This window comes from Micromonospora sp. U21, assembly GCF_018070045.1.
Classification (GTDB): domain Bacteria; phylum Actinomycetota; class Actinomycetes; order Mycobacteriales; family Micromonosporaceae; genus Micromonospora.
This window is the reverse complement of record NZ_JAGPYK010000035.1, coordinates 1-55,366: the sequence shown is the minus strand read 5'-3', so window position 1 is coordinate 55,366 and position 55,366 is coordinate 1. Positions and strand designations below refer to the sequence as shown.

Genomic DNA, 55,366 nt, shown 5'->3' with positions numbered 1-55,366 from the left:
GGCCGGGGGTGGGTTGACAGGGGGCGGGGTGCAACACGTACCGTCTTTGAGTCCTACCACGGGAAGCGGCTGTTGTTCGCTTCGTCCCTTCGTCCGCTGGCCGAGCGACAGTTTCAGCGTCATCGTCGCGGCGGCCAGGTCCAGCGGGCGGGGGTCGGCGGGGCGGCGCGAACCGGTCGCGGTTACCGGTGTACGGGCAGGGTGAGGTGCACGGCCAGTAGACAACGGCCCGGCGGGGGCAGCCAGTCCGCGTCCGGTCGGTCCGAAGGTCGGCGTGCCTCGTCCTCGCCGCACCGGCCGGGGAGGGCCTGGGAGCATCGGGGCGCGGCGCGAGCCGCGCCCCGATTTCATGCCCGCCGGGTGGTCCGTCCCCGGCGGGCCGATGCGGCCGACACGCCCGCCGGCCAGGTAGCCTTCGCCCCGTGATCGAGGAACTGCGGTGACGACACTGGACCGGGACGAGACGCGTGCCCCGGCGGTGCCGCCCCGGCCGGTCGTCGCCGGCCGCCCGCTGCCGCTCAGGGCCGCCGTGCCGATGGCGGTGGCCGCCGGGCTGGCCCTGCTGGTCGCGTTCCCGCCGTACGGGCTGTGGCCGCTCGCGCCCGTCGGGGTGGCGTTGCTGGCCGCCGCGGCGCACCGGCGCCGGTTGCGCGCCGGAGCGGGCCTGGGCTTCCTCACCGGGGTGGCCCTGTTCGCGCCGCTGCTGGCCTGGACGAACCTGCACACCGGCTACCTGCCGTGGGTGCTGCTGTCGCTGTTGCAGGCCGGGTACCTGGCGCTGCTCGGCGCCGCCACCGCCTGGGTGTCGCCGCTGGCCGACCGGAGCCGGTGGGCGTGGCCGGCGCTGACCGGGCTGCTCTGGGTCGGGCAGGAGGCGTTGCGCGACCGGACCCCGTTCGGCGGGTTCCCGTGGGGGCGGCTGGCGTTCAGCCAGGACTCCTCGCCGCTGCTGCGCCTTGCCGCGCTGGGCGGTGCGCCGCTGGTCACCTTCGCGGCGGCCCTCATCGGTGGGCTGCTGGTCACCGCCGCCTGGCGGGGCGTCACCGCCGCCCGGGAGACACCGCCGGGTGGCGCGCCCGCGCGGCGCTGGTTGCCGATGGCCGTACCGGCCGCCGCCGCCGTGGCGCTGGGCGCGGCGGGCCTGCTGGTGCCGGTCGCGTCCGCCGGGTCGGGCGCCCCGGTGACCGTGGCGATCGTGCAGGGCAACGTGCCGCGCCTGGGGCTGGACTTCAACGCCCAGCGGCAGGCCGTGCTGAACAACCACGTCGACGCGACCCTGGAGCTGGCGGCGCGGGTCGCGGCCGGCGCGCAACGCCAACCCGACCTGGTGGTGTGGCCGGAGAACTCCAGCGACATCGACCCGCTGCGCAACCCCACCGCCGGGGCCCGCATCGCCCAGGCCGCCGACACGGTCCGCGCGCCGATCCTGGTCGGCGCGGTGCTGCTCGGCCCCGGCCCCGGCGAGGTCCGCAACGCGGGCATCCTGTGGCGCCCCGGCACCGGCGCGGACCTGAGCCAGCTGTACACCAAGCGGCACCCGGTGCCGTTCGCCGAGTACGTGCCGCTGCGCGAGGTCGCCCGGAAGGTCAGCAAGCAGGTCGACCTGATCCGCAACGACTTCGTTCCCGGCAGCACCCCGGGCGTGGTACGCGTCGGCCCGGCGGTGCTCGGCGACGTGATCTGCTTCGAGGTCGCCTACGACGAGGTGGTCCGCGACACCGTCACCGGCGGCGCGCAGCTGCTGGTGGTGCAGACCAACAACGCCACCTTCGACGTGGCGGAGGCCCGCCAGCAGCTGGCCATGGTGCGCCTGCGGGCGGTCGAGCACGGCCGTCCGGCGCTGATGGCCTCCACGGTCGGGGTGTCCGGGTTCGTCGCCCCCGACGGGCGGGTAAGCGACGCCACCGGGTTCAACACCCGGGAGGTCGTGGTGCGGGAGATGCGGCTCGACGACGGACGCACCCTCGCCACCCGGCTCGGCTGGTGGCCGGAGCTGGCGCTCGCCGGGCTGGCCACGGCCGCCCTGGTCGGCGCGGCGGTGCTGCGCCGGCGGCAACGGATCCTGCCCGGATAGCAGCAGCCGGTACGCCGGCGGGAGCGGAGGAACCGTGATCCAGGCGACCGATACCGTCCGACGTCCCGACGAGGTACCCGGCGTGGGCCGGGTGCTGGTGGTGATCCCCACCTACAACGAGGCCGACAACATCGCCGCGATCGTGGCCCGGGTCCGCCGGGCCGCCCCGGCGGTGCAGATCCTCATCGCCGACGACAACAGCCCCGACGGCACCGGCGCCATCGCCGACCGCCTCGCGGACGCCGACGCGCACGTGCAGGTCATGCACCGGGAGGGCAAGCAGGGTCTCGGGGCGGCGTACCTGGCCGGGTTCGACTGGGCGCGCGAGCGCGGCTACCAGGCGGTGGTGGAGATGGACGCCGACGGCTCACACGCCCCGGAGGACCTGCCGGCGCTGCTGCGGGCCGCCCGCGACGCGGACGTGGTGATCGGGTCGCGGTGGACCACCGGCGCGCGGGTGGTGAACTGGCCGCTGCGGCGGCTGCTGCTGTCGCGCTTCGGGAACCTGTACGCGCGCCTCGCGCTGGGTATGCCGGTCTCGGACGCCACCGGCGGCTACCGGGTGTACCGGCTCAGCGCGCTGGACGCCATCGACCTGGCGTCGGTGTGCTCACAGGGCTACTCGTTCCAGGTGGAGCTGTCCCGGCTCGCGCACCAGGCCGGGGTGCGGATCGTGGAGGTGCCGATCACCTTCGCCGAACGGGAGCGCGGGGACAGCAAGATGAGCCCGCGGATCGTCGCCGAGGCGCTGTGGCGGATCACCACCTGGGGGGTGCAGGACCGCCGGCAGGCGGTGCGCCGGGGCCTGCACGGCACCCCCACCGGTCAGGTGCGGTGGCCGTGAGCGCGGACGTGTCATGCTGGATGGGCGGGACACGTTTCTGTGTCGCGGGATGGCGATGAGGTGAGATGCGCCGAGGACTGAGGTTCGTACCGTTGGCCCTGCTGCTGGCGGTGGTGCTGGAGCTTGCGGTGTTCGTCCTGGTGGGGCGGGCGCTCGGATTCGGTGCGGCGGTGCTGCTGGTGTTCGCGGCCTCGCTGCTCGGGCTGGTGCTGCTGCGCCGGGAGGGGATGCGCGCCTGGCGTGGTTTCCGCTCCGCCGCCGCGGCCGGGCAGCCACCGGGGCGGCAGGTGATTGACGGGCTCGTGGGGTTGGGCGGCGCGCTGCTGCTGGCGGTGCCCGGTCTGGTCAGCGGGCTGGTGGGGCTGCTGCTGATGGTGCCGCCGGTGCGGCGCCTGGCCCGCGCCGGCGTGCAACGCACCACCGAGCGGCGGGTGTCGTCGATGGTCGCCGGTGACCTGTTCGGGCCGCGTACGGTGCGGGTGCGCCAGGGTGCGCCGCAACCGACACCGCGTCCGGAGCCGGAGCAGCCGGTGGTGGTCGACGGCGGCCGGGCCATCGAGGGCGAGATCATCGAGCCTGGCCGCAACTGACGTCGGACACGACGGCGCCCCCGGGGGAAGATCCCCGGGGGCGCCGTCGTCGTGCGGATTGCGGCTCAGGCGCGGCCGCGGCGGGTACGAACCTCCTGGAGCCTCTCGGCGAGGATGTCCTCAAGCTCGGCGATCGAGCGCCGCTCCAGCAGCATGTCCCAGTGGGTACGCGGCGGCTTGGCCTTCTTCTGCTCCGGCTCAGTGCCGTCGACGAGTCGAGCGACGCTGCCGTCGAACTTGCACTCCCAGGTCGTCGGGACCTCGGCGTCGACGGCGAACGGCACCTCGAACTGGTGGCCCTTGGCGCAGAGGTACTCGCGGGTCTGGCGCGGCGCGAGCTCCGTGTTGCGGTCGGATTCATAGCTGACCGCGCCCAGGCGGCTTCCGCGCAGCATACGCTCGCCCATGATCGACTTCCCCTCGTTCGTGGTGCTGGTCTTCTGGGTGTAACGGTGCGTTCCCGTCGAGCCATTCCCGCCCGAGGGCGTGAGGCGCCCACGGGTGGGCCGGGACCAAGGGTAGCCGGCCAGGACGGTCACCCGGCCAGGTGATCCCCGGCCGGGTCGGAACGGTGGAGTGTTTCGGCCGCCACCGGGGATGTTAACCGCCCGAGTGCAGCGGAGGTTGCGATGGCCCATGACGTCCCGGTCGAGCGTCCGGCCCCCACCGGGCGGACGTTCTTCGGTCATCCCCGGGCACTGGCCACCCTCTTCCTCACCGAGATGTGGGAGCGGTTCAGCTTCTACGGCATGCGGGCGATCCTCGTGCTGTACCTCACCGCCGAGGCCGCCGACGACGGGCTGGGCCTGAGCGAGTCCAGCGCCAACGCGGTCTACGGCACGTACAACGCGATGGTGTACCTGATGGCGCTGCCCGGCGGCTGGGTCGCCGACCGGCTGATCGGGGCCCGGCGCAGCGTGCTGTGGGGCGGGGTGGTGATCGCCGCCGGGCACTACGTGATGGCGGTGCCCACCCGGTGGAGCGTCTTCGCCGGGATGACCCTCATCGTCCTCGGCACCGGCCTGCTGAAACCCAACATCTCCACCATGGTCGGCGCGCTGTACGACCGGGACTCGCCGCGCCGCGACGCCGGCTTCTCGATCTTCTACATGGGCATCAACCTGGGCGCGTTCATCGCCCCGCTGATCACCGGCTTCCTCGGCGAGAAGATCAACTGGCATCTCGGGTTCGCCGTCGCCGCGGTCGGGATGACCTTCGGCGTCATCCAGTACGTGCTGGGCCGGCGCAACCTGGGCGACGCCGGGGACCGCCCGGCCGATCCGCTGCTCGGCGCCGACCGCCGACGGGCGCTCACCCGCGCCGGGGTGGTGGTCGCGGTGCTCGTCGTGCTCGTCGCCGCCCTCGCGCTGGCCGGGCTGTTCACCATCAACACGGTGGTGAACACACTCACCGCGGTCACCGTGCTGGTGACCATCGGCTACTTTGCCCGGATCATGACCGACCGGGAGCTCAGCGCGACCGAACGCAGCCGGATGAAGGCGTACCTGTGGCTGTTCGTGTTCGCCGCCGCGTTCTGGCTGATCTACGACCAGGCCGGGTCGGTGCTGAACATCTTCGCCGCCGAGCACACCGACCGGGACGTCGCCGGCTTCACCTTCCCGGCGTCCTGGCTCCAGTCCGTCAACCCGATCCTGGTCATCATCGGGGCGCCGCTGTTCGCGCTGCTCTGGCTGCGGGTGGGCAACCGGGTGTCCACGCCGGTGAAGTTCGCCGTCGGCCTGGTGCTCAACGGCCTGTCGTTCGTGCTGATGGCCGCCGCCGCGCAGGCCGCCGTCGGCGGTGACCTGGTGTCCCCGTGGTGGCTGGTGGCGGTCTTCGCCATCCAGGTCGCCGGTGAGCTGTCGCTGAGCCCGGTCGGCCTGTCCGCCACCACCAAGCTGGCGCCGGTGAAGTACGCCAGTCAGATGCTGGGGCTGTGGTTCCTCGCCACCGCCGTCGGCGACGCGATCGGCGGGCAGGTCGCGCGGCTCGCCGACGCATGGTCCGAGTCGACCTACTTCCTCACCTTCGGCCTGGCGTCGGTGGCGTTCGGGCTGGGCGCGGTGATGTTCGCCCGGCACATCCGCGCCCTGATGGCCGGCATCCACTGACCGCCCGGGACGCCGCCCGTCAACGGGTGGCGTCGTCTCCAGTGGCGGCGCCGAGCCGGGCCAGCGCCAGGGCCAGGTCGCTGACCTGGTCGCCGAGCTGCGCCACCCGCCGCTGGGCCAGGTCACGGTCGGTCTCGGCGGCCTCGAGCCGTACCGTCAGGGCGGTGAGCCGGCCCTCGGAGGTGGCCGCGGCCTGCCGGGCGGCGGCCAGTTCGGCGGCGAGGGTGTCGCGGTGGGCGGCGGTGGCGGTCAGCTCCGCGCGGAGCTGCGCGGCCAGCTCGGCGGCCTCCTGCCGGGCGTTGTCGGCCTCCCTCGCGGCGACCTGCGCGCGGTCGCGGGCCCGGTCGGCCTGTTCCCGGGCCCGGGCCGCGTCGGCGGCCTCCGTGCGGGTCCGGGCGGCGTCGGCGCGGGCCTGGTCGATCTGGCGCCGGACGTCCTGGACCTCGGTCTGCCATCGCCCGGCCCGCTCGGTCGCCTCGGCGGCGGCCCGGGTGGCCCGTTCGGTGTCGGCGCGTACCGCGTCGCGTTCGACGGTCAGGTCGGCCACCCGCTGCCGCTCGGTGTCGCGTTCCGCGCGCAGGTCGCGCAGCTCGTGGCGCGCCTGGTCACGGTCCCGCTCGGCCTGGGCCCGCAGGGCCTCGGCCGCGCTGGCGTCGTGCCGGGCATGGTCGCGGGCGGCCTCGGCGCGCTGGGCGCGCTCGTCGGCCGTCGCGGCCCGTTGCCCGGCCCGCTCGGCGTGCTGCCGGGCCTGCTCGGCGGCGGCCGTCGCCTCGCGGGCCTGCTCGCGGGCGCGGGCCGCGTCGGCCGCCGCGTCCTCGGCGTCACCACGGGCCTCGTCGCGTTCGGTCTGCGCCGCCACGATCTCGGTGGCGGCCTCGGCGCGGGCCTGGGCGAGCTGCCGCTGCACACCCACCGGGGACAGCTCGGCGTGCAGCGCCTCGGTCAACGTCTCGATGATCTGGTCGAGCCGGTCCACCGCCTCCCAGGTGCGGGCCACCTGCCCGGGCAGGCCGGGGGCGTTGCGGTGGCGCATCCGGCTGTTGCGGGAGGCGCGTTGGCAGGCGCCGTCGTTGTCCCGGCAGTAGCGGAACGGCCGACCCGCGCCGACACGCTGCGGCACCGGCCGTCCACAGTGGGCACACGGACGGGTTTCGGTGGGGGTGGGCTGGGCGTCCATCGAGGGCGAAGTCTAGTGCCGGGCGGTCGACGGCGTCGCCGCGCCGTCAGCTGCCCGCCCGGGCGGTCGCGTCCAGGGTGTAGCGGCGTTGCAGCAGCAGAGCGGCGAGCATCGCTGCGGCGGGCAGCAGCCCGAACCCGTAGCGGACCGCCGCGAGCGCCGCGTCCGGCTGGACCGGCGTGTGACCGGCCGTCGAGGCCACGAACCCACCGACGGTCAGGCACAGGGCGTACGCGTACGGGCCGAGGGCCGCGCCGGTGGCCTCGGTGGCCGTCCACACCCCGGTGTAGGTGCCGGCGCCGGCCGCGCCCGCCGCGCCGATCACGTCGGGCAGCATCGAGAACGGCAGCAGCTGCATGCCGGCGAACGCCACCCCGAGCACCGCCACCGCGCCGATCAGCACCGGCAGGCCGGCCGGGCGGCCCACCGCCAGCACCAGTGAGCCGGCCGCGAACGCGCCCTGCGCGCCGAGCAGCGCCCGCTGCTTGCCGATGCGGCGGGCCAGCACCAGCCAGAGCGGGGTGACCAGCAGCGCCGGCGCGACGAACGCCGCCACCAGCACCGTGGTCAGGCCGGGTGCGCGCAGCTCGTACTCGGCGTAGTAGGGCACCCCGGCCAGCACCAGGTGAGTGGTGGTGGACATGGCCAGGTAGGCGGCGACCAGCCAGCGGAACTGCCGGTCGCGCAGCGCGGTGCGCAACGCCCGCCACCCGCCGTGCCCCGCGCAAGCGGTCGCCGCCGCGGAGCCGCGCAGCCGTGCGATGCCGGCGACGCCGACCAGCATGGCGGCCAGCATCCCCACCGCCAGGACCACGCCCATCCGCTGGTAGCCGGCGCGGGTCGCGGCGTCGCCGCCGGTGAGCAGCGGGGCCAGCAGCCCGGAGACGAGGATGCCCAGGGTCAGCACGACCATCCGGAACGCCATCAGCCGGGTGCGTTCGTGGTAGCCGATCCGCAGGTCGGCCGGGGTGGCCAGGTAGGGGACCTGGTAGGCGGCGAAGAGCAGGTTGCCGGCGACGAAGAACACCGCCACCCACGCGGCGGCCGGTGCGCCCGTCAGCCCGCCGGGCACCGCGAAGAGCGCGGCGAACGCGACCGGCAGGGCGCAGCCGAGCAGCAGCAGCCGCCGCCGGTCGCCCCGTCGGGTCTGCTCGACGTCGGCGCGGTGCCCGACCCACGGGTGCAGCAGCACGTCGGCGACCTTCGGCAGCAGCAGCGCGAGGCCGGCCAGCCACGGCCCGACGGCCAGCACGTCGGTGAGGAAGTAGAGCAGCAGCAGGCCGGGCACGGTCACCCAGACACCCATGCCGAGCGAGCCGGCGGCGAAGCCGGCCAGCGGGCCGCGGGGCAGCGTCGCTTCGGTGGCGGCAGCGGGCCGCCGGTCGAGCCCGGTCATCGCCGCATCCTCTCCGCAATCCAACGGTTGCTGGATTCTAGGGGCAGAATGGCGGCCATGACCATGCCCCGACGCCGTCCGGGTCGGCCCCGTCGCGACGAGAGCCGGCCGACCCGCGAGGTGGTGCTCACCGCGGCCACCGCGCTCTTCGCCGAGCGCGGCTTCGACGCCGTCGGGCTGCGGGAGGTCGCCGCCGCCGCCGGCGTCGACGTGGCCACGGTCGCCCACCACACGGGTACGAAGGCCGCGCTCTACGACGCCTGCTTCGCGCGGGTCTTCGCCGCCGAGCGGGAGGTCCTGACCGAGGCCGCCGCGCAGGCCCGCTCGGTTCTCGACGCGGGGCCGGACGCGGCACGGCGCGCTCTGCACGACCTGGTCGACGTCTTCGTCGACTTCCTCGAAGACCGCCCGGAGACCACCGCGCTGTGGCTGCGTCGCTGGCTGGAACCGCAGCGGCACGCCGAGCTCGACCAACGCTACGCCGAGCCGCTGTACCGGCTGGTGACGGAGCTGCTCACGGCTGCCGCGGCGGCCGGCGCGCTGGTCGAACCGACTCCGCACATCACCGTGCGGAGCCTGGTGTGGGCCGCACACGGGCACGTGGTGGCGCTGGCCGCGGGTGCGCCGGGCGCCCGGGAGCGGCGCGAGTTCCGGTTGTTCGTGCACCGCTTCCTGGACGGGCTGTACGGACCGCCGGGCCCTTGACGGGCCCACCTGCTCACGACGATTATCCATCGGACGTTGGATTAAGTGGGGGCAGCGATGGGCGTACGACCCAGGGCGGCGGTGATCGGCGCCGGCGCGGCCGGGCTCGCCGCGGTCAAGGCACTGCTCGACGCCGGCGTGCCGACGGTCTGCTTCGAGGCCACCGACCAGGTCGGCGGCCTCTGGGTGTACGGGGCACCCGACTCGCCCGCGTACCGCACGCTGCACCTGAACACCAGCCGCCGTCGCACCCAGTTCGCCGACCACCCGATGCCCACCGACTGGCCCGACTACCCCGACCACCGGCGGATCGCCGGCTACCTCGCCGACTACGCCGACCGGTTCGGGCTGCGGGACACCATCCGCCTGCGGCACACCGTCGAGCAGGTCACCCAGGATCGCGCCGGCACCTGGACGGTGCGGGCGAGCGGACCGGACGGGCCGGTCGAGGTCACCGTCGAGGCCGTGGTCGTCGCCAACGGCCACAACCGGGCGCCCCGGCTGCCCGACCCGCCGTACCCCGGCACCTGCACCGCCGAACAGCTGCACAGCCACGACTACCGGGGCCCGGAACAACTGGCGGGCAGGCGGGTCCTGGTCGTCGGAGGCGGCAACTCCGCGATGGACATCGCGGTGGACGCCTCGTACGCGGCAAGCCGCACCCTGCTGTCGCTGCGCCGAGGTGTCTGGGTGGTGCCGAAGTACCTGCTGGGCCGCCCCTCGGACACCCTCAACGGGGCGCTGGCCCGCCGGCTGCCGTGGCGACTGCGCCAACGCATCAGCCAGGCCATGCTCACCACCACCGTCGGCAGTCCCGCCCGCTACGGCCTGCCCGCGCCCACCCACGGCTTCCTGCAGGACCACCCGACGCTCTCCGACGGGTTGCTGTCCCGGCTGACCCACGGCGACATCGAGGCCCGCCCCGGCGTGGCCGCCCTCGACGGCGACCGGGTCGCGTTCACCGACGGCCGCAGCGACAGCGTCGATCTGATCATCTGGTGCACCGGCTACCGGGTGGAGATCCCGTTCCTCGACCCGGCGTTGCTCAGCGGTGGCGCCGACACCCTGGCGCTGTACCGGCACGTGTTCCACCCCGACGCCCCCGGCCTGAGCTTCGTCGGACTGATGCAGTCCACCGGGTCGGCGTTCCCGCTGGTGGAGGCGCAGGCCAAGCTGATCGCGGCGCAGCTCGCCGGCCGGTACGCCCTACCTGAGCCGGACCGGCAGCGGGCCGCCTGCCGGGCCGAGCTGCGGGCCGCGACCGCCCGCTGGGGCCAGCGCCGCCCGGCGATGCGGGTGGACTTCGACACCTACCTGGCCGACCTGACCCGGGAGCTGACCGCCGGCGCCCGCCGCGCCCGCGCGGCCACGCCGGTCGGAGCCCGGCGGTGAGGGGCCGGGCGGTGAACGGCCTGACCGGCCGCCGGGTGCTGGTGACCGGGGCGAGCGGCACCTTCGGCCGTCACCTCGGCGCCGCGCTGACCGCCGCCGGCGCCCGGGTGGTGGGGCTCGACCTGCACCCACGGCCCGACGAGGACCTGCCGGTGCTCGGCTGCGACCTGACCGACCCGGCCGCCGTGCCGCCGGCGGTGCGGGCCGCCGTCGATCGACTCGACGGCCTCGACCTGCTGATCAACAACGCCGGCGTCGGTGGCCCCGCCCCGGCCGAGCTGCCGCCGGACGAGGTGGTCCGCCGGCAGCTCGAGGTCAACCTGCTGGCCGCCTGGCGGACCACCGCCGCGGCGCTGCCCGCACTGCTGCCCGCACGGGGACGGGTGATCTTCGTGGCCAGCCGGATGGCGGTGCTGCCGCTGCCGCTCGCCGCCGCGTACGGGGTCAGCAAAAGGGCCCTGGTCGCGTACGCCGACGCGCTGCGCCACGAGGTCGGCACCCACGTCGGGGTGAGCGTCGTCTACCCGAGCATGGTGGCCTCACCGATCCACGACAGCACCGCCGAGGCCGGCCTGTCCCTGCGAGGGGTATCCCGGCCGGAGCCCGTCGAGGGTGTCGTCGCGGCGATCCTGCGCGCCGCCACCGCCCGACGGGCACCCCGGGACGTGGCGACCACCACGCGCGGGCGCCTGGAGATGGCCGTCGGCCGGCACGCGCCCGCGCTGGCCGACCGGCTGGTACGTCGTACCCTGGCCGCCCGGCTCGCGGCCGGCGACCTGGACGCCGCGCCGCTCGCCACCGGAATGGTCCGCCGGCACCGCGACCTGGGCCGCTGAGCGCGACTCAGGTGGTGGCGATCGCGGCGCGGGAGCGGTCGGCGGCGATCCGGACAGCCAGCGCCGCCAGCGCCGTACCGGTCACCCACTGCTGCACCCGCAGCCAGACCGGCCGCCGGGCGAAGAAACCGGCCAGCGCGCCGGCGCTGAGCACGATCAGCGCGTTCACGCTCAGCGCGACGGCGATCTGGGTCAGGCCGAGCAGCAGGCTCTGCGCCGCCAGGTGCCCCCGCCCAGGATCGACGAACTGCGGCAGCAGCGAGACGTAGAGGATGGCGATCTTCGGGTTGAGCAGGTTGGTGACCAGGCCCATGGTGAACAGCCGTCGCGGCCGGTCCGGCGGCAGCGGCGCGGGCGTGAACGGGCTGCGCCCAACCGGGCGCAGCGTCCGCCAGGCCAGCCAGAGCAGGTAGCCGGCCCCGGCCAGCTTCACCACCGCGTACAGCGCCGGCACCAGGACGAAGACGGCCGCCAGTCCGGCGACCGCCGCGGCCAGGTAGACGCCGAACCCGGCGGCCACCCCGAGCAGCGAGACCATCCCGGCGCGGCGGCCCTGCGCCACCGAACGGGAGACCAGGTAGACCATGTTCGGGCCGGGCGTGAGCACCAGCCCCAACCCCACCAGCGCGATACCCAGCAGCGCACCCGCACTCGCTATGACGACCCCCCCCCGTTGCACCGACACCCGCACCGACCGTAGGCCGGGCGGCCACCCCGGCACAGGTCCACCTGCCGGGCCGTGGCCTGCCTGGTGGAACCGGTCGTTCGGGCGGAAACCACACCCGGCGCGTGGCGACGGGAATGGCAGCCGGCCCGGGCGCGCTGACCCGTTGCGGTGCGCACTGCCGGCCGGAGGCGGCGCGTTACGGTGGCCAGGGAGGTGCCGCAGGGTGACCGAAGCGTGGGAAGCGGCCGTGGAGGCGCAGATCCAGGGGGCCGTGCAACGCGGCGAGTTCGACGACCTGCCCGGCATGGGCAAGCCGATCCCCGGCCGCGGAACGCCGTACGACGAGTCGTGGTGGATCAAGAGTTTCCTGGAGCGCGAGGCGCTCCCCAGCGACCTGCTGCTGCCCACGCCGCTGCAACTGCGCCGGCGCATCGAGCAGGTCCCCGCCGAGGTCCGCGACCTGCCCACCGAGCAGTCCGTCCGGGACTTCGTGGGTCAGCTGAACGCCCAGATCGTGGCCTGGCTGCGTAACCCCGAAGGCCCCAGGGTGGCGGTGCGGCCAGTGAACGTCGACGAGGTGGTCCGCCACTGGCGCGCCGAACGCTCGGCGCGTGAGCGCTCCGCGCCCGCCGCCCGGCCGCACACCACCGCGCCCGCCGTCGCACCGGCACGCCGGTCGCGGTGGGGGTGGCTGCCGTGGCGCCGCCGCCGGGCGCACTGATCCGCCCGGCGCGGCTGCCCCGCCTCGTCACTCGTTGTGCAGCACCTCCGCGATCGTCAGCCGCGCCGCGGAGCGGGCCGGGAGGAGCGCGCCGAGGACGGTGATGGCGAGGCCCGCGCCGGCCAGCAGCGCGAGGCCGCCGGGCTGCCACACCTGAAGCAGTGCCTTCGCGAGGCTCAGGTTCGCCGCGTCCGCCGTGATCGGCACCACGACGCGGTGGGCGAGCATCCCCAGCGGTACGCCGAGCAGCCCGCCGACCACCCCCAACGCCGCCATCGACGTCACCATCATCACGACCACCTGCCGGGGCGTCATCCCGATCGACTTGAGCATGCCCAGGTCCCGGCGGCGGTCACGGGTGTTGAGCACCACCGTGTTGAAGACGCCGAGCGCCGCGACGAGCCCGAGCAGCAGCGTGAGCACCGTGGACAGCGCCACGACCGCCGTCGTGTACGAGTTCGAGCCGCCGTTGTCCCACACGTCGAGTCCCGGGTCGGCGGTGCGGATCGCGGCGAGGTACCGCCCGGTGTCGGTGCCCGGCGCCACGGCGAGCGCGTAGTACATCTCGTGCGGGAGGATCCGGTAGTTCGGCGCGAGGCGTTCGAACGTGTCCCACCCGGCGACCATCCTCGGCCACCCGGGCGCGGTGGACATGATCTCACCGACGACGGTCACCGACCGTTCCCGCGCACCGAACCGCACGGTGGCCCGGTCACCGACGGCCAGCCCGTGGTCGTGCAGGACCGTCGACGGCGCGACGACCTCGTCCGGAGCGCGCAGCCAGCGCCCGGTGACGATCTGGTCCGCAAAGCCCATGGCCGGCACGTCGCCCCGGACGAAGTACACGGTCGCCGGCTCCCGGTCACCGACGATCGACACCTCCAGGTCCAGTCCACCGGCCACCCGCGTCGTGCCCGGCACCGAGCGCAGCAACTGCTCCACCTCCGGCACCGACCGCTGCGTCACCGGCTGACCCCCGTCCGGGCGCAACGGCCGTACCGCGATCGGGGTGTCCTTCAGGTCGGTGAGATCGGAGTAGCGGCGCACCGTCTCCGACATGCCCGTCGCGAACGTCACGGTGACCACGCCGAGCACGACCGCCGCCATCGTCAGCGCCGTCCGGGCCGGACGCGCGAACGGCAGGCCGAGGCCGAGGCTGACGGCGCGGGGCAGCCGGATGCCACCGAGCGCCCGCTGCACCCGCAGCGCGCGGCCGGGCCGCGGCGCGCTGCCGGCGCTGATCGCCTCCGCTGCCGACAGCCGGTACGCGCGCAGCGCCGGCACGAGTGCGGCCAGCAGGACGACCGCCGGCGCCCCCACCAGCGCGGCGACGTCGATCCACGGCGCGACGCCGACCTCGGCGCCGAAACCCAGCCCCAGGAACGCGGACCGCAGCAGCGGGCGGGCACCCAGATCGCCCAGCACCGTGCCGAGGACGCAGCCGACGACGGCCGGCACCGACACCATCGCGAGGTACACCGCCACGACCTGCCGTGGCGTGAACCCCATCGCCTTGAGAACGCCGATGTGCCGGTAGCCGGAGACGACCGCACCGCTGACGACGTTGCCGACGATGAGGACCGCCACGATCAGCCCCAGGACGCCGAAGACGACGAGGAACGGCACGTACGCGCCGGGCCCGGCGGCGATGGTCTCCTTGACCACGAGGTGCGACTGGGTGGCGACCAGCGCGTCCGGAGGCAGCCCGGTCCGCAGCGCGGCGACGTGGCCGTCGACCTCGCTCGTGGTGCCGGCGTCGGCGAAGCGGTACAACATCTGGACCGTCGTCGGGCGCAGCGCGGCGATCCGGTCCGGCGCCACCCAGGCGTCGGCGGTCCGGCTGATGCTGTAGCCACGGCCGACCACGGTGAACGTCGTGCCGTCGGCGAGGGTGACCCGGTCGTCCTCGGGCCGGAACCGTGCCTGGTAGCCGGCGGCCGGCGGCGCCTCGTTCAGCACGACCTCACCCGGCCCGGTAACCCAGCGTCCGTGCCAGATGTCCACGGTGTCGACCGGACCGCCCGGGTCGGCGCGCCCGACGACGGTGAGGGGGCGGCCCTGCAGGCGAGGTACGTTCCCGTCGCGGGACGTGTCGACGGTGGCCTGCCGGAACGGGCCGGCGATCGCCGTGACGTCCGGCCGGTGCCCGGCGAGCTGCGCGTCGGTGACAGCCGCCGCGTCGTACGTCGCGACGACGTGCGCGCCCCGGCGTTCCGCGAACGCCCGGTCGAATGGCGCCGACGAGGCGTCCAGCAGCGCGAGGGCGACCACGATGGACGCGGTGGAGAGCAGCACGACAAGACCGATCACGAACGTCTGCAGCCGGCGGCGGCGTACCGCCGCGCGGGACGCCCGCCACACCGCGCTCACGCCTTCTCCAGGGTGCGCTCACGGGCGATCCGGCCGTCGGCGAGCTCCACCACGCGGCTCGCGCACCGGGTGGCGAGCCGTTCGTCGTGCGTGACGATCAGCAGTGTCTGCCCGATCTGGTTGAGGTCGAGCAGCAGGTCCATCACCTGCTCGCCGGCCCGGCTGTCCAGGGCGCCGGTCGGCTCGTCGGCCAGCAGCAGCGCCGGGCGGTTCATCAGGGCCCGGGCGACCGCGACCCGCTGCCGCTCGCCGCCGCTGAGCGCGGCCGGGTACGCGTTGCGCCGGTCGGCGATGCCCAACTCGTCGAGCAGTTCCAGGGCCCGTTGGCGTGCCGGTCCCGCCTTGCTGCCGGTCAGCTGGGCGGCGAGGGCGACGTTGTCCAGCGCGGGCAGGTCGTCGAGGAGGTTGAAGAACTGGAAGATCATGCCGATCCGGTGCCGGCGGAACAGCGCGAGCCCCGTCTCGTTCTTGCGGCCCAGGTCCTCGCCCTGCACGACGACCGTGCCGGCGGTGGGCCGGTCCAGCCCGGCGATCATGTTGAGCAGCGTGGACTTCCCGCAGCCGGACGGGCCCATCACCGCGACCGCCTCACCGGCCCGGATCGACAGTGACACCCCGTCGAGGGCGGTGGTGTCGCCGTACTCCTTGCGGACTCCGTCGAGCAGTACGACGGTCGCGTCTGTGGTCATGGCAGCAAGCTACGGTCGACGGCACCGGTCGGGCATCCCTCCGGGGATGCAACTCGCCCAGGTCGTCATCCCGGGGATGTACGGCCGTGGACACGGAGGCTGATGCGGCGCCGCGCGGCGGTCTGCGAGGGTATCCGGGTGGGAGCATCCTCGACGGCGTGGCTGGTCGTCGCCCTCGTGGTCGCCACCGCGGGCGCGGGATGGCTGTGGCTCGCGCTGGCTCGGGCGCGGCGGCTGCACCGCCGTGCCGTCGAGCGCCAGGGCTGGCTCCTGGAGCGGGAACGGGAGGCCGCCGCCCGCGCCGCCGTCGACACCGAGCGCGCCCGGATCGCCCGCGAACTGCACGACATCGTCAGCCACAACGTCAGCATCATGGTGGTGCAGGCGGCTGCGGCGCGGGAGATCCTCACGACGATGCCGGGGGAGGCCGCTGCGGCCCTCGAAGCGGTCGAGGGGGCCGGTCGGGGCGCGATGACCGAGTTACGACACCTGCTCGGCCTGCTCGCGCCGCCGACCGACGGACGGGAAGGCCCAACGGCGGCCGACGGTCACAACGGCGACGGCATGCGGCTGGAGCCTCAACCGAGCCTCAGCCGGCTCGGCGTGCTCGTCGACCGGATCGCGTTCGCCGGGCTGCCGGTGGAGGTGCGGATCTCCGGTGAGCCGCGCCCGCTGCTCCCCGGCATCGACGTGACCGCGTACCGGATCGTGCAGGAGGCGCTCACCAACGCGCTCAAGCACGGTGACGGCGGCAGGGCCGAGGTGACGATCCGATACGCCGAACGGTCCCTGCGGGTCGAGGTGCTCAACGCCGGTCCGAGTGTCCTGTCCGGCAGCGCCATGGTGCCACGGGCGCGGCGCGACGGTGACGGCGCGGGCCGCGGCCTGCTCGGGCTCCGGGAGCGGGTAGCCGTCTACGGTGGCGACCTTGACGCGCGCCGACGCCTCGGCGGCGGCTACCGGGTCCGGGCCCGCATCCCGCTGGACCGGCCGTGACACCGCCGGGTTCGACAGCCGCGCCGCGGGTCGTCATCGCCGACGACCAGGAGTTGATCCGTACCGGCTTCCGCCTGATCCTGACCGCGCGCGGGATCGACGTGGTCGGCGAGGCGTGCGATGGCGCCGAGGCGGTGGCCGTCGCACGCCGACTGCGCCCCGATGTCGTGCTCATGGACATCCGGATGCCGGTCATGGACGGGTTGGAGGCCGCCCGCCGCATCCTGGCGCAGAGCCCGCACTGCCGGGTGCTCATGCTGACCACGTTCGACCTCGACCGGTACGTGTACGCGGCCCTGTCCCTCGGCGCGAGCGGCTTCCTGCTCAAGGACGTCACCGCCGAGCACCTCGCCAACGCCGTCCGGCTCGTCGACACCGGCGACGCGCTGCTCGCCCCGTCGATCACGCGGCGGCTCGTGGAGCGCTTCGCCGTCGCCGACCAGCGCCCGGCCGAACAGCCGGGGCGCCGCCGCGACCTCGAAGGGCTGACGCCTCGTGAGCGTGAGGTGCTGACGCTGCTCGGCCGTGGCCTGTCCAACACCGAGCTGGCGCGGGTCCTGACCCTGAGCGAGGCGACGGTCAAGACCCACGTCGCCCGCATCTTCGCCAAGCTGTCGCTGCGCGACCGGGCACAGGCGGTGGTCGTGGCCTACGAGGCGGGTCTGGTCACCCCCGGGGAGCTGTAGGCGCGCAGACTGTGCGGATGCGGACCGAGCTGCGAGCAGTGGACACCTCGTCGGCGCCGGACCTCGTCCTGCGGCCCTGGCGCGCGGACGACCTGGACGCGCTGATCGAGGTGTATCGGGATCCGGTGCTGCAACGGTGGACCCGGCACCCGGTGACCACCGCCGACCAGGGACGGCAGTGGCTGAAGCAGACCCAGCAGGACTGGGACGACGGCCGGCGGTTCAGTTTCGCCGTGCTGGAGGACGTCGCGGACGGTCCACGACTGGTGGCGAACGTGGTGCTCAAGGGGGTCACGCCCGGCGGGCCGGCGGCCGAGGTCGGCTACTGGACGGCGGCGTGGGCGCGCGGCCGGGGCGTCGCCCCGCGCGCGGTCACCGCGCTCAGCCGGTGGGCGTTCGCGCAGTTCACCGGGCTCGAGCGCCTCGACCTGCTGCACCAGGTGGACAACCCGGCCTCCTGTCGGGTGGCGGAGAAGAGCGGCTACCTCTTCCAGGAGGTGCTGCCGGCCTATCCACCCTTCCCGCGCGACGGCCACCGGCACGCGTTGACCGCTTCCGGGCCTGTCGCCGCCACGGTGTCCGGCGACGCCCGGTAGGGCGGGTCAGTCCAGCGCGGCGCGCCAACTCCACGAGGTGCGCCGCGCCCGACCGGGCAGCTCACCACGGCCGGTCATCCACAGCAGCACCTCGGGTGCGGCGCCGGCCGGCGCGTCCGGGAAGAGCCGCCGCAGCACCAGGGCGCTCAGCCGTCGCGGCGGCTGCCACGACACACCGAGGCCCAGGGTGATGTCGTGCGTGTGCAGCAGGGTCTCGGCCACTCCCATCGCGGCGAAACCGGCCGGGTCGCACGGGCCGAAGTGCCAGGCCCGTGCGTCGGGTGGGGCGGCGTCGACCGCGACGGCGAGCAGCCCGGCGCAGGCGCGCACCACGGTCAGCACCTGCGCCGGCGTCGCGTCGGGGGAGACCCGCAGGTCGTACGGCAGGTAGCCGTCATCCGGTCGGCCGGTGACCTGGCCGGCGTAGCCGAGCAGGTCGTGCGCCACGTGGGCCGCGGTGGTCCAGCAGCTCCAGGTCAGCGTGCCGGCCGGCACCGACCAGTCCCGCTCCCGGTGCGGGTCGAGCACCCGGGTCATCTCCTCGGTCGCGTCCCGCACGGCGGCGCCGTCCATTCCTGTCACCCGTCGACCCTCGCAGCGCCCGCCGGTCGCCGCAACGGGAATCGGCTCAGCTGCGCGCGGGCGACCACCCGTCGGCGACGAGCCGGGAGGCGTCGCCGCCTTCGCCGTGGAAGAGGACGCCGGTCCGGTCCGCCGCGACGACCCGGTCGACGTAGACCCCACGCCCCTGCCCGGAGCCGTCCGTGCTGCTGCTCCACCGCAGGTGGGTGGCATGGTCGGGCAACGTCACGGAGACCTGCCACCAGACCCGGCCGCCGTAGCCGGTCACCGTGCCGTCGGCGCTCCACCGTCGCCCGGCGTCGCGCAGCCGCATGGTTGCCGGCACCCAGGTCTGCCCCCCGTCGGTGGAGATCTCGAACCGCGCGCTGTCGTAGCGGGGCTCGGTGTCGTACCAGAGCAGGAAACTCGCCGTCCCACCCCGCGCCGGCCGGCGCAGTGGGGCGGTGAGAGTGCTCGTCGCGGAGTCGCGTGGTTCGGCCCGCCAGGCGCTGGCCGAGCGCGGGCGCACCGGCATCGCCTCCGCGAGGTCCCGCGCGACCGCGCGGCGGGCCACGTTGTTGCTGCCCCAGCCACGATCGGGGTGCACCCGGTTGCTGAGCAGGATGACGAACGAGTGGGAGAGCGGGTCGATGACGATGGACGTCCCGGTGAAACCGGTGTGCCCGAAGCCCACCGGCGAGGACAGGCCCATCATGTACCAGTGCTTGTTCAGTTCGAAGCCGAGCCCGCGGTCGCTCTCCGGGTAGGCCGACTCCAGCGGCGCGTTGTAGTTGACCAGCATCGCGCGCACCGTGTCCGACCGTAGGATCCGGCGGCCACGGTACTCACCGCCGTTGAGCAGTGACTGGCAGAGGACGGCCAGGTCCGCCGCGGTGGAGAAGACCCCGGCGTGCCCGGCCACCCCGCCGAGCGACCAGGCGTTCTCGTCGTGCACCTCGCCCCAGACCATGCCGCGCCCGGCGTACGGCTGGTATTCGGTCGCGGCGATCCGCGACCGTCGCTCCGGGCCCGGGTTGTAGCCGGTGTCGGACATGCCCAGCGGCCCGGTCACGCCGTCACGGACCAGGTCGGCCAGCGGCCGGCCGGTGACCCGTTCCACCAGGACGCCCAGTGCGATCAGCCCGAGGTCCGAGTAGACGTACCGGGAACCGGGCGTCGCACCGGCGGCCAGTGGCGTGGCGAGCGCGGCGGCGAACCGCTCGGCCGGCGTCGGGTACCTGCTCCACAACGCCGTGAACGCGGGCAGACCCGACGTGTGGGTGAGCAGCATCCGCACGGTGACCGCCGCCTTGCCGCCGGCGGCGAACTCCGGGACGTACCGGGCGACCGGCGCGTCCAGCTCCACCCGAGCCCGTTCCACCTGCTGCATGGTGACGATCGTGGTGAACAGCTTTGACACCGACGCCAGGTCGAAGATGGTGTCCGGTCGGGTCGCGATCTGCTGGTCGGCGGGGAGTTCCACGCCGACCAGGCCGGGCGGTGGCCCGACGGCGGCGTACCGCACCGCGCTGCCGGCGGCGGCGTGCTGCACGATCACGCCGTCCTTGGCCGCCAGGACCACCCCGCCGGCGTACGCCGGGTATCCGGGATGGTCCGGCGTCGGCTGGAGGTACCCGGCCAGGTCGGCGGGGAGGCGGTCCACGTGCTCCGGGAGCAGACCGACCTGGCGGGCGTTGCCGCGGCGCAGCGTGTCGTGCCGGAACTGGATGTCGGCGGGAGTGACGGTCGGCGGTCCGGACGGGGCCGGGGGTGACGCGGCCACCCCGGCGGTGGCTGGCAGCGTCGTGCCCACGACCGCCAGGGCCAGGCCGAGCGCGATTGAGCGGAGCGGACGACGGGTCGACCTGGTCATGACCGCACTCCTCAGTAGAGCAGGTAGGGCCGGCGCTGCCGGTTGAAGGTGGCCAGCTCGTCGGCCCAGGCGCCGACGACGTCGTCCACGTCGGCTCCGGCGTCGATCTGGGTACGCAGTCGCGGCGAGCCGGTGAGCTTGTCGATCCAGTACGGGCGCACCGTGTCCCACGAGTCCCTCCGCCAGGCGAACGCCGGGTACTTGTGCGCCTCCACCAGCATCGCCACGCCGGTGCGGATCGGGTCGTACACCGCCGGGTCGACGACCTTGACCTCGACGCCGGCGCAGAGCTTGTTGAGCAGCGCGGGCTTCTGACCCGCCGAGGTCGGCGAGAAGTACGCCTCGCGGAACTCGACCCCGGGCAGGTTCCGGGCGTTGAGCCGGTCGCCCCAGTGGTGGTCGAAGTCGGTCGCCAGCCCACCGATCAGCTCGAACGGGCGGCACGTGCCGCGCCCCTCGGTGATCGACGCGACGCCTTCGAACAGGCCGGTGCCCGGGTAGACGAGGGCGGTGTCCGGGGTGGGCATGTTCGGGCTGGGCATCACCCAGGGCACGCCGGTGTCGGCGGCGAGGTCGTCGCGCTTCCAGTGCCGGCACCGCACCACGTGCAGATCGACCGGTCGCCCCGCCTCGGCGGGCAGGAGGGTGGCGTTGAAGAACCGGGCCAGCTCCCCGACGGTCATCCCGTGCTGCTGGATGATCTCCTTCAGCCCGACACCCGAGGTGTACGGGGTGGTCATCATCGGCCCGTACGCCCGGCCGCCGATCGGGTTGGGACGGTCCAGCACGACGTAGCGTCTGCCGACCCGGGCCGCGGCCACCATCGAGGTGTACATCGTCCAGATGTAGGTGTAGAAGCGGACCCCGACGTCCTGGATGTCGAAGACCACCGTGTCCACCCCGGCCTCGGTGAACATGGCTTCCCACCGGGCCTGCGAGGCGCCGTACGCGTCGTACACCGTGATGCCGGTGCGGGCGTCCACGCCGGTGCCCTCGCTCCCGCCTGCCTGCGCGGAGCCGCGGAAACCGTGCTCGGGGCCGAACGCCGCGACCAGTTGGACCCGGCCGGAGCCGTGCATCAGGTCGACGAGATGCCGGTAGGCCGCGTCCACGCCGGTCGGGTTGGAGACGACGCCCACCCGCTGGCCGGCGAGCTCGGCGAACCTCGAGGACACCAGCTCGTCCAGGCCGGTGCGGACCCGCCGGCCACCGGGGCTGGCCGCCGCGGGCGTCACGGCCGCGCCGACGCCGAGCGCCCCCGCACCCGCACCGACCGCGCCGACCGCGCCGACCAGGAAATTCCTCCGCTGCATTGGTTGCCTCCTACCAGCTCAGGCCGTGGCCGTAGGGGTAGAGCACGGAGCCCGATCCCTCGGCCGTGGGGATCGTGACGGGCAGCCGCCCGCTCGGGGACAGCTCGCCGTGCAGCGCCCGGACGAGGGCGTCCATCGCCGCCCGGGTGTACGAGTACGTCGCCAGGTAGGTGGTCACGCCCGGCAGGTACGCGATGTCGTAGGGATCGCGGACCGCCACGACAACCACGGGCTTCCCGGTCGCGAGCAGCGCCGCGACGAGGCGCTGCTGGGTGGCGCGCGGGTCGCTGACGGTGGTGTCCCACGCCTTGTTCACCAGCACGACGGTGAGGTCGTGCTCGGCGGCCTGGGTGGCCGTCGCGGCGATCACCGCGTCGGAGGGCAGGGTCGCCGGCCGGGCGGTGGCCCGGGCGCCGCGGGCCGTGAACCCGGCGGCGACCGTCGCGACCGGGGCGAAGGCGGCGCTGTCCCAGCCGGTGACCAGGACCGACCGGTCGGCGCGGGGCAGCGGCAGGGTTGCGGCGTCGTTGCGGACGGCGGTGAGCGTCGGGTCGGTGACCCGGGTGACCGCGGCGAGGTGCTCCGGTGCCCCGACCGTCCGTACCGCCTCTTCGACGTCAACCAGCGGCGACCGGGCCAGACCCTGGCGGTACTTCATGCCGAGGACGCGACGCACCGACTCGTCGATCCGTCGTTCGGTGAGTTCGCCGGTGGCGACGGCGCGCAGCACCGCGTCCCGCGCCAGCGCGAGGTTCGGCGGCATCAGGAGCTGGTCGGCGCCGGCCTTGAGCGCCAGTACGGGCACCCGCTCGTCGCCGTACTTCGCCCGCACGCCGGCCATGTTGAGCGCGTCGGTGACGATGACGCCCCGGAAGCCGAGTTCACCGCGCAGCACTCCGGTGAGGATCGTCGGAGACAACGTCGCGGGGTCGCCGGAGGGGTCGAGCGCGGGGATCACGATGTGCGCGGTCATGATCGATTCGACGCCGGCCCTGATCGCCCGCCGGAACGGTGGCGCGTCGATGCGGTCCCACTCGGCGCGACTGTGGTTGATCACCGGAAGGCCGGTGTGGCTGTCGGTGGCCGTGTCGCCGTGCCCGGGGAAGTGCTTCGCCACGGCGGTCACGCCGGCCCGGTCCTGGAAGCCGGTGACCTGGGCGGCGGTGAGGTCGGCCACCAGGGTGGGGTCGGCCCCGAAGGACCGCACGCCGATCACCGGGTTGCCCGCGTTGACGTTCACGTCGGCGATCGGCGCGTACGGCTGGCGGATGCCGACGGCCCGCAGCTCCCGCCCGGTGACGTCCGCCGCGATCCGGGCGGCCCTGGGCGACCGGGCGGCCCCCAGCGCCATCGCCCCGGGGAACTGGGCGGCGGGGGAGGGCATCCGCAGAACCGTGCCCTGCTCCTGGTCGGTGGAGATGAGCAGGGGCACCCGGCCCTTCGCGCCGTCGCCGAGGGCGGCCCGCTGGACTCCATTGGAGAGGGTGGCGATCTGGCGGGGACTGTCCAGGTTGTGCGACCAGGAGAAGTAGCAGACGCCGCCGAGGTGGTACCGCTCGATCACCTCGGCCGGTGTCTCCACACCGAACGCGGCGAGGTTCGCGGCCCGGTCGGCGGCAGTGGGGGCGGTGGCGTCACCACCGTAGACGTAGGTGGAGAAGAGCTGGCCCACCTTCTGTTCCAGGCTCATGTGCCGCAGCGTCGACGTGACCCAGCCGTGCTCGGCGGTCATGGGGCGCGCCGGGGTGGCGGCCTGGGCGGGGATGGGGGCGAGGGTGACCGCCAGTGTGGCCACCAGGGTGGTCGCGGTAACGAGTCGGGTCTGCATAGACGCCTCTCAGTCCGGGTGGCTGAAACTTAGCTACGCGTCCAACGCCCGTCAAGAAGCTAACCTACAAATGCTGGTGGCGATCGCGGGAAGTTCCCGGTCGCCGGCTGATCAGCCGGCTGCTCCGGGCGCGGCTGCCCGGATCTGGTCTCCCGTCGGTACCCGGCCTTTTCGGCCACCCGTACTTGGCGCTACCGCTAGCGGTACTCGGTGGTACGGTATAGCGGTACTCGGTGGTACGAGGTACCGGGGGACCGAAGAGGAGCCGGGATGGACGACCTGACGGAGATGCTGAAGGGCACGCTCGAGGGCTGCGTGCTCGAAATCATCGGCCGCGAGGAGACCTACGGGTACGCCATCACGCGTCGGCTGAACGAGCTCGGCTTCGCCGACGTCATCGAGGGGACGGTGTACACGATCTTGCTGCGACTGGAGAGGAACGGACTCGTCCAGGTGACGAAACGACCGTCCGAGGTGGGCCCGCCGCGCAAGTTCTACGCGCTCAACGACGCCGGGCGCGAGGAACTCGCGACGTTCTGGGCGAAATGGGAGTACGTCTCGGCACGCATCGACAGGCTCAAGGAGGGCGGGAGATGAGCTTCTGGGAGACCATCACAGGCAGCGACCTCACCAGGGAGTGGAAGGTCTTCGAAGCCCGGGCAGAGGCATTGCCGGCCGACCACCAGGCGGCCTGGAAACAGATCAAGGGCCACCTCTTCCCCTACGCGGGCTTCACAGGTCGCAACCTGATGCCGATCCTCGACGCCGCCCTGGGGCTGCTCGAAGAGGCATCGGCGGACGGGCAGAGCATCCGCGAGGTGCTCGGCGACGACATCCCCGGCTTTTGCAGGGCGTTGGCCGGCGGTGAGGGGGCCCGGACCTATCGCGACCGGTGGCGCGAGCAGTTGAACCGGAACATCACAAGGAAATTGGGCCGGCTAGGAGGCTGACGTGGGCATCCAGGACATCATTGAGGGCAAGAAGCAGTGGCGGGCGCACCTGGCTCGGGTCAAGGCGCTCCCGCCGGATTACCAGATCGTCTACAAGGAGATGCAGAGGTACCTGTTCAAGGTGGGACCGATCGACCTGCCTGACGGGCCCCTGCTCCCCGGGATCGTCGACTTCTTCGAGGAGGGCGTCACGGCCGGCAAGGGGGTTGTGGAACTCATCGGCACCGACGTCGCCGCCTTCTGCGACGACCTGGTCAAGGACTCGCGCACCTACGCGGACGTCTATCAGGAGTCCATCAGCGGGAACCCCGGCACGGACGGGAAGTAACACCCGTCGTCATGACATCGGGCGTAAGCCCGCACGACGCGCTGGCAAGCCGAGTAGCTCGCCGGCGCGTCGGCAGATTCTGCGCTTTCCCCCAGGGCCTGTGTCAACGAGAGCGCAGACCGCCACCACTACTTTCGCGGTGACTCCAAGGCTTCGGTGACGCCGCGGATGCCGGCGCGGATCATCTCGCCGTACGGGTCGTCCGGCAGCTGCCCGACGAAGCGCTGGGCCATGACCAGGTGCTCCCGGGCCACGGTGGTGTTGCCCAGGCGCCGGTGAACGTCGGCGAGGTTGAGGTGCAACGACGGCAGGAACCCCTGAACCTGCAGCGAGTGGTGGTGCTGCCGGGCACGTTCGTCGGTCAGCTCGGAAACGGCGGCCAGGGCGCGCTCGTCCCAGCTCAGTTCGGCTTCGGCGGTGTCCTGAAGGTCGGCGAGGTAGTGCGCGAGCGTGCAGCGGTGGAAAGCGTCACCGTCGGCGCCGATCTCGTCCCACAGCGCGGTGAGCATGTCGCGGGCGCGAACCTGCTGCCCTGATCGGCCGAGCTGCACCGCGTCGATGATGCGGCTCATGGTCGGATCGGGCGTCGGCAGATCGTCGTGGTCGTCCATTGCCGGAGATGCTCGGGCCTCAAGCCGGTCGAGGGTCAAACGGGCGCCGCATCGCTATTACCGGTTTGCCGGTAACGACAATCCGCTAAATCACCGCCACATAAGGGGCATACCGTGCACACATCATAATGACAGTTCTTGTGCGTAAGGACTCAGGATGGTGCAACGGCGGTCGATGACTCAGGGTGTTAGGTGGCGCCCCCGTTACGTCACTCCCGCGTCGCTCCTGGTCACATGCCCGGTGAGCCGGTATCCGCGACGCCTGCTCGGGCAGGAGCGTCCGTACCGAAGGGACCCAGGGTCAAGCGTCGATCAGGCCGATCGGCGGCACGAACGCCGTACCGGCCCCAGCCACTCCTCCGACCCGGCTTGGCTCAAGACAGCGTCGGGTGCGACGGCGGTGCAGATCGCGCACTCGCCGCGGCGTGGTGCGCGGGATATCGAGTCGGCGCATGACGACGCCGAGTTGGAGGTGTTGAAAGCTGCGGCTCGGTATCGTCCGACAGCCGGCCAGGCCTGGTTCCCGACCAGCACGGCGTGTCCTCACCGACCACGACCGCGTTCCAGGTGCGGGTCGGGCCGTTCATGGCATCGCACCCCTCGTGAACCGCGGTCAGAATGTGGCGATCGGGTTGACCGGGCTGCCGGACGTACCGGCGAAGCGGACCGGCGCGACTGCGAGGTGGAAGTCCCACTGGCCGAGCTCGGCAGCCGTTGTCGCGCACAACTCCAGGTCACAGTTGTCGAGCATCCACAGACCCATCGCGACGAGACTCACGGCGTGAACCGGCATCAACACGTCTTCGTACCCCGACGGCTGAACGTCCTGGGGGGTGTCAGCGCCGATCAGCGCGACGCCGCGTTCATGTAGCCACGGCAGGCATGACGCGTGCCAGCCGGCCTGCGTGAAACCGCTGGCCTCACCGGCCTCGTGCCGGAAGCGGCCATAGCCGGTCCGCAGGAGTACCGCATCGCCGGATCGCACCCGTACACCCTGGCGACGCTCGGCCTCCTCGAGATCGTCGGGAAACACACCCTGCCCCGGTTCCAACCACGGCACCTCGCGGGCCCTCGCAACGTCCAGCAGGACACCACGCGTGATGATTCCATTCGCCGCCGCCGTGACGGCCGCCCACGCCGATCCCGTTGCGGCGTCGACCAACGAGTGCGACCGCCCGTTGTACATCGTGCCGTCCCAGAAGATGTGGCACGGCGAGTCGACGTGGGTGAGGGTGTTGCCGTGGAACGTGATGCCGAGCCGCTCGGACGAAAAACCCCAACGCCGGTCGGCGTGGAAGCCGGGCACCGGCATGTTCTCGGCACCCGGCATGTCGGCGGCGCACGGGCACGTCGTCGTCGACCGCTCCATGTCTTGCGGTACGGCAACCTCCCACGCGCAGGACACGCTCCTGCCGTGGCGCACGGCCCGCGCCGCCGCCAGCCGGACGTCGTCGGTGATGTGGTTCAGAGTCCCGAGCTCGTCATCGTCGCCCCACCGTCCCCAGTTCGACAGCGTGTTGAAGTACCCGAGCACGTCGTCCTGTGTGGGCATCGGTCGCCCTGACGTCATCCCAGCATCGACTCCTCCGGTCACGCGGTTCGAGGCACCGCAGGTAGGGTATCCCGCCGCCGCCGCCGGACCGAAGACCGCAATGACTGGTCGATCAGACGACTCGTCCGCACCGCCGGCGCCGCGATCACCCAAGGTGCGCACCAACTCCTGGCCGGCAGCGCCGCCGATCTGCTCGCCATCTCGCCACGTGTTCGCGGGATGACCACACGAAGGCGCTGTCAGCTGACGGGCTTGCCGAACCAGCGGGAGAGGTGGTCGTCCAGGTCCTGCTGATCGTCGCCGATCCAGGCGACGTGGCCGTCGGGGCGCAGCAGGACGCACGGAACATCCAGCACCGCGGTGGGATCCCCGAGATAGTCGACCCGGTCCGACCAGCCGCCGACGGTCAGGCGTTCGGTGCGGTCCAGCAGCAGGCCACAGCCGCGATGCAGCAGGCCGTAGAGGTGGCCCTGTTTCACCTCGATGTCGTGCAGGCGGCGGCCGAGCAGGTCGGGGCCCGCGCCGAAGTCGTAGCGGATGCCGATCGCGGTGATCTTCTCGATCAGGTAGCGGTTCACCTCGTCGAAGTCCATCAGTTCGGTGAGCAGCCTGCGCGCGGCCTGCGGGCCCGGTTCGGTGGACAGCAGTTCCATCTGGGCGCGGGTGTTGTCCAGCACGTCCTCGGCGACCGGATGACGTTCGGCCTGGTAGGTGTCCAGCAGTGTTTCCGGCGCCCAGCGGCGGATCTGTGCGGCCAGTTTCCAGCCGAGGTTGAATGCGTCCTGAACGCCCAGGTTGAGGCCCTGTCCGCCGATGGGTGGATGGATGTGTGCCGCATCGCCGGCCAGCAGCACCCGCCCGACCCGATAACGTTCGGCTAGCCGGGTGGCATCGCCGAAGCGGGACAACCAGCGCGGGGAGTGCACGCCGAAATCGGTTCCGGCGATGGTAAGCAACTGTTGTTTGAAATCCTCGAGAGTGGGCGGTTCCGCGCGGTCGCTGACTCCCGCGGCGGGGACTACGACGCTATAGACCCCTGCGCCGAAGGGCCGGAGCCAGAATGGCTGATGGGTTTCGCGGATTTCGGTCACCTTGGCGGCGATCTCGTCCCACGGCATGCCCACTTCCATCTCGCCCATCAGCGTCTCGGTCCGTGCCGGCTCGCCGGGGAAGCCGACGCCGAGCAGTTTGCGCACCGTACTGCGCCCGCCGTCACAGCCGACGAGGTATCGCGAACGCAACTGTTCCCCGTCGGCCAGTTCGACGGTCACACCCTCGTCGTCCTGCTCGAAACCGGCGACCGCGCTACCGCGCCGGACCTGCGCACCCAGTTCGATCGCATGCTCTTCGAGCAGGTGAACGATGACCGGATGCGGGATGCCCAGCAGATAGGCGTACGCGGAATCCAGGCCCTCGGGCGCGGGTTTGTCGATGGCGGCGAAGAAGCCGCCGGCCGGACGCTGTCTTCCGTGTTCGAGAATGCGCTCCAGCAGTCCGCGCATCGCCATCAGCTCGAGACTGCGAATGTGCAGACCGACTATGCGGACGAACGACGCGGGCTCGGTCTCCTTCTCCAGGACGAGTACCCGCACATCGTGCAGCCGCAGTTCGGCGGCCAGCATCGCACCGGTCGGCCCGCACCCGGCAATGATCACGTCGAACATGAGGGGCGCCCGATCGGTGCCGGAGGCCGACGACGGCTCGGTGGTGAACCGCAGAGAGTGCATAGGTGTTGCCTTTCGGGAGTGCCTTGTTGGCGAGGCGCTCCCGGCGACACCTACGTCAATCGCCCGGCCGTGACAGGAAGGGGGAGCACCCACATCGATACAACGTTCATGGGTCTCACCTCCTCGGGCGGTGTCGCGGTCAACTGGAAGCTACCAGCCCGATGCGATCCCGCCCACCCCTTTCGCCCGGCACGTGATCACGACTCCAGACCGGACACCGCTCCGCCTTGCCCGACGACGCCCGGCCTCCGGCTCGGCTCGATCGACACATCTGAACCGCTGACCGCCGGACGACCTCGCGCCTGCAAGGAGGGGTAGGAGATGTGGACCACGCTGACGAGCGAGCCCGGAATCAGGATCAGCTTCGCTTCTGAGGCGGTGCGCGGATTGTCCCCGGGACCGGTCCATGCCAACGGGCGCTGAAGCACGATGTCGCGCCGGGCGGGATCCCGGTCGGTGGAGACGTACCGCAGCCGTCCCTCCACGAGCCGGCCGTCCGTCAGTTCGATCGCCAGGAACGGTTTGCGCCCCTGTGGAGAACGGTCGGTGAGCGCCCGTACGGCAACCGTGCCCTCACGCATTCCCGCGCCCTGTCGCTGTGTTGAGCGCTTGCCAGCGAACGAGCCGGCGAGAGTACTCAGCACGAGGCTGAGCGTCATGCTGAGTGCGGCGGACGCGACCCAGGACCACGGCCGGTCGCGGAAGTCCTCCGGCGTCGTGACGACTGTGTCCAGCGTGACCAGGGCGGGAATCAGCTCGCCCAGGGCTGCCGTGATCACGAGACCGACGACGGTGGTCAGGGCGCCCACGCTGAAGAGTTCCACGACCTCGGTGGTCGATGACCGGGCGTCCTTGGGGGAGAACCGGACGAACGCCTGGTGAAAGGCGAACCCGGGGGTCAGGGCGGCGAGCAGGAGCACCGCGGCGATGACGCTACCCGGCATCGGCTGCTTCCGGCTCGTCCGGCGTCTGCGGGATCGCCGTACCGGACGGCGGTGGCCCGGTCACCGCCGGCGGGAGTTCGACGTCATCTGCGTCGAGGTCCTCCCAGACGTACTCCCGGTCGGCGAGACCGCCGAAGTCGTCGAAATTCTCCCGCCCAGTCGACTCCGGTCCCTGCGGGGACTCCGCGCGACGTTCCTCATGCGACACTGCGCTGCTCCTGCTCGTCAGAGATGGACTGGTAAACGTCGGTGAACTGCGTGGTGATGCTGATGAGCCCTGCCCACAGCCAGGGCGGTACCGGCCCGCGCTCGCGCCGCCAGCGACGCTGGGCCGCGCGCAGAGCGGAGGAAGGGGGCACACCGTCGGCGAGCAACCGGTAGAGGATCGCCAGGATCCCGGCGGTGGGATGGCTGTACACCGGATTGGCGGTCGGGCCGTCGGGCAGGGGGAAGATGCCGCCGATCACCGTCTCGGCTCCGCGACAGAGGGCCGCCGTGGGAATGCCCAGCGGATCGGTGCCGTGGCGTTCGTCGAGTTCGGCGGAGAGGCAGGCGTTGATCATCAGGAGCTGCGGGAATCGCAACGTCAGCATGCGGGCTGCCGACAGCACCGTGTGACGGTCCAGCTTGAGGGCGTGTGCCAGGCCGGGGCGGCTGTTGCCGTGCACGGACACCACGGCGAGCGCGAGTGGAGCGCTGGCAGGGTCGAGGGCGTTCAGGAAGGTGGTGGGCTGGATCGCGTACTCGATGTCCGCGCCGTACGCCGCGTCCAGAGCTGCCCGCTCAATGGTCAACCCCTCCCGGTGGACGCCGGCCAGATAGGCGAGGGCCCGTACCGGGGCAGCCGGTGGTGGCGTCGGCGTGGTTGCCGGTTCCGGGGGATCCTCGACCAGGGACAGGCTGGGCAGCATGGCGAGTACGGCACGGTCCGCCAGGTACCCCTCAGCGTGCCCCGGCTCGACCTTCACCGCGGCCCACGGCACCCGCCACAGGATCGAGTCGGGTATGAGCAGCAGCCTGGGCACCTCTCCGCCCGGGTCCTGTTGCGCCAGCAGCGCCACCAGGTCGGCCGGCAACAGGAGCCCCGCCAGGTCGGTCCACGCGACGCTGTCGCCGTTGCGGAGATGGTGAAACCGAGGAGTCTTCCGCCAACCGGGTGCATCCGCCCGAACGCCTTCGGCCGCACCGACAGTCGACGGCGACTCCTCGTCGCTGCCGGGGTCTCGCCGGGGTTCCGCCTCCGGATCCGGTCCGACCGACAGGTCGGCGAGCCCGGCGACTTCGCCTATCAGCCGCGCCTGCCGCGCGTCCACCGGATGCAGGAAGGGGCGTCGGACGCCGTCGGGCGTCGTCCACAGGCCCGCGACGTGCATTGTGTCCCCATCTATCAGCAACCGCGTCTGCAGTACGTGTGTCTGCCACCGCACCGCCCAGGGTCCCGCGTCAGTGGGCGAGGCGGCCGTCCTGCCCTGCATGGAGCGTCGGAACCGGAGCGACACCAGACCCTCGAGGCGCTCATGGCACGCTGCCACGTCCTGCCGGCCGGCGGCCGCGACGGTCGCGGCCTGCGGGCTCTCCTCCTGCATGCCGAGGGTCAGGGCTTCGGAGACGGTACCCTCACGTGTCGCGATGGCGGCCAGCACCTCGACGATGCCCTGCAGGCTGGCTTCACCCAGATCATCGGGCTCGTCGACGAGGAGCTCACCGCGCAGCATCTGGCGTAGCGCGGTCCGGTTTCCGAGATCCAGCAGCGTGGCGAAGCCGTCGGTGGCCGCCACATCGCCACGCAGATGCAGTGCGTAGGCGCATTCGAACGCCGAGACTTCGTCCTCGCTGTAGATGTCGACGAAGTACGCCTGGGCATTGCGCCATCCCCAACCCCCGCGCAGGTCGGCCACCTCGTGCATCGTCCGCAGGTACCAGCGCAGCGCCTCGTGATGATCGCCGTGTGCCTCGGCCAGCTTGGCGAGGGCGACGAAGTGGCGCAGCCGGTGCGGCAGTGTGGCGTTGCCCCGCCGGTACGCGTCGGTGGCTTCGGTGACGAACCTCTTCGCGTCGTCGATCCGGCCCTCGTGGAGCGCCCACCGGGCCAGCATGTCGCAGGCGATGCCGTGTTGAGCGTGGCACCGCCACCGGATCGCCAGCTCGCGGGCGGTCATCATGTGGTCGGCCATGCGAACCGCATCGTCGTCGTTCAGCGCAATCACGGTGCGGAACAACTCCGTGCGGACACGGCTCAGCCGGTACATCCGACCGCCGCCGACCCGCACGGCTTCGGTCAGGGTCCGGTAGGCATCAGCGTTGCTGCCCCGGATCAGCTGTATCTTGCCGAGCTTCTCCAGCGCCTCCGAGTGAGCTGCACGGTCCCAGCGCTGCTCGTGCACGGCGACAGCGATCTGCATCTCGTGCTCGGCCCTCTCCAGGTCCCCCTGGGCTTCCGCGATGGCGCCGCGGACCATGGCGAACGCGCCAACCAGCAACGGTGCTCGTGTCATGGCCGGGGCGGCGGCGACAGCGTCCAGGATCTCAACGGCAGCGGCGACGTCCCCATGCTGAGCGATGGTCTCGGCTTGATGGACCCGGCCGTAGAGAGACCCTGCCTCCGGATCCTGCCCCAGCATCACGAACGCGTCGACGAGGCGGCGAATGCCATCCCACAGTGCGACGAGGACCGTCGCGCCGATGACGAGGACGACGATGAGCACCGCCACCGCCGGCCACCGGCCGGCCCGGACGACGAGCGACAGCGAGTATCCGAGCAGGCCCGCGGCGAGAAGCGTGCCCCACGCTGGAATGCGGGCTCTTGTCCGGGCGCTTCGTGGATCGCGGAAACCCATCATCACAACCGTCCCGTGTGGAGGCCGGTCAGCATACGGCTACGTTGACCGCCGTCGCTGTCTGTGTCCGGACACTCCAGGGGCTCCTGCGGCACTGACGACGCCGGTAGCCGTCGCGGCCACGGTGCCGGGCTACGAACGGCCGTACGCGGCGCGTGCCTGGGCCACCTCGGCCGCCGCGCGCTCACGCCACCGGCGCTGGGCCTCCCGGTTGCACGCCCGGCAGACCCGGCGGTAGCGGCCGGTGGCGGGGTCCAACTCGCGGTCGTGGCCGTTGCCGCACTGCGGTGCCTGCGACCGGCTGCGACAGGTCTCCGAGCGGCTGACCTGGCGCAGGTGCGTCGGCTCGATGCAGTCGGCGAGGCCGCAGATCTGGTCGACGTCGAGGGTGGGGTCGTACCCGCCGACGAGGACCACGAACGCGGCGATGTGCGCCCATGCCCGTCCGGCGACCTTCTGGTGGACGCCGCGTCGCTGACCGTAGCCGTGGATGACGAGGCAGCCGTCGTCGGTGCGGTGCGAGCGCCCCAGCAGGTACGCGCGCAGCGAGTCCTCGGTGTGGTACCGGGACAGACCCTTCACCGCGGCGAGCACGCCGTCACCGTACCCGTACCCCCTTGCCGTAACCTGCCGCGGCCGTGCCACCTGCGGGCGCGGCCGCCGCGGTGGTCGTCGGGGTTAGGGCCTGTGTCAAAGTCCTCGGTCGAGCCGAGGCGGAGTCCAGACGGCGGTCCGGCAAGGCGGAGATTGGCCCGGATACCGGTGTTGTATCCGGGCCAATCTCCAACGCGGCCGGTCGTCGTCTGGGCCCGCCGCAGGCCGGCCAGGGGCTTTGACACTGGCCCTAGCGCCCGAGCCACTCCCGGTAGGCGGTGGGCGCGATGACGGCGCCGTCGGTGGCGATGAGGACGTCGCCGGGCACGGCGGCGAACATGCCGGCGCTGTCGTCGGTGACGACGGTGCGCTGGTCACCGCGGGCCGTGAGGGTGATCCTGCCCAGTTCGTCGAGCGGGAAGACGTCGGGCCCGGCGATGTCGCGCGTGCCCTGAAGTGGGGCGCCCATGCTGACGTCGGCCACGGCCTGTGCGACGTCGGCCGCCGCGATGGGCTGCAGCGGATTGCTGGGCAGGCGGACGGCGTTCTCGTCGGCGGTCCAGGACATGACCGCGTCCATGAACTCGAAGAACTGGGTGGCGCGGACGATTGAGTACGGGACGGGACCGGCCTTGAGGATGTCCTCCTGGAGGACCTTGGCGCGGTAGTAGTCCAGGGCGGGAACCTGGTCGACGCCCACGATCGAGAGGATGACCGCGTGGCCGACACCTGCACGCTCGGCGGCGGCCAGCAGGTTGTCCATGGTCGTGCGGAAGAAGGCGGGGGAGGCCTCGTCGAAGGTCGGCGAGTTCGTCAGGTTGACGACGACCTCGGCGCCCTCGAGCGCCTCGGACAGACCCTGTCCGGTGAGCAGGTCCACCCCGGTGGACAGCGAGAGCGGCACCGCCTCGTGCCCGGCCTCGCGCAAGATCGTGACGACCTGTGAACCGATGAGGCCGGTTCCACCCAACACAGCGATCTTCATGTCCAGCACACCTTTCCCTGCGGATATGGCTCTTCTGGGGTTATGTGTCCGGCTGCTTCGTTGGAGCCGTTACTCGGACCCCCCATGTCCGAGAACTATACTCGGACATGGATCGTCCGAGTAACGGGGTGTGGCTAGGGTGAAACCATGAAGATGTCCGGCGGGGTCGAGTGGGCGCTGCACTGCTGCGTCGTCCTCACCACCAGCAGCAGGCCGGTCCCGGCGGCCAAGCTCGCGGAACTGCACGACGTCTCCAGCAGCTACCTCGCCAAGCAGCTCCAGTCGCTCGCCCGCGCCGGCCTGATCCACTCCGTCCAGGGCAAGTCCGGCGGCTACGCGCTGACCCGCGCACCGGAGAGCATCACGTTGCTCGACGTGGTGCGGGCCGTCGACGGCCCCGGCCCCGCCTTCGTCTGCACCGAGATCCGGCAGCGCGGCCCGTTGGCGACCCCGGCCAACGCCTGCACCAGAGCGTGCCCGGTCGCCCGCGCCATGTGGAGCGCCGAGGAGGCGTGGCGCCAGGCGCTCGCCGCGGTCACGATCGCCGATCTCGCCCGCGACGTCGGCACCGACTCCGGCCCCGAGGCGCTGCCCGCGGTCCGCACCTGGCTCACCGGCGCCACCGACAACTGAACCGCTGTCAGCCGGTGTGGCGCACCTCGGTTTCCCAGATCTGCGCCCACGGACGCCGAAGCCCGCGGCACACGAAGATCGGGCCGCCGTTCTCGTCGTTGTCCACCTCGACCCGCTGGTCCACCCGCCCGGCGAGCACACACTCGTCGAACCAGGCGTTCAGCGGAGCGGAGCGTTCCCAGCCGACGACGATCACCACGTCGGCGTCGGCCGGTGGTCGGCCGAAGTCGACCATGCTGTTGTGCCCGGAGTACGCGCGGGGCAGACCACGGGCCGGGCCGTAGCGCGCCAGCGCCCCCGCCTCGCCGTAGTTGCCGGTCAGGACGACAGCCTGCGAGCGCTCCTCGGGCGGCAGACCACGGTGGACGGTGGCGACGGAGTCGGCGAACGCCGGCCAGCCGATGGTCTCACCGGCGTCGTAGTTGACGTCCACTACGAAGCCGGGCAGCCGGTCGGCCGGCAGCACCGGCAGCAGCAGCACGATGTTGGGCAGCAGCAGGGGCACCGCGCCCAGCGCGAGCAGACCCCGGCGCAGCGTGACCGAACCGCGCGACGCCCAGGCGGCGGTGACGACCGCGCCGGAAGCGGTGAGGACCAGCAGCAGTGGCGCGTCGTAGTAGCCCTTGCCTCCGGCGATCAGCACGATGCCGACCACCACCAGCCAGGCCCAGCCCACCCCCCGGTACGCCCGCCACGCCGGCCGGCGCAGCAGCGCGACGAGGCCGGCGATCCAGATCGGCACCGCGTACGGGCTGATGATGACGAACTGGAGGGTGAGCGCGTCGAGGCGGCCGCTGTAGGAGCTGTCCCCACCGGAGATCGAGGCGGCCACCGACAGCTGCGGAAAGCCGTGCGTGGCCTGCCAGATCAGGTTCGGCGCCGCCAGCAGCGCGGCGATCCCCGCGGCGGCGAGCACCCACCGGTCGCGCAGCAGCCTGCGCGGCCCGCCGATGGCCACCCCGGCGATCAGGCCCACGGCCAGCAGCGCGGGCAGCAGCTTGTTGAGCATGCCCACGCCGAGCGCCAGTCCGATGCCGAGGGCCCACCGGCTGTCGCCGGTGCGCAGCAGCCGCACCGCGCACAGCACGGCGGCCAGCCAGACCAGCAGGTCGACGGTCGTGGTGCTGAGCAGATGCCCGCTGGCGAGCACGATGCCGGACAGCGCGGCGAGCAGCGCCGCGAAGCTCTGCCCGCCCCGGCTGGCGCCCAACTCCCGGGCGATGGCGGCGACCACCAGGACCGCACCACCGGCAAGCAGCGCCGACGGGGTACGCAGCACGACCAGGTTGCCCGGCGCGATCGTGTCGAGCAGCCGGGCCAACGCCGGGACCAGTGGGCCCTGGTCGACGTAGCCCCAGTCGAGGTGCCGGCCGGCGAGCAGGAAGTACAGCTCGTCCCGGTGATAGCCGTAGCGGCCCGCGAGCATCAGCAGCGTCACGCTGACCGCCGCGGCCAGTAGCCAGGGGCCGAGCGCGCGCGGACCGGGCTCCGGTGGCCGCTTCGACGACGACGACTGATCCGGCAGATGACGTCGGTCGGTGTCGGTCGCGGGCTCGCTCACCCGCACATCATCACCCCTGACAGCGCCGTCGAGGTGCCCCTGCCGCACGCTCTGGGACCCGGTGCGAAGATCAGTTTTGTTCCTCTACCGGAAGGACGACATGCGCTTTCGCACTCTGGGTGCCACCGGCACGGTGGTGTCGACCCTGTGTCTGGGCACCATGACCTTCGGCGCGGAGACCGATGAGGCGGCCAGCTTCGCGCAGCTGGACCGGTTCGTGGAGGCCGGCGGCACGTTCATCGACACCGCCGACGTCTACTCCGCCGGCGTCTCGGAGGAGATCGTCGGCCGCTGGCTGGCCGCGCGGCCCGACCTGCGCGACCGGCTGGTCATCGCCACCAAGGGGCGGTTCCCGATGGGTCCGGGGGCGAACGACGCCGGCCTGTCCCGGGTGCACCTGACCCGCGCCCTGGACGCCAGCCTCCGGCGGCTCGGCGTCGACGCCGTCGACCTCTACCAGGCGCACGCCTGGGACCCGCTGACCCCGCTGCCGGAGACGCTGCGGTTCTTCGACGACGCGGTCCGCGCGGGCAAGATCCGCTACGCGGGGGTCAGCAACTTCACCGGTTGGCAGTTGCAGAAGGCCGCGCTGCTCACCCAGCACCTCAACCTCACCCCGATCGTGACCCTCCAGCCGCAGTACAACCTGCTGGCCCGGGAGATCGAGTTCGAGCTGGTGCCGGTCTGTGAGAACGAGGGCATCGGCATCCTGCCCTGGTCGCCGCTGGGCGGCGGCTGGCTGACCGGCAAGTACCAGCGGGACAGCACGCCCACCGGCGCCACCCGGCTCGGCGACAACCCGCAGCGCGGCGTCGAGGCGTACGCGGGCCGCAACGCCGAGGACCGCACCTGGCGCGTGATCGACGCGGTCGGCCAGGTGGCCGCGGAACGGGGCGTGTCCATGTCGGCGGTGGCGCTCGCCTGGCTGGCGGCCCGCCCGGCGGTCACCTCGGTGATCCTCGGGGCGCGCACCACGGCCCAACTGGACGACAACCTGACCGCCGCCGACCTGCTCCTGGACGCGGAGCAGACCCGGCTGCTGGACGAGGCGAGCGCCCCACCGGTGGGGGACTATCCGTACGGCCAGGCCGGTGTGCAGCAGCGCGGCCGCGACCTGCCCGCCGGCTGACCCGTCCCGCACAATGGGCCGATGACCATGCCCTTCCCCGAGCCCACGAGCCCCGCCGGCAGCCGCACCGAGGTCTTCCTGCGCTACCTGGACTACTTCCGGGAGTCCGTGTTGACCAAGGTGTCGGCGCTGCCCGAGTCGGAGCTGCGGCGCAGCGGCCTGCCGTCGGGATGGACTCCGCTGGAGCTGCTCAAGCACCTGCGGTACGTCGAGCTGCGCTGGATCGAGTGGGGTTTCCAGGGACGGGATGTCCCCGAGCCGTGGGGTGACCGTCGCGGGGAGCGCTGGTACGTCGCCCCCGAGGAAACCCGCTCGGATCTGGTGGCGGCGCTGCGCGCGCAGGGCACGCACACCAGCGCGGTGGTGACGACACACGACCTGGCGGAGGTCGGTGCGCCGGGCCCGCGATGGAACGGCGCCGACCCCGCGTCGCTGGAGCGGGTGCTGTTCCACCTGCTCCAGGAGTACGCCCGCCACCTCGGCCACCTCGACGTCGTGGCCGAGATGGCGGGCGGTCCGACCGGAGAGTGACCCGGCGACCGGTCGAATCCCCTCACCGCGCGTTGGCGCCGGCGGGTTCGACCGGTTGCGGTGCCGTGGTCGCTGGCCAGGTGAGCCGGCGTACGCCGGGGACCAGGGCGGTGCCGGCGCAGGCGGCCAGGACCAGCAGGCCGGCGATCGCCAGCGGTACGGGTGCGCCGAACGCGTCAGCGGCCAGCGGCGCCAAGGCGTAGCCCAGCGGCATCGCGGCCAGCGACACCAGCCAGTCGTACGAGGTGACCCGGGCCAGGACCTCGGGCGGGAACTGGTGCTGCACGACGGTCTCCCAGACCGGGTTGAGGTAACCGAGGGCGGTCAGCGCGATCCCGTAGGCGACGATCACCACTGGGGCGGGCGCGGCGACGGCGAGCAGCAGCAGCGGCGCGGCGTAACTGGCCAGCCCGAGGTTGGCCAGCAGCACCGGCCGGTCGAGCCGGACCCGCCCGGCCAGCAGTGAGCCGGTGAGCATGCCGATCGCGCCGGCCTGCAACAGCAGCACCCAGGTGGCCTCGCCGCCGAGGCGGTCAATGGCGATGGCCGGCCCGAGGGTCATCAGCACGGCGGCGGCGCCGTTCCAGACGCCGTGTCCGATCAGGCTGGTCCAGAACCAGTCGCGGGCGCGTACCTCGGCGAAGCCGTGCCGCAGGTCGGCGAGTACGGAGCGGCGGGGTACCGGCACGTGCCGGACCCGGACCAGTGCGAGCAGCGTGGCGCTGAGCGCGAACGACGCGCTGTCGATGATGAACGCCCAGCCGGGGCCGGCGGCCCAGATCAGTGCGCCGGCCAGCGCCGGGCCGGCGAGCCGGCTGGTGTTGGCGGTGATCCCCATCAGGGCGTTGGCCCGCTGCCGGGCGGCCGGTTCGACGGTGCCGGCGACCAGCGGGGAGGCGGTCGGCATGGCGAACGCCGAGGCGGTGCCACCGAGCGCCGAGGCCACCACGATGGTGGCCAGCGACGGGTCGCCGCCGAGCAGCTCCACGCCGACCGCGAGCTGGGTCGCGCAGCGGACCAGGTCGGCCACCAGGGCGACCCGGCGGGCGTCGAACCGGTCGGCGACCACGCCGCCGAGTGGCAGCAGGAGCAGCCGGGGAACCATCGCCGCGGCGAGGACGACGGCGAGCGCGCTGGTCGAACCGGTGGCCCGCAGTACGGCCAGGGCCAGGGCGGCGGGCACCACGGCGTCGCCGACCGCCGAGACGGTACGGCCCAGGAACAGCAGCCGGAAGGAGCGGGTACGCAGAGGACTGGTCACCGCCACACGATACTTTGACATCGAATATTTCGGCAATGAATATTTTGCTGCGATAAGCTCTGGTGATGAGCACCCACGACTCCGTCGACCGGCACGTCGAGCGCTGGCTGCCCGTCCTGCCCGACCTCGACCCGGACGTCGAGGGGGCGGTGACCCGGATGAGTGTCCTCACCCGGCACCTGCGCACGGTGAAGGAGCGGGTGCTGGTGGATTTCGACCTGCCGGCCCACGAGTACGACACGCTGCACGCGCTCGCCGGCCGGCAGGGACGCGCCGCACCCTCGGAACTGGCCGCGGATCTGGCGATGGCGCCCGCGTCGATCACCGCGCGGGTCGACAGCCTGGTCGAGCGGGGCTTCGTACGGCGGACCCCGTCCACAGTCGACCGGCGACGGGTGGATGTGGAGCTCACCGACGCGGGCCGAGCCGCATGGCACGGCGCGATGGACGTCCGGGGCGCCGAGGAGCGCCGACTGCTCGACGCACTCACCCCGGCCGAGCGGCGGGTGCTCTCCGACCTGCTGCGCCGGGTGCTGCTCGTCGCCGAGCAACCGCTCGACTGAGCCGCGGACCGTGTCGAGAAAACGCCTGGCGGTCGGCGTACGGCCGATGAGAGGGTGACCGGCATGACAGCGGACGCTCTGGCCGGGGCCCTGGCCGACGACGGACGCCGGCGGGTCTTCGCGGCCATCGTGCTGGGTGCGGCCAGCACGGCCCGGATCGCCGAGCGGACCGACCTGCCGGCGCGGACGGTGCTCACCGGCATCCGCCGGCTCACCGACGCGGGCCTGGTCACCGGCCCCGACGGCGCGCTCACGGCCGACGAGGAGTCGCTGCGGGCGGCGGCCCGCGAGCGCCGCCCGGCCGACGACGCCGAGCCGGCCGACGACCCGGTGCTGCGGACGTTCCTGCGCTCCGGTGTCCTGGTGGGCCTGCCGGCGCAACGCAGCCGGCGGCGCGTGCTGCTGGCGCACATCGCGGAACGGTCGTTCGAGCCGGGAACGCGCTACCCCGAGCGGGCCGTGGACGAGGCCCTCAAGCCGTGGTGCGCCGCTGGCGGGTCGGACCACGCCACGTTGCGCCGCTACCTCATCGACGAGCAGCTGCTCACCCGCGAGCAGGGCATCTACCAACGGGCCTGATCGTCCGGCCGGCGAACCGTCCCGTCGCGGAGCATCTTGTTAGCCTCCCTGCATGACCTCCTGCTCGCCCGCCGACGGCCCGCCCGACCTGCTGTTCCTGCTCTCCTGGGCGAGTCACGCGCTCCAGACCGAGCACGCCGCCGGCCTGGCCGAGCTGGGCATCTCACCCCGGGCGCACTACGTGTTGGCGCAGGCCCGCACCGGGGACCTGACCCAGCGGCAGATCGGTGAACGCTGCGGGGTGGACAAGACCACCATGGTCGTCACGCTCGACCAGCTGGAGCGGGCCGGCCTTGCCGAGCGTCGCCCTGCGCCGACGGATCGGCGGGCCCGGCTGGTCGCCGTCACGCCGGCGGGGGAGCGGGTCCTGGAGCGGGCGCAGGACGTCGTACGACGCATCCAGGACGATCTCCTCGCCACCCTGCCCGAGCAGGACCGGGAGGCGTTCCTGCGCGCGCTCACCGCGCTGGTGAGCGGCCCGCTGGCGACCACCTCCCCGTACGCTCCCGGCGGTCGCTCCGGCTGTTAGGTCCGAAACAGATAGTCCCGTCCAAGACTATCTGATACGGTCTCACTCGATCGCACCCCGACCGAGGAGCCCGTCATGAGCGCGACCGCCGAACCGTCCGTCACCACCACAACGACCACGTCGCCACTGCGTCGCCGCGCCCTGGGCGTCGCCGCCGCCGTCCTGGCCTGCCTGGCCATCTGGGCAATCGGCGAGGCGGCCGGAGTCGACTACACCGTCGAGAGCCCGGGGCAACCCCCGCTGGTCCTCGGGCCCGGCCAGATCATCGGGATCGCCCTCGGCGCGGCCCTGCTGGGCTGGGCGACGCTGGCCCTGCTGGAGCGGTTCGTCCCCCGCACCGCCCGCCTCATCTGGATCTCGCTGGCCATCGTGGTGACACTGCTGTCCTTCGGCCCACTGCTCGGCACCGAGGCCACCGCCGGCGCCAAGCTGGCCCTCGGCGCGATGCACGTGGCCGTGGCGGTCGCGCTGATCACCCTGCTGCCCGCCCGCCACCGGTAGCGTCCCGGGTCGCCGGACCCGTCGGAAGCCGGCGGCCCGGACGGTGGATAAATCCGTTGACCGGGTGCTGATGATCGACTGGTGACCAGCACACTCCGACCCACCTGGGTGACCACCGCCGCCCATCCCGCCCAGCCCGACGCGACACTGCTGCTCCGCGAGTACATGACGGAGATGGTGGTCCGCTACCACCGCCGCCCCGCCCTGCCCGGTGAGGTCGACGAGGCGCTGGCCGAACTGCCCAGCGACGACCTGACGGATCCGACCGGCCTGCTCCTGCTCGCCCACCGCGGCGGGGACCTCGCCGGCTGCGCCGGGCTGCGGTGGCAGCCGGACTGGGCCGAGCTGACCCGGGTGTTCATCCGCCCCGCACATCGCGGCACCGGCGGGGGCGCCGTGCTGCTGGCCGCCGTCGAGCAGCAGGCGCGGACGGTCGGGGTGGACCGGATCCGGCTGGACACCCGCAACGACCTGGTCGAGGCACGCGCCCTGTACGCCCGGCACGGCTACGTCGAGATCCCGGCGTTCTCCCACGGCCCGTACGCCGAGCACTGGTTCGAGAAGCGGCTTCGCTGAGCGGTTGACGGACGCGTCCGTTCGCGCTAAAAGATGAAGAGGAAGTTGAGTCACTCCGACTCAACTCATCACCTTCGGCCAGGAGAACCGAGGAGGCACGACCATGTTGATGCGTACCGACCCGTTCCGCGAGATGGACCGGCTCGCCGAGCAGTTCTTCGGTACGGCAGCCCGTCCCGCGACGATGCACCTGGACGCATACCGCGACGGGGACCACTTCTACGCCGCGTTCGACCTGCCCGGCGTCGACCCGGACACCATCGACTGCACGGTCGAGCGCAACGTGCTCACCGTCCGGGCCGAGCGGCGCCGGCCGACCGGCGACGGCGTCGAGCTGGTCGCCGCCGAACGCCCGATGGGCACCTTCACCCGGCGGCTGTTCCTGGGTGACACCCTGGACACCGACAAGCTCGAGGCGGGCTACGAGAACGGGGTGCTGACGCTGCGCATCCCGGTCGCCGAGCGTGCCAAGCCCCGCCGGGTGACCATCAGGGCCAGCGGCGACGGACGCCGGCAGATCAACGCCTGACCGGTGCTCGGGGCGGGCCAGCCGCCGCGCCCGGTCCGCCCCGAGCATCGGAATTCTTCGCAGCCGTACCTGCCGCCTGGTCACCGTCCGCCTGCGCGAGGGCCCCGTCCGCCACCGACGATTCCGCGGTGCCGGGCGGTGGATAGAGCGCGGCGAGCGCGTGGGCGGTGCCGGCGAGGCGCTCCCGCAACTCGGTCGGTGCGAGCACCTCCACCTGCGCGCCGAGCTTGAGCATCTCGACGTGGCCGTGCCGGATCGACTCGATCGGCACGGTGGTGACCAGCCAGCCGTGCGCGTCCGGGGCGCCGGCGGCGTCGCGCGCCGCCCGGCTCATCGCCGGCGGGAAGAGGTGCACCGTCTGGGCCAGCGCCGCCACGGTCATCCGCACCCGGGCCTCGGCGCGGTAGACGCTGCGCTCGTAGCGCTCGGTGTGCTCCTGCCAGCAGCCCGCCAGGTCGAACCCGGCCGGCCGGTCGGCGGGTTCATCCAGCACGGTCAGGTCCAGGATCGCGCCCACCCGGTAGGTGCGTACCTGTCCGGCCGCCGCGGCGACCAGGTACCACCGGCCGGCCTTGAGCACCACGCCGAGCGGGTCGAGGGTCCGGGTCACGTCCCGTGGTTGCTGCCACCGCCGGTAGCGCACCCGGATCCGGCGGTCCTCCCACACCGCGCCGGCCAGGGCGGCCAGGTGCGGTATCGGCTCGGGCTCGCGGAACCAGCTCGGCGCGTCCAGGTGGAACCGTTGCCGGATCCGCCCACCCCGGTCGGCGAGGTCGCTCGGCAGCGCGGCACGCAACTTCAGCTCGGCGGTGGTCAGCACCGACCCCAGGCCCAGCTCGGCGGCCGGGCCCGGCACACCGGCCAGGAACAGCGCCTCGGCCTCGCCGGCGGTCAGACCGGTCAGCCGCGTGCGGTAACCGTCGAGCAGCCGGTACCCGCCGGCCGGGCCGCGTTCGGCGTACACCGGCACCCCGGCGGCGCCCAACGACTCCACGTCCCGGTACACCGTGCGGATCGACACCTCCAGGGCCTCGGACAGCTCCGCAGCGGTCATCCGCCCCCGCGTCTGCAGGAGCAGCAGCAGGGAGACCAGCCGACTGGCACGCACCGCCCGACGGTAACCGGCACACCGCGCCCGGACACCGGCCGGGGCCCGGTGGTCTCGGCGCGCCTTCGCGGCGAACCCACCCGGAGCTGAGAGTGTTTTTCACATGGTGTCCTCCGACGCTCCGGTGCTCGCTCGTCCGACGGCCCGACCGGCCCTGCCCGGCGGGCCGGTCGACGTCACCGAGGCGTGGCTGCGCAACCGCCGGTTGTCCGAGCACACCCGCGACGCCTACCGGCGCGACGTCACCGGCTGGCTCAGCTGGTGCGCGGGCCGCGACCTCGACCCGCTGCGGGCCAACTTCCTGCACGTCAACGAGTACGCCCGCGCCCTGGAGTCCACCCTCGGCGCGCGCAGTGGCCGACCACTGACCCCGGCGACCGTGGCGCGCCGGCTCTCCGCGCTGTCCAGCTGGTACGACTTCCTCGTCAAGCTCGGCGGGGTGCCGGCCAACCCGGTTGCCGGCGCGGACCGGCCGCGCGTCGACCGGGACCACTCCGCCACGGTCGGGCTCACCCCCGAGGAGGTGGACGCGCTGCTCGGCGCCGCCGACGCGGACACCGGCCCGACGGCCGCCCGCAACCGGGCCGCGATCGCGCTCCTGGCCGACCTGGGTCTGCGCGTCGGCGAGCTGATCTCACTGGACCTGACCGACCTGGGCACCGAACGCGGGCACCGCAGCGTGCGCTTCGTCGGCAAGGGCGGCAAGCAGCGCCGGCGCGCCCTCACCCCCGGCACCGGGTACGCGGTGGACGCCTACCTGGCCCAGCGGGCCTCCGCCACCGGCGTGCCGGTGCCGCAGCTGACCGGGCCGCTGCTGGTCACCGCCAGCGGTGCCCGGCTGGACCGGCACTCGGTGTTCCGGATGGTCCGCCGGCTGGCCCGGGCCGCCGGCATCCCGGCCTGGGCGAAGCTCTCCCCGCACTCGCTGCGGCACGCCTTCGCCACCACCGCCCGCTCGGAGGGCGTTCCGTTGGAGGACGTGCAGGACGCGATGGGGCACGCCGACCCCCGTACCACCCGACGCTACGACCGCGACCGGCACAACCTCGACCGTGATCCGGCGTACGTGGTGTGGGCGGCCCGGTCCCGCCGCCGCGGCTGAGCGTCGTACCCCCGCCATACGGTCGGTGGATGAGACACGGCCTGGAGCTTCCGTGCGGCGGTGCTTCCGTCCCGGTGTCCACCCTGGTCGAGCTGGGTGAGCTGGCCGAGCGCGCCGGGTGGGACGGGGTGTTCCTGGAGGACTACCTCATCCACTACTCCGGCGACGACCCGTCCACGTACGACCCGTGGCTGGTGCTCACGGCGACAGCCGCCCGCACAAGCCGGGTGCGACTGGGCACCGCGGTCACCGCGCTGCGCCGGCGCCGTCCGGCGAAGCTGGCCCGGGAGGTGCTCACCCTCGACCACCTCAGCGCGGGGCGGGCCACCGTCCCCGTCGGCGTCGGCGACCCCGGCGACCGGGGCCTGGCCGCGTTCGGCGAGCCGACCGAGGTGGCCGTGCGGGCCGCCATGCTCGACGAGGGCCTCGACCTGCTGACCGGGCTGCTCAGCGGGCAGCGGGTCAGCCACCAGGGCGTCCACTACCGCGCCCGTGGTCCGCTGCGCTGACCCGCCGCAGGCGTGGGCGGGTCAGCGCGGCCCTGCGGGCGGAGGGCCTCAGCCCTGCGGGCGGGGACAGATGCAGAACGGCTGCCCGATCGGGTCGATGAGCACCACCCACCGGTCGCCGCCGGGCTGGAACTCCGGCTTCGACGCGCCGGCCTCGACGAACTCCTTCTCTGCCACGGCCAGGTCGTCGACGTAGAGGTCGAGGTGGTAGCGCTTACCGCCGGCCGGGTCCGGCCAGGACGGCGGCCGGTACCCTTCGACCAGCCCGAAGCCGATGGAGATGCCACCGCCGTTGATCATGGCGTACTCGGCTTGGCTGTGGGTGGTCTCCCAGCCCAGGGCCCGGTGGTAGAACGCGGCGTGCGCGGCCGGGTCGGAGCTGTCCAGGTTGACCATGGCAAGGTCGGCGGTTGTCGTCATGCGGGCAGTCTGCGCCCGTCTACCTGCCAACCACTGTCAGGTACACGGCGTGTTTCTCGCCCGGTCAGCACAGCAGGTCCAGGTGGGCGTCCTCGGCTATCTCCTTGTGCCGCAGCCAGCGCCGCGCCCACAGCCGGGCTGCCAACTCCGCCTGCTCGTCGCGGCGTGCTCGACGAGCAGCGCGGCGGTCAACGGCCCGGTGACGTCGCGGCCAGGTCGGCGAGGCACAGGGCACAGCCGTCCACCGGTCGCACCCAGTTTCCGACTTGTCGTGATTCGCTGCGACGGTGTTCTCTACGGTCGGTAGTCGTGGGTGCCGGCCAGCCGTACAGCCGACCGGCCCGGCGGCACCGCCCGATGCGTACCGGGCTGGCCTTCGCCGGGTTCGGGATGGCGCTGTGCTGCGTCGGGGTGGCCGGGCTGGGCGCCTGGAACCTGCAGACCGTACGCCAGGCCGCCGGCCCGATCCGGGAGACCGCCGACAGTTTCCTCAGCGAGGTGACCCTCGGCGACAGTGACGGGGCGTACGAGCGGCTCTGTGCGGACGCGCGCAGCCGGTGGAGCCAGATCGGCTTCACCAGTTGGATGCGTACGCCGCCGATGGTGACCGACTACGAGATCACCGACGTGTCGGTGGCGACCCGCGGCGGGCGGCCACACGGCATGGTGACCGTGAAGTTGACCCGCGACGGTGGGCTCAGCGAGGAACGGCGGTTGCCGGTCGTCCGCGAGGGCGGGGACTGGCGGGTCTGCGGTGACCCCTTCTGAGCCGTCGGTCGTCAGGCCGATCGGCCCGGCCTGACCGGGACGGTCAGTCGCGGGGGCCGAGGTCGCCGCTGCGGTAGTGCCGTCGGCAGAGCACCTGGTAGCGCACCTCGGCGGTGTCGACCGTGTCGCCGATGACGACCTGCGCGCCCTCGCGGACCACCCGGCCGTCGACCACCCGGGCGTTGAGCAGCCCTTCCCGGCCGCACCAGCAGAGCACCTCGACCTGGATGCGGGCCACCTCGTCGGCCAGCTCGAACAGCCGCTGCGTGGCGGGGAACAGGCAGGACCGGAAGTCGGTGGCCAGGCCGAACGCGAACACGTCCACGTCATAACTGTCGACCAGCTCGGCCATCTGCTCGACGTGCTCCACGGTGTAGAAGCACGCCTCGTCGCAGATCAGGTAGTCGACGCGTTCCCCCTCGGCCCACCGGCCCCGGACCAGGGCCCGCAGGTCCAGGTCGTCGGTGACCTCGATCGCCTCGTGAGCCAGACCGATGCGGGTGGTGACCTGTGGGCCCAGCGACCGGTCGATGCGGGTGGTGACCAGCCCTCGCCGGCCCTGCCGAGCGTGGTTGTAGTTCATCTGCAACGCCATGGTGGACTTGCCGCAGTCCATCGGCCCCCAGAAGAACTTCAACGCCGCGGCGTGCACCGGACGCCCGTCGAGCCCGCGCGCCGCCGCGCACCCGGCCGGAGCGTGCGGCTGGCCGGGGAACGGGTGGGCCAGGCAGGTCGGGGCGGCAGCGGCGTCGTCGGTCACGGTCGGGCAGCCTATCTGATCGACCGGGGCCGATCCGGCCGGCGCGGCCTGCTCAGAGCACCCGCGGAGGCGTGTTCCCGGCCGCGACGATGGCCCGGCGGATCGGCACGGCCAGAAGGAGCAGGAACCCGACCACGAAGAAGATCAGCAGGGAGACCAGGCCCACCCGGTAGGAGGCGGTGAGCTGGAACACCAGGCCGAAGGCGAGCGGGCCGAGCCAGCTGGTGCCCTTGTCGCTGATCTCGTAGAAGCCGTAGTACTCGCCCTCCTTGCCGGCCGGGATGAGCTGGCTGAACAGCGACCGGCTCAGCGCCTGGCTGCCGCCGAGGACCAGGCCGATGGCCGCGCCGAGGACCATGAACGGCACCGGCGCCTCGGCGGGCAGCCGGAATGCGCCGATGATCACACCGGTCCAGAGCACCAGGCTGAGCAGCACCGTCTTCCAGGCGCCGATGCGCCGGGCCAGCGCGCCGAGGCTCAGCGCGCCACCGAAGGCGAGGAACTGCACCAGCAGGATGGTGACGATCAGGGTGCTCTGCTCCAGCCGCAGTTCCTCGGTGCCGTACTGGCTGGCGAGGGTGATGACGGTCTGGATGCCGTCGTTGTAGACCAGGAACGCGAGCAGGAAGAACAGCGTCAGCGGGTACGCCTTGACCTCACGCAGGGTGCGGCCGAGCTGCCGGAACCCGTCGGTGAGCACGTTGCCGCCGCCGGCCAGCGCCGCCGCGGTGGGGCGTTCGCGCAGCCAGCGCAGCGGCACCAGGGTGAACGCCGCCCACCACACCCCGGCGGACACGATCGACCAGCGGGCCAGGTCCAGGGTGCGCTGCGGGTTGTCGTCCTGGCTGAACAGGGTGACCGCGACCAGGTTGAACGCCAGCAGCAGGCCGCCGCCGAGGTAGCCCAGCGCCCAGCCACGGCTGGAGATGCCGTCACGCTCGTCGGGGCCGCCGAGCTGCGGCAGGAACGAGTTGTACACCACGATGGCCGCGCCGAAGGAGATGTTGGCGACCAGGAACAGCGCCCCGCCGAGCAGGTAACGGTCGCCGGTGACGAAGGCCATCGCCATGGTCGCGCCGGCGCCGGTGAACGCCGCGGCGCCGAGCAGTCGCTTCTTGTGTGCCGACCGGTCGGCGATCGCCCCGATGACCGGCAGCACGAACACGGTGAGGAACACCGACAGTGAGATCAGGTACGGGTAGTAGGAGCCGGCGGCCACCCGGATGCCCAGTGGGTGCACGTAGCCGTCGCAGCTGTCCGCGCCCAGCTCGCAGCCGGCGGCCAACTCGGCGACGGTGGTGAGGAACGGGCCGAGGAACACCGTGATGACGGTGGTCTGGAAGGCGGAGTTGGCCCAGTCGTAGATGTACCAGCCGCTCCGCTCGCGGCGGGTGCTCGCCGGGGGCGGGTTGTCGTCCACCGTGGGGGTCACGGTCTCGGCCATCGGGGTCCTTCGCCGGTCAGGCGGCCCAGTGGCCGCGGCTGCGGTAGACGTCGCGCAGCACGCCGACGTGATCGGTCATGATGCCATCCACGCCACGGTCCAGTAACTCGTGCATCTGGGCGGGTTCGTCGATCGTCCAGACGTGCACCTGCAGGCCGAGCCGGTGGCAGTAGTCGAGGAAGCGGCGGTCCACCACCGGCACCCGCCCGTAGCGCGGCGGCACCTGCGCGGCGACCACCGACGGGGGCAGCCGCAGCGGGCGGCCGTGCAGCGAGGCCAGCCGCAGCCGGGCCACCCCGCGCATGCCCAGGCTGGTGGCGACCCGCCCGTCGGTGAGCGCGCGCAGCCGGGTCAGCCGGGCGTCGCTGAACGAGGCCAGCAGCACCCGGCCGGCGGCGCCGGCCCGGGTCACCGTGGCCACCGTCGGCTCGACGCCGCCGTCGGCCTTCACGTCGATGTTGAACCGCACCCGCGGCCACGCGCCCAGCACCTCGTCGAGCCGGGGTACGACGGCGGCCCCGCCGACGCGTACCGAGGCGAGATCGGCCCAGCGCAGGTCGGCGATGCGCCCCGGTTCGCCGGTGATCCGGCGCAGCGTCGGGTCGTGGAAGATCACCGCCACCCCGTCGGCGGTGGCGTGCACGTCGGTCTCCACGTACCGGTAGCCCAGCCCGATGGCGCGCGCGAACGCCTCGGTGGTGTTCTCGTCGCCCTCGGCGGCGCCGCCGCGGTGGGCGAACGCCAGCGGCCCGGGTGCGTCGAGGTAGCCGGATCGGGTCAGCACGCGACGCAGTATGCCTGCCGCCGGTGGAGCGTGGGTGGCCTGCCGGCGAAGATCAGGCCCGGGGCGCCGGCGCGCCGGTGAGTTCGTCGCGCACCTGCCGTCCGTTGACCGGCGGTTGCGGTGTCGGCCCCGGTTGATGGCCCGCCCGCAGTGGTGGCAGGCGCCACGCCGGCGCAGGTGGTAGGCGATCGTGGCGGCGCCGAGTGCCACCCCCCACACCGGCCAGAAGAGACTCGGGACGTACAGGGCCCAGGTGCCCCGGGCTTCGCTCGTCCAGAGCAACATCAGGCCCGCCGGGATGATCGTCATGGTCGGCGAGGTCCCGCTGGTCCTTGGCGTGGTGGTACGCGGTCCGCAACCCGGCGTAACCCATCCCGCCGACGACGAGGAGTACCACTGCGACGAGGACGAGACGGCGGCGCGACACGTGATCATTGTTCCTGTCGCCCGGTGGCCCATTTTCTGGCCAGCGCGTCACGCAGGCCCAGGTTCAGCGCGGCGTGACCAAGGTGGTTGTTGACGAACTGCGCTTCCCAGCCTGACGCGTCCAGGGCGCGGGTCAGGCTGAACGGCGGCGGTGGATCCGGCTGGTGTCGCTCGGGCGGCCCGGGTCGACGTGCCGGGGTCGGTCGGGTTCGTCGGGGCGCAGCGGGGCGAGAGTGTCGGTGAGCGTGTCGATGATCCGGTCGGTGGCCCGGCGGGCGACTCCGGGGCCGGCGGCGGCCGCCTCCCTCAGGTCGACGGGTGCGCCGAAGTGCACCCGGATCACCGGGCGGCGCCACAGCGCGCGGGCGACGCCCCGCAGCATTCCCCGGGGCGCCCGGTACGGCAGCACCTCGTGGGCGCCCCACTGGGCGACCGGGACGACCGGGGCGGCGCACGCCAGGGCGAGCCGGGCGGCGCCGGTCTTGCCGCGTTCGGGCCACATGCCGGGGTCCAGGCCGATGCGCCCTTCCGGGTAGATGAGGATCACCGAGCCTCCCCCGACTGCGGTGGTGGCGGCGTCGAGGGCCCGGTGCACGGCGTCGGTGCCCCGGTCGACGCGGATGTGCCCGGCGCGGCGCATGGCGAAGCCGATCAGCGGGGCGCGGAACAACCCGGCGGTGGCCATGATCCGGGGGGCGATGCCGCGGGTCTGGCAGGCGGCGGCCATCACCACGGGGTCGAACGGGCTGATGTGGTTGGCGGCCAGCACCAGCGGTCCACGGCGCAGGTGCGCGGGGACGTCGCCGGTGACCTCGAGGCGGGCCAGCAGGCCGACCAGAACTCGGGCCAGCAGTTGGGCGGCGCGCCAGATCAGCGGCGGTTGCCAGGGGGAGTGCGCGGTGTCCATCAGCGCGCCATCGTCGCATGCCCGAGTGGGGGCGCGAGGGCAGGTCGGCCCGTTGCCCGCGGCCTGCCGGCAGGCCCGGCGTGATCAAGGTCATTGGTCCCGGGCCGGTTCGGGTCGCCCGGCCCTGCCCATCCCTCTACGACGAGCAGTAGTATTTACTACGTCTCGTAGTACGAAATGGCTGGGGGTTCCAGGTGGACGCGTTGGACGTCGCCCGATGGCAGTTCGGTGTCACCACCGTCTACCACTTTCTCTTCGTGCCGCTGACCATCGGCCTGTCCGTGCTGGTGGCCATCCTGCAGACGTTGTGGCACCGCACCGGCAACGAGCGCTACCTCAAACTCACCAAGTTCTACGGCAAGCTCTTCCTCATCAACTTCGCCATGGGCGTGGTCACCGGCATCGTGCAGGAGTTCCAGTTCGGCATGAACTGGAGCGACTACTCGCGCTTCGTCGGTGACATCTTCGGCGCGCCCCTGGCCATCGAGGCGCTGGTCGCGTTCTTCCTGGAATCCACCTTCATCGGCCTGTGGATCTTCGGCTGGGACCGGCTGCCCAAGCGGGCGCACCTGGCCAGCATCTGGGCCGCCGCGATCGGCACGAACCTCAGCGCGTACTTCATCCTCGCCGCGAACTCGTTCATGCAGAATCCGGTCGGCTACCGGGTCAACCCGGACACCGGTCGCGCCGAGCTGACCGACTTTGTGGCCGTGCTGACCAACAAGGTCGCCCTGATCACGTTCCCGCACACCCTGGCCGGCTCGTTCCTGGTCGCCGGGTCGCTGGTCGCCGCCGTGGGCCTGTGGCACGTGATCCGTCACCGCGACTCCGCCGACACGGGCGCCTACCGCTTCGCCACGAAGTTCGGGTCCTGGGTGGTCCTGGTCGCCTCCGCCGCCGTGCTGTTCACCGGCGACATCCAGGGCAAGATCATGACGGACGTGCAGCCGATGAAGATGGCCGCCGCCGAGGGCCTCTACACCACCGAGAGCCCCGCCTCGTTCTCCGTGCTCACCGTCGGCAGTCTCGACGGCAGCCGCGAGGTGTTCGCCATCAAGATCCCGTACCTGCTGTCGTACCTCGGCACCGGCGACCCCAACGGCACCGTGCACGGCATCAACGACCTCCAGGCCCAGTACGCCACCCAGTACGGCGCCGGCAGCTACACCCCGATCATCCCGGTCACCTACTGGAGCTTCCGCTTCATGATCGCCTTCGGGATGGCCGCCGCCGCGATCGCCCTGCTGGTGCTCTGGAGCCAGCGCAAGGGCCGCACGCCCACCAGTAAGTGGCTGCTGCGCGCCGGGCTGGCCATGCCGGTGCTGCCGCTGCTGGCCAACTCCTTCGGCTGGATCTTCACCGAGATGGGCCGCCAGCCGTGGATCGTCTTCGGCGAGATGCTCACCCGCAACGGCGTGTCCCGCAGCGTCTCGCTGGCCGAGGTGCTCACCTCGTTCACCGCCTTCACGCTGATCTACGCCACCCTCGCCGTGATCGAGGTCAAGCTGCTGCTGCGCTACGCCCGCGCCGGCGTACCCGACGTCAGCGAGACGCCTCCGTCCGACGACACGGACGACGCCGACCGTCCGCTCGCCTTCGCCTACTGATAACCGGAGCCTGCCGTGGACCTCACCACCATCTGGTTTCTCCTCATCGCCGTGCTCTTCACCGGCTACTTCATCCTGGAGGGCTTCGATTTCGGCGTGGGCATGCTGCTGCCCGTGCTCGGCCGCGACGACCGCGAACGACGGGTCCTGATCAACACGATCGGCCCGGTCTGGGACGGCAACGAGGTGTGGCTGATCACCGCTGGCGGCGCGATGTTCGCCGCCTTCCCCGAGTGGTACGCCACCCTCTTCTCCGGCTTCTACCTGCCGCTGCTGCTGATCCTGCTGGCCCTGATCGCCCGGGGGGTGGCCTTCGAGTACCGGCACAAGCGCCCCGAGGTGTCCTGGAAGCGACGCTGGGACGCGGCGATCGTGATCGGCTCGCTGCTGCCGGCGTTCCTGTGGGGTGTCGCCTTCGCCAACATCCTGCGCGGTGTGCCGCTGGACGCCGAGCACGAGTACGTCGGTGGCCTGTTCGACCTGCTGCACCCGTACGCCCTGCTCGGTGGCGCGACCACCCTCGCGTTGTTCCTCACCCACGGCGCGGTGTTCATCGCGCTGAAGACCGCCGGCGACATCCGCGAGCGCGCAGGCGCCCTCGCGGTGCGCCTCTGCGTCGGCGCCGCCGTGCTGGCGGTGGGCTTCCTGGCCTGGACGTTGAGCATCCGCTCCAGCACGGCCGCCGTCGTGCTCGCCGTCGGCGCGGCCCTCGCCCTGCTGGGTGGCCTCGCCGCCGCCCGCGTACGTCGGGAGGGCTGGGCGTTCACCGGCACCGCCGTGGCGATCGGGCTGGCGGTGGCGACCCTGTTCGCGGCGCTGTTCCCGAACGTGCTGCCCTCCACCCTGGACGCGGCGGGCACGTTGACCGCGACCAACGCCGCCTCCACCCCCTACACCCTGAAGATCATGACCTGGGTTGCGGTGATCTTCACCCCGGTCGTGCTGGCCTACCAGGGCTGGACCTACTGGGTGTTCCGCAAGCGGATCGGCGTGGCCAACATCCCGCAGCACTGACCACCGGGGCGGGGGGCCGGCACCGGCCCCGCGCCCCGCCGCAAATTCGGCGGCCCTCGAAGATCGGTCCCGCTAGGGTGTGCCGATGCCCGCCACCGTGCACGTGCGCGAACTCGCCGCCGACGACCTCGCCGACGCCTGGGAGCTGGGCCGGTTCGCCTTCGGGTCCGACCCGCAGCGACCACCGCAGGCCACCGTCGCGGTGCCCGGCATGACCCGCTACGGCGCGTTCGACGACACCGGCCGGCTCGTCGGCAAGGCCGTCGACCTGCACCACGACCAGTGGTGGTCCGGGCGGGCCGTGCCCGCGGCCGACGTCGCCGGCGTGGCGGTCGCCCCCGAGGCCCGCGGCCGGGGCGTGGCCCGCGGCATGCTCACCGCCCTGCTGCGCGGTGCCCGCGAGCGCGGCGCGGCGATCAGCGCGCTGTACCCGACCGTCGCGGCCCCCTACCGTGCCTGTGGGTGGGAGGCCGCCGGGGTGCTGCGCACCGTCGACCTGGCCACCGCCGCGCTACCCCGGCACCGGCCGGACCCCCGGTTGACCGTCCGCGCCGGCACGCCCGCCGATCTGCCCGCCGTCGCGGCCCTGTACGAGCGGGTCACCCGGCACCGCAACGGCCCGCTCACCCGCCGGGGTGAGCTGTTCGACTTCTTCGCCGCCGAGCGCGGCCTGCGCGGCGACGCGCTCACCCTCGTCGAGGACGGCGGCGACCTGGTGGGTTACGCCAGCTGGGAACGGGGGCGTGGCTACGGCGCCGACTCCGTGCTGACCGTCGACGAGGCGCTGGCGACCACCGCCGGGGCCGCCCGGGAACTCCTCGGTGTGCTCGGCAGTTGGGCCAGCGTCGCCCCGACCCTGCGGCTGTGCCCGCTCGACGGCGACGCCGTGAGCGTGCACCTGCCGCTGGAGTCGGTCCGTGAGCACGACCGGGACCTGTGGATGCACCGGCCGGTGGACGTGGCCCGGGCGGTCGGCATGCGCGGTTGGCCCGCCCACGCCCGGGGTGCCGTCGAGTTCACCCTCGCCGACGCGGTCGCCGACTGGAACACCGGCACCTGGCGGTTGAGCGTCGCCGACGGTGCCGGCGAGCTGACCCGGATCGGTGGCGAGGCTGACCTGCGCCTGGACGTGCGCGGCTTCGCGCTGCTCTACGCCGGTGTCGCCGGCGGCCGGTCGGTCGCCGAGGCGGGCCTGCTGCACGCCGCCGGCGCCGGCCCGGACGCCCTGGACCTGTTGGGCGCCGGAGGCCCGGCGCAGTTGCTCGACTACTTCTGAGCGACCGGCGCGGCCGGGATCGCCGCCAGTTCGGCGTTCGCACGCTGGGTGACCAGGGTGAGGACGCGGGCGGCGGCGCTCGTCTCGTCGGCCGGGATGTCCGCGTAGAGGCGGGCGGTGATGCCCGCGACGGCGTCGGAGATGCGGCCCTGCACGGCGTGACCGGTGTCGGTGAGCCATAGCTGCGGCTCCCGCGCACCCGCTGGCGTGCGGTCGCCCACCTGGGCGAGGTCAGCCTCGACGAGTTGGGTGATCAGCGTGTGCACCGCCGGTTCGTCGACCTTGAGGGTGCTGGTGATCCGGTGCACGAGCCCGGTCCGTTCGATGGCGCTGGCGGCGAGGACGTTGAGGATGAGCACCTGGCCGAAGCTGACCCCGAGCGGGGCGACGGCCTGCTCGAGCAGGGCCCGGGTGGCGTAGTGGGCCTGGCCGATGACCTGGCCGTTGAGGGTGGGAGCGGTGGACATGACGTGCCTCCTTGTTGACGTTGGCCCGACCAACGTTGGTGCAGCCAACGTAACATAGATCGTGGGTTGGACCAACGATTCCTGCTAGGCTGCCGCCCATGGAGTCCACCGCCCCGCAGTCACCCGCCGGGCTACGCACCACCCCGAGTTGGCTGCTCAACCAGACCGCCAGCCACGCCGCCCGCCTGGTCAGCCAGGGCTTCGCCGCCCACGACCTGCGCGGCTACCACTACCGGCTGCTGGCCGCGCTCGCCGAGGGCGGCCCCGCCAGCCAGGCCGACCTCGGCCGTCGCTGCGACATCGACCGCAGCGACGTGGTGGCTGCCATCAACGACCTGGCCGATCTGACCGGCGATCTGCCCCGCCGATGCGGTGAACACCACCCTCGGCCGGCGGCCCGCCGCCAACGCATCCCGCAGGCTCTGCACC

56 protein-coding genes and 1 pseudogene are annotated in these 55,366 nt (G+C 72.6%); 30 read left to right on the top strand and 27 right to left on the bottom strand.

Annotated elements, in window-relative coordinates; all coding sequences use genetic code 11:
- Positions 1–439 precede the first annotated feature (439 nt).
- From lnt to KBX63_RS30015, 3 genes are all read left to right on the top strand, one after another.
- Positions 440–2,074, top strand: a complete 1,635-nt coding sequence (gene lnt, locus KBX63_RS30025; RefSeq protein WP_374102283.1) for an apolipoprotein N-acyltransferase — start codon at positions 440–442, stop codon at positions 2,072–2,074.
- Between the two features lie 34 nt (positions 2,075–2,108).
- Positions 2,109–2,918: a polyprenol monophosphomannose synthase gene (locus tag KBX63_RS30020; RefSeq protein ID WP_210917058.1), complete on the top strand. Its 810-nt coding sequence runs from the start codon at positions 2,109–2,111 to the stop codon at positions 2,916–2,918.
- Positions 2,919–2,983: 65 nt separating this feature from the next.
- On the top strand, positions 2,984–3,508 hold the full coding sequence (locus KBX63_RS30015; RefSeq protein WP_210917056.1) for an FxsA family protein: 525 nt from the start codon (positions 2,984–2,986) through the stop codon (positions 3,506–3,508).
- A gap of 65 nt (positions 3,509–3,573) precedes the next feature.
- Here KBX63_RS30015 and KBX63_RS30010 read toward each other — a convergent pair whose 3' ends face one another.
- Positions 3,574–3,915, bottom strand: a complete 342-nt coding sequence (locus KBX63_RS30010) for an RNA polymerase-binding protein RbpA (protein WP_007070998.1) — start codon at positions 3,913–3,915, stop codon at positions 3,574–3,576.
- 222 nt (positions 3,916–4,137) lie between these two features.
- Between KBX63_RS30010 and KBX63_RS30005 the strand changes: the two genes are divergently transcribed.
- On the top strand, positions 4,138–5,619 hold the full coding sequence (locus KBX63_RS30005; protein ID WP_210917054.1) for a peptide MFS transporter: 1,482 nt from the start codon (positions 4,138–4,140) through the stop codon (positions 5,617–5,619).
- A gap of 19 nt (positions 5,620–5,638) precedes the next feature.
- Here the strand turns inward: KBX63_RS30005 and KBX63_RS30000 are convergent, their stop codons facing one another.
- Both KBX63_RS30000 and KBX63_RS29995 read right to left on the bottom strand, forming a co-directional pair.
- A complete protein-coding gene (locus KBX63_RS30000; RefSeq protein ID WP_210917053.1) occupies positions 5,639–6,796 on the bottom strand; it encodes a hypothetical protein in 1,158 nt (385 codons plus the stop codon).
- Positions 6,797–6,842: 46 nt separating this feature from the next.
- Positions 6,843–8,192 (bottom strand): MFS transporter, encoded by a 1,350-nt coding sequence (locus KBX63_RS29995; RefSeq protein ID WP_210917052.1) that lies wholly within the window; start codon positions 8,190–8,192, stop codon positions 6,843–6,845.
- 57 nt (positions 8,193–8,249) lie between these two features.
- Here KBX63_RS29995 and KBX63_RS29990 point away from each other — a divergent pair, with 57 nt between their 5' ends.
- Genes KBX63_RS29990 through KBX63_RS29980 form a run of 3 tightly spaced genes read left to right on the top strand, consistent with a single transcriptional unit; the run spans position 8,250 to position 11,125 of the window.
- The gene (locus KBX63_RS29990; RefSeq protein WP_247663638.1) at positions 8,250–8,897 is read left to right on the top strand and encodes a TetR/AcrR family transcriptional regulator; all 648 of its coding nucleotides are present in this window, start codon (positions 8,250–8,252) and stop codon (positions 8,895–8,897) included.
- Positions 8,898–8,954: 57 nt separating this feature from the next.
- A complete protein-coding gene (locus KBX63_RS29985; RefSeq protein ID WP_210917050.1) occupies positions 8,955–10,289 on the top strand; it encodes an NAD(P)/FAD-dependent oxidoreductase in 1,335 nt (444 codons plus the stop codon).
- A gap of 11 nt (positions 10,290–10,300) precedes the next feature.
- Positions 10,301–11,125, top strand: a complete 825-nt coding sequence (locus KBX63_RS29980) for an SDR family oxidoreductase (RefSeq protein ID WP_210917048.1) — start codon at positions 10,301–10,303, stop codon at positions 11,123–11,125.
- Between the two features lie 7 nt (positions 11,126–11,132).
- Here KBX63_RS29980 and KBX63_RS29975 read toward each other — a convergent pair whose 3' ends face one another.
- Complete coding sequence (locus KBX63_RS29975) at positions 11,133–11,810, bottom strand: LysE family translocator (RefSeq protein WP_374102282.1); 678 nt, start codon at positions 11,808–11,810, stop codon at positions 11,133–11,135.
- 205 nt (positions 11,811–12,015) lie between these two features.
- Here KBX63_RS29975 and KBX63_RS29970 point away from each other — a divergent pair, with 205 nt between their 5' ends.
- A complete protein-coding gene (locus KBX63_RS29970) occupies positions 12,016–12,513 on the top strand; it encodes a DUF1992 domain-containing protein (RefSeq protein ID WP_210917045.1) in 498 nt (165 codons plus the stop codon).
- 27 nt (positions 12,514–12,540) lie between these two features.
- Here the strand turns inward: KBX63_RS29970 and KBX63_RS29965 are convergent, their stop codons facing one another.
- Complete coding sequence (locus tag KBX63_RS29965; protein ID WP_307871888.1) at positions 12,541–14,883, bottom strand: ABC transporter permease; 2,343 nt, start codon at positions 14,881–14,883, stop codon at positions 12,541–12,543.
- Entirely contained in the window at positions 14,880–15,572 is a 693-nt protein-coding gene (locus KBX63_RS29960; protein WP_210917043.1) for an ABC transporter ATP-binding protein, read from the bottom strand. Before KBX63_RS29960 ends, KBX63_RS29965 begins: the two co-directional genes overlap by 4 nt.
- 162 nt (positions 15,573–15,734) lie before the next feature.
- Between KBX63_RS29960 and KBX63_RS29955 the strand changes: the two genes are divergently transcribed.
- From KBX63_RS29955 to KBX63_RS29945, 3 genes are read left to right on the top strand one after another with little or no spacing between them, the layout of a single operon-like run.
- Positions 15,735–16,568 carry a sensor histidine kinase gene (locus KBX63_RS29955; RefSeq protein ID WP_247663648.1) on the top strand — a complete coding sequence of 278 codons (834 nt, stop codon included), beginning with the start codon at positions 15,735–15,737 and terminating at the stop codon, positions 16,566–16,568.
- Positions 16,565–17,254: a response regulator transcription factor gene (locus KBX63_RS29950; protein WP_210917038.1), complete on the top strand. Its 690-nt coding sequence runs from the start codon at positions 16,565–16,567 to the stop codon at positions 17,252–17,254. Before KBX63_RS29955 ends, KBX63_RS29950 begins: the two co-directional genes overlap by 4 nt.
- A 17-nt stretch (positions 17,255–17,271) precedes the next feature.
- Positions 17,272–17,850, top strand: coding sequence for a GNAT family N-acetyltransferase (locus KBX63_RS29945; protein WP_210917036.1), 579 nt, complete (start codon positions 17,272–17,274; stop codon positions 17,848–17,850).
- 6 nt (positions 17,851–17,856) lie between these two features.
- On the opposite strand, the gene KBX63_RS29940 is transcribed toward KBX63_RS29945, so the two are convergent.
- Genes KBX63_RS29940 through KBX63_RS29925 form a run of 4 tightly spaced genes read right to left on the bottom strand, consistent with a single transcriptional unit; the run spans position 17,857 to position 23,425 of the window.
- A complete protein-coding gene (locus KBX63_RS29940) occupies positions 17,857–18,423 on the bottom strand; it encodes a maleylpyruvate isomerase N-terminal domain-containing protein (protein WP_210917079.1) in 567 nt (188 codons plus the stop codon).
- 55 nt (positions 18,424–18,478) lie between these two features.
- Positions 18,479–20,284, bottom strand: a complete 1,806-nt coding sequence (locus tag KBX63_RS29935) for a serine hydrolase domain-containing protein (protein ID WP_210917034.1) — start codon at positions 20,282–20,284, stop codon at positions 18,479–18,481.
- A gap of 11 nt (positions 20,285–20,295) precedes the next feature.
- On the bottom strand, positions 20,296–21,597 hold the full coding sequence (locus KBX63_RS29930; RefSeq protein WP_210917030.1) for an exo-beta-N-acetylmuramidase NamZ domain-containing protein: 1,302 nt from the start codon (positions 21,595–21,597) through the stop codon (positions 20,296–20,298).
- 10 nt (positions 21,598–21,607) lie between these two features.
- A complete protein-coding gene (locus KBX63_RS29925; RefSeq protein ID WP_210917028.1) occupies positions 21,608–23,425 on the bottom strand; it encodes a glycoside hydrolase family 3 protein in 1,818 nt (605 codons plus the stop codon).
- 270 nt (positions 23,426–23,695) lie between these two features.
- On the opposite strand from KBX63_RS29925, the gene KBX63_RS29920 reads away from it, so the two are divergent.
- The 3 genes from KBX63_RS29920 to KBX63_RS29910 are packed head-to-tail and all read left to right on the top strand — an operon-like array spanning position 23,696 to position 24,703.
- Positions 23,696–24,022 (top strand): PadR family transcriptional regulator, encoded by a 327-nt coding sequence (locus KBX63_RS29920; RefSeq protein WP_210917027.1) that lies wholly within the window; start codon positions 23,696–23,698, stop codon positions 24,020–24,022.
- Positions 24,019–24,375 carry a DUF1048 domain-containing protein gene (locus KBX63_RS29915; RefSeq protein WP_210917026.1) on the top strand — a complete coding sequence of 119 codons (357 nt, stop codon included), beginning with the start codon at positions 24,019–24,021 and terminating at the stop codon, positions 24,373–24,375. Before KBX63_RS29920 ends, KBX63_RS29915 begins: the two co-directional genes overlap by 4 nt.
- Before the next feature lies 1 nt (position 24,376).
- A complete protein-coding gene (locus tag KBX63_RS29910; protein ID WP_210917025.1) occupies positions 24,377–24,703 on the top strand; it encodes a DUF1048 domain-containing protein in 327 nt (108 codons plus the stop codon).
- A gap of 128 nt (positions 24,704–24,831) precedes the next feature.
- On the opposite strand, the gene KBX63_RS29905 is transcribed toward KBX63_RS29910, so the two are convergent.
- The 8 genes from KBX63_RS29905 to KBX63_RS29870 form a co-directional block, all read right to left on the bottom strand.
- Positions 24,832–25,314: a hypothetical protein gene (locus KBX63_RS29905; protein WP_210917024.1), complete on the bottom strand. Its 483-nt coding sequence runs from the start codon at positions 25,312–25,314 to the stop codon at positions 24,832–24,834.
- Positions 25,315–25,927: 613 nt separating this feature from the next.
- Complete coding sequence (locus KBX63_RS29900; protein WP_210917022.1) at positions 25,928–26,866, bottom strand: cyclase family protein; 939 nt, start codon at positions 26,864–26,866, stop codon at positions 25,928–25,930.
- 239 nt (positions 26,867–27,105) lie between these two features.
- Positions 27,106–28,530, bottom strand: coding sequence for a rifampin monooxygenase (gene rox, locus KBX63_RS29895; RefSeq protein ID WP_210917020.1), 1,425 nt, complete (start codon positions 28,528–28,530; stop codon positions 27,106–27,108).
- 260 nt (positions 28,531–28,790) lie between these two features.
- Positions 28,791–29,537 (bottom strand): DUF6338 family protein, encoded by a 747-nt coding sequence (locus tag KBX63_RS29890; RefSeq protein ID WP_210917019.1) that lies wholly within the window; start codon positions 29,535–29,537, stop codon positions 28,791–28,793.
- Entirely contained in the window at positions 29,527–29,745 is a 219-nt protein-coding gene (locus tag KBX63_RS29885) for a hypothetical protein (RefSeq protein ID WP_210917018.1), read from the bottom strand. The genes KBX63_RS29890 and KBX63_RS29885 overlap by 11 nt, the downstream gene beginning before the upstream one ends.
- Positions 29,735–32,374: a CHAT domain-containing protein gene (locus tag KBX63_RS29880; protein WP_210917017.1), complete on the bottom strand. Its 2,640-nt coding sequence runs from the start codon at positions 32,372–32,374 to the stop codon at positions 29,735–29,737. The genes KBX63_RS29885 and KBX63_RS29880 overlap by 11 nt, the downstream gene beginning before the upstream one ends.
- Before the next feature lie 132 nt (positions 32,375–32,506).
- Entirely contained in the window at positions 32,507–32,968 is a 462-nt protein-coding gene (locus tag KBX63_RS29875; RefSeq protein WP_210917015.1) for an HNH endonuclease, read from the bottom strand.
- A gap of 250 nt (positions 32,969–33,218) precedes the next feature.
- Positions 33,219–33,953, bottom strand: a complete 735-nt coding sequence (locus KBX63_RS29870) for an SDR family oxidoreductase (RefSeq protein WP_210917014.1) — start codon at positions 33,951–33,953, stop codon at positions 33,219–33,221.
- A 147-nt stretch (positions 33,954–34,100) separates the two neighbouring features.
- On the opposite strand from KBX63_RS29870, the gene KBX63_RS29865 reads away from it, so the two are divergent.
- Positions 34,101–34,586: an Rrf2 family transcriptional regulator gene (locus KBX63_RS29865; RefSeq protein WP_210917013.1), complete on the top strand. Its 486-nt coding sequence runs from the start codon at positions 34,101–34,103 to the stop codon at positions 34,584–34,586.
- A gap of 7 nt (positions 34,587–34,593) precedes the next feature.
- Here KBX63_RS29865 and KBX63_RS29860 read toward each other — a convergent pair whose 3' ends face one another.
- Complete coding sequence (locus tag KBX63_RS29860) at positions 34,594–36,147, bottom strand: glycosyltransferase family 39 protein (RefSeq protein WP_210917012.1); 1,554 nt, start codon at positions 36,145–36,147, stop codon at positions 34,594–34,596.
- A gap of 100 nt (positions 36,148–36,247) precedes the next feature.
- On the opposite strand from KBX63_RS29860, the gene KBX63_RS29855 reads away from it, so the two are divergent.
- Entirely contained in the window at positions 36,248–37,276 is a 1,029-nt protein-coding gene (locus KBX63_RS29855; protein ID WP_247663636.1) for an aldo/keto reductase, read from the top strand.
- Positions 37,277–37,297: 21 nt separating this feature from the next.
- On the top strand, positions 37,298–37,807 hold the full coding sequence (locus KBX63_RS29850; protein WP_210917011.1) for a DUF664 domain-containing protein: 510 nt from the start codon (positions 37,298–37,300) through the stop codon (positions 37,805–37,807).
- A 22-nt stretch (positions 37,808–37,829) separates the two neighbouring features.
- On the opposite strand, the gene KBX63_RS29845 is transcribed toward KBX63_RS29850, so the two are convergent.
- Complete coding sequence (locus KBX63_RS29845) at positions 37,830–39,068, bottom strand: MFS transporter (protein WP_210917010.1); 1,239 nt, start codon at positions 39,066–39,068, stop codon at positions 37,830–37,832.
- 65 nt (positions 39,069–39,133) lie between these two features.
- Between KBX63_RS29845 and KBX63_RS29840 the strand changes: the two genes are divergently transcribed.
- The 6 genes from KBX63_RS29840 to KBX63_RS29815 all read left to right on the top strand — a co-directional run bounded on the left by KBX63_RS29840 (position 39,134) and on the right by KBX63_RS29815 (position 42,345).
- On the top strand, positions 39,134–39,631 hold the full coding sequence (locus tag KBX63_RS29840; RefSeq protein ID WP_210917008.1) for a MarR family winged helix-turn-helix transcriptional regulator: 498 nt from the start codon (positions 39,134–39,136) through the stop codon (positions 39,629–39,631).
- 63 nt (positions 39,632–39,694) lie between these two features.
- Complete coding sequence (locus tag KBX63_RS29835) at positions 39,695–40,210, top strand: DUF2087 domain-containing protein (protein ID WP_210917005.1); 516 nt, start codon at positions 39,695–39,697, stop codon at positions 40,208–40,210.
- A gap of 52 nt (positions 40,211–40,262) precedes the next feature.
- Positions 40,263–40,739 carry a MarR family winged helix-turn-helix transcriptional regulator gene (locus tag KBX63_RS29830; RefSeq protein WP_210917003.1) on the top strand — a complete coding sequence of 159 codons (477 nt, stop codon included), beginning with the start codon at positions 40,263–40,265 and terminating at the stop codon, positions 40,737–40,739.
- A gap of 75 nt (positions 40,740–40,814) precedes the next feature.
- Entirely contained in the window at positions 40,815–41,240 is a 426-nt protein-coding gene (locus KBX63_RS29825) for a DUF6069 family protein (RefSeq protein ID WP_210917001.1), read from the top strand.
- Between the two features lie 81 nt (positions 41,241–41,321).
- Positions 41,322–41,816, top strand: a complete 495-nt coding sequence (locus KBX63_RS29820; protein ID WP_307871887.1) for a GNAT family N-acetyltransferase — start codon at positions 41,322–41,324, stop codon at positions 41,814–41,816.
- A 103-nt stretch (positions 41,817–41,919) separates the two neighbouring features.
- Positions 41,920–42,345 carry an Hsp20/alpha crystallin family protein gene (locus KBX63_RS29815; protein WP_210917000.1) on the top strand — a complete coding sequence of 142 codons (426 nt, stop codon included), beginning with the start codon at positions 41,920–41,922 and terminating at the stop codon, positions 42,343–42,345.
- Here KBX63_RS29815 and KBX63_RS29810 read toward each other — a convergent pair.
- Entirely contained in the window at positions 42,335–43,453 is a 1,119-nt protein-coding gene (locus KBX63_RS29810) for a YafY family protein (protein ID WP_210916999.1), read from the bottom strand. The two genes, KBX63_RS29815 and KBX63_RS29810, sit on opposite strands and share 11 nt — an antisense overlap.
- A 103-nt stretch (positions 43,454–43,556) precedes the next feature.
- Between KBX63_RS29810 and KBX63_RS29805 the strand changes: the two genes are divergently transcribed.
- Positions 43,557–44,555 carry a tyrosine-type recombinase/integrase gene (locus tag KBX63_RS29805; RefSeq protein ID WP_210916998.1) on the top strand — a complete coding sequence of 333 codons (999 nt, stop codon included), beginning with the start codon at positions 43,557–43,559 and terminating at the stop codon, positions 44,553–44,555.
- Between the two features lie 29 nt (positions 44,556–44,584).
- Positions 44,585–45,064 carry an LLM class flavin-dependent oxidoreductase gene (locus KBX63_RS29800; protein WP_210916997.1) on the top strand — a complete coding sequence of 160 codons (480 nt, stop codon included), beginning with the start codon at positions 44,585–44,587 and terminating at the stop codon, positions 45,062–45,064.
- A gap of 48 nt (positions 45,065–45,112) precedes the next feature.
- On the opposite strand, the gene KBX63_RS29795 is transcribed toward KBX63_RS29800, so the two are convergent.
- Entirely contained in the window at positions 45,113–45,484 is a 372-nt protein-coding gene (locus KBX63_RS29795; RefSeq protein ID WP_210916996.1) for a VOC family protein, read from the bottom strand.
- Positions 45,485–45,793: 309 nt separating this feature from the next.
- Between KBX63_RS29795 and KBX63_RS29790 the strand changes: the two genes are divergently transcribed.
- Positions 45,794–46,252, top strand: coding sequence for a hypothetical protein (locus KBX63_RS29790; protein ID WP_210916994.1), 459 nt, complete (start codon positions 45,794–45,796; stop codon positions 46,250–46,252).
- A gap of 43 nt (positions 46,253–46,295) precedes the next feature.
- Here KBX63_RS29790 and KBX63_RS29785 read toward each other — a convergent pair whose 3' ends face one another.
- From KBX63_RS29785 to KBX63_RS29770, 4 genes are all read right to left on the bottom strand, one after another.
- Positions 46,296–47,012 (bottom strand): thymidine kinase, encoded by a 717-nt coding sequence (locus KBX63_RS29785; RefSeq protein WP_121652894.1) that lies wholly within the window; start codon positions 47,010–47,012, stop codon positions 46,296–46,298.
- Between the two features lie 52 nt (positions 47,013–47,064).
- Complete coding sequence (locus tag KBX63_RS29780) at positions 47,065–48,456, bottom strand: MFS transporter (protein ID WP_210916991.1); 1,392 nt, start codon at positions 48,454–48,456, stop codon at positions 47,065–47,067.
- Between the two features lie 16 nt (positions 48,457–48,472).
- Entirely contained in the window at positions 48,473–49,240 is a 768-nt protein-coding gene (locus KBX63_RS29775; RefSeq protein ID WP_210917076.1) for a glycerophosphodiester phosphodiesterase, read from the bottom strand.
- 559 nt (positions 49,241–49,799) lie between these two features.
- Positions 49,800–50,573 carry a 1-acyl-sn-glycerol-3-phosphate acyltransferase gene (locus tag KBX63_RS29770; protein ID WP_210916989.1) on the bottom strand — a complete coding sequence of 258 codons (774 nt, stop codon included), beginning with the start codon at positions 50,571–50,573 and terminating at the stop codon, positions 49,800–49,802.
- Positions 50,574–50,767: 194 nt separating this feature from the next.
- On the opposite strand from KBX63_RS29770, the gene KBX63_RS29765 reads away from it, so the two are divergent.
- The 3 genes from KBX63_RS29765 to eis all read left to right on the top strand — a co-directional run bounded on the left by KBX63_RS29765 (position 50,768) and on the right by eis (position 54,470).
- Positions 50,768–52,180 carry a cytochrome ubiquinol oxidase subunit I gene (locus KBX63_RS29765; RefSeq protein WP_210916986.1) on the top strand — a complete coding sequence of 471 codons (1,413 nt, stop codon included), beginning with the start codon at positions 50,768–50,770 and terminating at the stop codon, positions 52,178–52,180.
- A gap of 15 nt (positions 52,181–52,195) precedes the next feature.
- Positions 52,196–53,194, top strand: a complete 999-nt coding sequence (cydB, locus tag KBX63_RS29760) for a cytochrome d ubiquinol oxidase subunit II (protein WP_210916984.1) — start codon at positions 52,196–52,198, stop codon at positions 53,192–53,194.
- An 85-nt stretch (positions 53,195–53,279) separates the two neighbouring features.
- Positions 53,280–54,470, top strand: coding sequence for an enhanced intracellular survival protein Eis (gene eis, locus KBX63_RS29755; protein ID WP_210916982.1), 1,191 nt, complete (start codon positions 53,280–53,282; stop codon positions 54,468–54,470).
- Here the strand turns inward: eis and KBX63_RS29750 are convergent.
- A complete protein-coding gene (locus tag KBX63_RS29750) occupies positions 54,461–54,937 on the bottom strand; it encodes a MarR family winged helix-turn-helix transcriptional regulator (RefSeq protein WP_210916980.1) in 477 nt (158 codons plus the stop codon). The two genes, eis and KBX63_RS29750, sit on opposite strands and share 10 nt — an antisense overlap.
- Positions 54,938–55,035: 98 nt before the next feature.
- Here KBX63_RS29750 and KBX63_RS35675 point away from each other — a divergent pair.
- Positions 55,036–55,221: pseudogene (locus tag KBX63_RS35675) on the top strand (MarR family transcriptional regulator); the annotation flags it as partial.
- Positions 55,222–55,366 lie beyond the last annotated feature (145 nt).

What these genes read in the sequence shown, in the direction of transcription:
- KBX63_RS29805 (WP_210916998.1), top strand. Translation starts at nt 43,557, where the DNA reads ATGGTGTCCTCCGACGCTCCGGTGCTCGCTCGTCCGACGGCCCGACCG.
- KBX63_RS29890 (WP_210917019.1), bottom strand. Translation starts at nt 29,537, where the DNA reads ATGCCGGGTAGCGTCATCGCCGCGGTGCTCCTGCTCGCCGCCCTGACC.
- KBX63_RS29800 (WP_210916997.1), top strand. Translation starts at nt 44,585, where the DNA reads ATGAGACACGGCCTGGAGCTTCCGTGCGGCGGTGCTTCCGTCCCGGTG.
- KBX63_RS29850 (WP_210917011.1), top strand. Translation starts at nt 37,298, where the DNA reads ATGACCATGCCCTTCCCCGAGCCCACGAGCCCCGCCGGCAGCCGCACC.
- KBX63_RS29920 (WP_210917027.1), top strand. Translation starts at nt 23,696, where the DNA reads ATGGACGACCTGACGGAGATGCTGAAGGGCACGCTCGAGGGCTGCGTG.
- KBX63_RS30005 (WP_210917054.1), top strand. Translation starts at nt 4,138, where the DNA reads ATGGCCCATGACGTCCCGGTCGAGCGTCCGGCCCCCACCGGGCGGACG.
- KBX63_RS29930 (WP_210917030.1), bottom strand. Translation starts at nt 21,597, where the DNA reads ATGCAGCGGAGGAATTTCCTGGTCGGCGCGGTCGGCGCGGTCGGTGCG.
- KBX63_RS29915 (WP_210917026.1), top strand. Translation starts at nt 24,019, where the DNA reads ATGAGCTTCTGGGAGACCATCACAGGCAGCGACCTCACCAGGGAGTGG.
- KBX63_RS29995 (WP_210917052.1), bottom strand. Translation starts at nt 8,192, where the DNA reads ATGACCGGGCTCGACCGGCGGCCCGCTGCCGCCACCGAAGCGACGCTG.
- KBX63_RS29770 (WP_210916989.1), bottom strand. Translation starts at nt 50,573, where the DNA reads ATGGACACCGCGCACTCCCCCTGGCAACCGCCGCTGATCTGGCGCGCC.
- KBX63_RS29815 (WP_210917000.1), top strand. Translation starts at nt 41,920, where the DNA reads ATGTTGATGCGTACCGACCCGTTCCGCGAGATGGACCGGCTCGCCGAG.
- KBX63_RS29780 (WP_210916991.1), bottom strand. Translation starts at nt 48,456, where the DNA reads ATGGCCGAGACCGTGACCCCCACGGTGGACGACAACCCGCCCCCGGCG.
- KBX63_RS29880 (WP_210917017.1), bottom strand. Translation starts at nt 32,374, where the DNA reads ATGGGTTTCCGCGATCCACGAAGCGCCCGGACAAGAGCCCGCATTCCA.
- KBX63_RS29840 (WP_210917008.1), top strand. Translation starts at nt 39,134, where the DNA reads ATGAGCACCCACGACTCCGTCGACCGGCACGTCGAGCGCTGGCTGCCC.
- KBX63_RS30015 (WP_210917056.1), top strand. Translation starts at nt 2,984, where the DNA reads ATGCGCCGAGGACTGAGGTTCGTACCGTTGGCCCTGCTGCTGGCGGTG.
- KBX63_RS29945 (WP_210917036.1), top strand. Translation starts at nt 17,272, where the DNA reads ATGCGGACCGAGCTGCGAGCAGTGGACACCTCGTCGGCGCCGGACCTC.
- KBX63_RS29750 (WP_210916980.1), bottom strand. Translation starts at nt 54,937, where the DNA reads ATGTCCACCGCTCCCACCCTCAACGGCCAGGTCATCGGCCAGGCCCAC.
- KBX63_RS29830 (WP_210917003.1), top strand. Translation starts at nt 40,263, where the DNA reads ATGACCTCCTGCTCGCCCGCCGACGGCCCGCCCGACCTGCTGTTCCTG.
- KBX63_RS29925 (WP_210917028.1), bottom strand. Translation starts at nt 23,425, where the DNA reads ATGCAGACCCGACTCGTTACCGCGACCACCCTGGTGGCCACACTGGCG.
- KBX63_RS30010 (WP_007070998.1), bottom strand. Translation starts at nt 3,915, where the DNA reads ATGGGCGAGCGTATGCTGCGCGGAAGCCGCCTGGGCGCGGTCAGCTAT.
- KBX63_RS29905 (WP_210917024.1), bottom strand. Translation starts at nt 25,314, where the DNA reads ATGGACGACCACGACGATCTGCCGACGCCCGATCCGACCATGAGCCGC.
- KBX63_RS30000 (WP_210917053.1), bottom strand. Translation starts at nt 6,796, where the DNA reads ATGGACGCCCAGCCCACCCCCACCGAAACCCGTCCGTGTGCCCACTGT.
- rox (WP_210917020.1), bottom strand. Translation starts at nt 28,530, where the DNA reads ATGTTCGACGTGATCATTGCCGGGTGCGGGCCGACCGGTGCGATGCTG.
- KBX63_RS29990 (WP_247663638.1), top strand. Translation starts at nt 8,250, where the DNA reads ATGACCATGCCCCGACGCCGTCCGGGTCGGCCCCGTCGCGACGAGAGC.
- KBX63_RS29960 (WP_210917043.1), bottom strand. Translation starts at nt 15,572, where the DNA reads ATGACCACAGACGCGACCGTCGTACTGCTCGACGGAGTCCGCAAGGAG.
- KBX63_RS29985 (WP_210917050.1), top strand. Translation starts at nt 8,955, where the DNA reads ATGGGCGTACGACCCAGGGCGGCGGTGATCGGCGCCGGCGCGGCCGGG.
- KBX63_RS29855 (WP_247663636.1), top strand. Translation starts at nt 36,248, where the DNA reads ATGCGCTTTCGCACTCTGGGTGCCACCGGCACGGTGGTGTCGACCCTG.
- KBX63_RS29795 (WP_210916996.1), bottom strand. Translation starts at nt 45,484, where the DNA reads ATGACGACAACCGCCGACCTTGCCATGGTCAACCTGGACAGCTCCGAC.
- KBX63_RS29940 (WP_210917079.1), bottom strand. Translation starts at nt 18,423, where the DNA reads ATGGACGGCGCCGCCGTGCGGGACGCGACCGAGGAGATGACCCGGGTG.
- eis (WP_210916982.1), top strand. Translation starts at nt 53,280, where the DNA reads ATGCCCGCCACCGTGCACGTGCGCGAACTCGCCGCCGACGACCTCGCC.
- KBX63_RS29825 (WP_210917001.1), top strand. Translation starts at nt 40,815, where the DNA reads ATGAGCGCGACCGCCGAACCGTCCGTCACCACCACAACGACCACGTCG.
- KBX63_RS29865 (WP_210917013.1), top strand. Translation starts at nt 34,101, where the DNA reads ATGAAGATGTCCGGCGGGGTCGAGTGGGCGCTGCACTGCTGCGTCGTC.
- KBX63_RS29835 (WP_210917005.1), top strand. Translation starts at nt 39,695, where the DNA reads ATGACAGCGGACGCTCTGGCCGGGGCCCTGGCCGACGACGGACGCCGG.
- KBX63_RS29900 (WP_210917022.1), bottom strand. Translation starts at nt 26,866, where the DNA reads ATGCCCACACAGGACGACGTGCTCGGGTACTTCAACACGCTGTCGAAC.
- KBX63_RS29935 (WP_210917034.1), bottom strand. Translation starts at nt 20,284, where the DNA reads ATGACCAGGTCGACCCGTCGTCCGCTCCGCTCAATCGCGCTCGGCCTG.
- KBX63_RS29870 (WP_210917014.1), bottom strand. Translation starts at nt 33,953, where the DNA reads ATGAAGATCGCTGTGTTGGGTGGAACCGGCCTCATCGGTTCACAGGTC.